Annotated in this window: 52 protein-coding genes, 1 rRNA gene and 2 riboswitches (1 of these 55 only partly in view); of the genes, 21 read left to right on the top strand and 32 right to left on the bottom strand. The window is 74.5% G+C overall.

All coding sequences use genetic code 11. From position 1 onward, the window contains the following. Nucleotides 1–10 carry the beginning of a LacI family DNA-binding transcriptional regulator gene (locus tag QSK52_RS24045; RefSeq protein ID WP_285738218.1) on the bottom strand. Its footprint begins 989 nt before the window's first position, so 10 of the gene's 999 nt are visible here — the first part of the coding sequence; the start codon lies at nt 8–10; the stop codon falls past the left edge of the window. A 239-nt stretch (nt 11–249) separates the two neighbouring features. Between QSK52_RS24045 and QSK52_RS24040 the strand changes: the two genes are divergently transcribed. The 5 genes from QSK52_RS24040 to QSK52_RS24020 all read left to right on the top strand — a co-directional run bounded on the left by QSK52_RS24040 (nt 250) and on the right by QSK52_RS24020 (nt 4,399). Next, nucleotides 250–1,152: a ribokinase gene (locus QSK52_RS24040; protein ID WP_285738217.1), complete on the top strand. Its 903-nt coding sequence runs from the start codon at nt 250–252 to the stop codon at nt 1,150–1,152. Between the two features lie 49 nt (nt 1,153–1,201). Then, the gene (locus tag QSK52_RS24035) at nt 1,202–2,548 is read left to right on the top strand and encodes an NtaA/DmoA family FMN-dependent monooxygenase (protein ID WP_285738216.1); all 1,347 of its coding nucleotides are present in this window, start codon (nt 1,202–1,204) and stop codon (nt 2,546–2,548) included. A gap of 40 nt (nt 2,549–2,588) precedes the next feature. Beyond that, a complete protein-coding gene (locus QSK52_RS24030) occupies nt 2,589–3,167 on the top strand; it encodes a flavin reductase family protein (protein WP_285738215.1) in 579 nt (192 codons plus the stop codon). Next, complete coding sequence (locus tag QSK52_RS24025) at nt 3,160–3,579, top strand: riboflavin kinase (protein WP_285738214.1); 420 nt, start codon at nt 3,160–3,162, stop codon at nt 3,577–3,579. Before QSK52_RS24030 ends, QSK52_RS24025 begins: the two co-directional genes overlap by 8 nt. A 127-nt stretch (nt 3,580–3,706) precedes the next feature. Further along, complete coding sequence (locus tag QSK52_RS24020) at nt 3,707–4,399, top strand: nicotinamide mononucleotide transporter family protein (protein WP_285738213.1); 693 nt, start codon at nt 3,707–3,709, stop codon at nt 4,397–4,399. Nucleotides 4,400–4,511: 112 nt separating this feature from the next. Here QSK52_RS24020 and QSK52_RS24015 read toward each other — a convergent pair whose 3' ends face one another. Further along, entirely contained in the window at nt 4,512–6,017 is a 1,506-nt protein-coding gene (locus QSK52_RS24015; protein WP_285738212.1) for a hypothetical protein, read from the bottom strand. A gap of 161 nt (nt 6,018–6,178) precedes the next feature. Between QSK52_RS24015 and QSK52_RS24010 the strand changes: the two genes are divergently transcribed. Continuing rightward, nucleotides 6,179–6,511, top strand: coding sequence for a hypothetical protein (locus tag QSK52_RS24010; RefSeq protein ID WP_285738211.1), 333 nt, complete (start codon nt 6,179–6,181; stop codon nt 6,509–6,511). A 6-nt stretch (nt 6,512–6,517) separates the two neighbouring features. Here the strand turns inward: QSK52_RS24010 and QSK52_RS24005 are convergent, their stop codons facing one another. Then, nucleotides 6,518–7,834, bottom strand: a complete 1,317-nt coding sequence (locus QSK52_RS24005) for an erythromycin esterase family protein (protein ID WP_285738210.1) — start codon at nt 7,832–7,834, stop codon at nt 6,518–6,520. A gap of 81 nt (nt 7,835–7,915) precedes the next feature. Here QSK52_RS24005 and QSK52_RS24000 point away from each other — a divergent pair, with 81 nt between their 5' ends. Beyond that, a complete protein-coding gene (locus QSK52_RS24000) occupies nt 7,916–8,671 on the top strand; it encodes a MerR family transcriptional regulator (protein ID WP_285738209.1) in 756 nt (251 codons plus the stop codon). A gap of 19 nt (nt 8,672–8,690) precedes the next feature. Here QSK52_RS24000 and QSK52_RS23995 read toward each other — a convergent pair whose 3' ends face one another. Continuing rightward, on the bottom strand, nt 8,691–10,292 hold the full coding sequence (locus QSK52_RS23995; protein ID WP_285738208.1) for an amidohydrolase: 1,602 nt from the start codon (nt 10,290–10,292) through the stop codon (nt 8,691–8,693). Between the two features lie 46 nt (nt 10,293–10,338). Then, the gene (locus tag QSK52_RS23990) at nt 10,339–11,865 is read right to left on the bottom strand and encodes an APC family permease (RefSeq protein WP_285738207.1); all 1,527 of its coding nucleotides are present in this window, start codon (nt 11,863–11,865) and stop codon (nt 10,339–10,341) included. Nucleotides 11,866–12,076: 211 nt separating this feature from the next. Between QSK52_RS23990 and QSK52_RS23985 the strand changes: the two genes are divergently transcribed. Further along, nucleotides 12,077–12,673 (top strand): TetR/AcrR family transcriptional regulator, encoded by a 597-nt coding sequence (locus QSK52_RS23985; protein ID WP_285738206.1) that lies wholly within the window; start codon nt 12,077–12,079, stop codon nt 12,671–12,673. Nucleotides 12,674–12,843: 170 nt separating this feature from the next. Further along, the gene (locus tag QSK52_RS23980; RefSeq protein WP_285738205.1) at nt 12,844–14,061 is read left to right on the top strand and encodes a beta-ketoacyl-[acyl-carrier-protein] synthase family protein; all 1,218 of its coding nucleotides are present in this window, start codon (nt 12,844–12,846) and stop codon (nt 14,059–14,061) included. 18 nt (nt 14,062–14,079) lie between these two features. Here the strand turns inward: QSK52_RS23980 and QSK52_RS23975 are convergent, their stop codons facing one another. After that, on the bottom strand, nt 14,080–15,045 hold the full coding sequence (locus tag QSK52_RS23975) for a helix-turn-helix transcriptional regulator (RefSeq protein ID WP_285738204.1): 966 nt from the start codon (nt 15,043–15,045) through the stop codon (nt 14,080–14,082). Nucleotides 15,046–15,099: 54 nt separating this feature from the next. On the opposite strand from QSK52_RS23975, the gene QSK52_RS23970 reads away from it, so the two are divergent. After that, entirely contained in the window at nt 15,100–15,486 is a 387-nt protein-coding gene (locus QSK52_RS23970; RefSeq protein ID WP_285738203.1) for a VOC family protein, read from the top strand. A gap of 157 nt (nt 15,487–15,643) precedes the next feature. Here QSK52_RS23970 and QSK52_RS23965 read toward each other — a convergent pair whose 3' ends face one another. Next, nucleotides 15,644–16,612: an ADP-ribosylglycohydrolase family protein gene (locus QSK52_RS23965; RefSeq protein WP_285738202.1), complete on the bottom strand. Its 969-nt coding sequence runs from the start codon at nt 16,610–16,612 to the stop codon at nt 15,644–15,646. A 66-nt stretch (nt 16,613–16,678) separates the two neighbouring features. Between QSK52_RS23965 and QSK52_RS23960 the strand changes: the two genes are divergently transcribed. Continuing rightward, entirely contained in the window at nt 16,679–17,833 is a 1,155-nt protein-coding gene (locus tag QSK52_RS23960; protein ID WP_285738201.1) for a methyltransferase, read from the top strand. A 181-nt stretch (nt 17,834–18,014) separates the two neighbouring features. Beyond that, nucleotides 18,015–18,944: a rhomboid family intramembrane serine protease gene (locus QSK52_RS23955; RefSeq protein ID WP_285738200.1), complete on the top strand. Its 930-nt coding sequence runs from the start codon at nt 18,015–18,017 to the stop codon at nt 18,942–18,944. A 15-nt stretch (nt 18,945–18,959) separates the two neighbouring features. Here the strand turns inward: QSK52_RS23955 and QSK52_RS23950 are convergent, their stop codons facing one another. Beyond that, nucleotides 18,960–20,381, bottom strand: coding sequence for a PLP-dependent aminotransferase family protein (locus QSK52_RS23950; protein ID WP_285738199.1), 1,422 nt, complete (start codon nt 20,379–20,381; stop codon nt 18,960–18,962). 228 nt (nt 20,382–20,609) lie between these two features. On the opposite strand from QSK52_RS23950, the gene QSK52_RS23945 reads away from it, so the two are divergent. The 3 genes from QSK52_RS23945 to QSK52_RS23935 all read left to right on the top strand — a co-directional run bounded on the left by QSK52_RS23945 (nt 20,610) and on the right by QSK52_RS23935 (nt 23,593). After that, a complete protein-coding gene (locus QSK52_RS23945) occupies nt 20,610–21,509 on the top strand; it encodes a DMT family transporter (protein ID WP_285738198.1) in 900 nt (299 codons plus the stop codon). 169 nt (nt 21,510–21,678) lie between these two features. Then, on the top strand, nt 21,679–22,536 hold the full coding sequence (locus tag QSK52_RS23940) for a polysaccharide deacetylase family protein (RefSeq protein WP_285738197.1): 858 nt from the start codon (nt 21,679–21,681) through the stop codon (nt 22,534–22,536). Nucleotides 22,537–22,597: 61 nt separating this feature from the next. Continuing rightward, the gene (locus tag QSK52_RS23935) at nt 22,598–23,593 is read left to right on the top strand and encodes a ketopantoate reductase family protein (RefSeq protein WP_285738196.1); all 996 of its coding nucleotides are present in this window, start codon (nt 22,598–22,600) and stop codon (nt 23,591–23,593) included. Nucleotides 23,594–23,634: 41 nt separating this feature from the next. On the opposite strand, the gene QSK52_RS23930 is transcribed toward QSK52_RS23935, so the two are convergent. Continuing rightward, nucleotides 23,635–24,453 (bottom strand): SDR family NAD(P)-dependent oxidoreductase, encoded by an 819-nt coding sequence (locus QSK52_RS23930; RefSeq protein WP_285738195.1) that lies wholly within the window; start codon nt 24,451–24,453, stop codon nt 23,635–23,637. 238 nt (nt 24,454–24,691) lie between these two features. Here QSK52_RS23930 and QSK52_RS23925 point away from each other — a divergent pair, with 238 nt between their 5' ends. Then, nucleotides 24,692–25,561 carry a 3-hydroxybutyryl-CoA dehydrogenase gene (locus QSK52_RS23925; protein ID WP_285738194.1) on the top strand — a complete coding sequence of 290 codons (870 nt, stop codon included), beginning with the start codon at nt 24,692–24,694 and terminating at the stop codon, nt 25,559–25,561. A 252-nt stretch (nt 25,562–25,813) separates the two neighbouring features. Then, nucleotides 25,814–26,926, top strand: coding sequence for a hypothetical protein (locus tag QSK52_RS23920; protein ID WP_285738193.1), 1,113 nt, complete (start codon nt 25,814–25,816; stop codon nt 26,924–26,926). A 22-nt stretch (nt 26,927–26,948) separates the two neighbouring features. Here the strand turns inward: QSK52_RS23920 and QSK52_RS23915 are convergent, their stop codons facing one another. Then, entirely contained in the window at nt 26,949–27,344 is a 396-nt protein-coding gene (locus QSK52_RS23915; protein WP_285738192.1) for a hypothetical protein, read from the bottom strand. Nucleotides 27,345–27,566: 222 nt separating this feature from the next. Further along, nucleotides 27,567–28,418 (bottom strand): chitosanase, encoded by an 852-nt coding sequence (locus tag QSK52_RS23910; protein WP_285738191.1) that lies wholly within the window; start codon nt 28,416–28,418, stop codon nt 27,567–27,569. 214 nt (nt 28,419–28,632) lie between these two features. Here QSK52_RS23910 and QSK52_RS23905 point away from each other — a divergent pair, with 214 nt between their 5' ends. Then, nucleotides 28,633–29,124 (top strand): GNAT family N-acetyltransferase, encoded by a 492-nt coding sequence (locus QSK52_RS23905; protein ID WP_285738190.1) that lies wholly within the window; start codon nt 28,633–28,635, stop codon nt 29,122–29,124. A gap of 37 nt (nt 29,125–29,161) precedes the next feature. Here QSK52_RS23905 and QSK52_RS23900 read toward each other — a convergent pair whose 3' ends face one another. The 8 genes from QSK52_RS23900 to infC form a co-directional block, all read right to left on the bottom strand. Further along, a complete protein-coding gene (locus QSK52_RS23900) occupies nt 29,162–30,373 on the bottom strand; it encodes a hypothetical protein (RefSeq protein ID WP_285738189.1) in 1,212 nt (403 codons plus the stop codon). A gap of 161 nt (nt 30,374–30,534) precedes the next feature. After that, complete coding sequence (gene pheT, locus QSK52_RS23895) at nt 30,535–33,045, bottom strand: phenylalanine--tRNA ligase subunit beta (protein ID WP_285738188.1); 2,511 nt, start codon at nt 33,043–33,045, stop codon at nt 30,535–30,537. Next, nucleotides 33,045–34,166 (bottom strand): phenylalanine--tRNA ligase subunit alpha, encoded by a 1,122-nt coding sequence (pheS, locus tag QSK52_RS23890; RefSeq protein ID WP_285738187.1) that lies wholly within the window; start codon nt 34,164–34,166, stop codon nt 33,045–33,047. The genes pheT and pheS overlap by 1 nt, the downstream gene beginning before the upstream one ends. A 127-nt stretch (nt 34,167–34,293) precedes the next feature. Beyond that, complete coding sequence (locus tag QSK52_RS23885; RefSeq protein ID WP_285738186.1) at nt 34,294–35,382, bottom strand: sensor histidine kinase; 1,089 nt, start codon at nt 35,380–35,382, stop codon at nt 34,294–34,296. 45 nt (nt 35,383–35,427) lie between these two features. Then, nucleotides 35,428–36,297: a TrmH family RNA methyltransferase gene (locus tag QSK52_RS23880; protein ID WP_285738185.1), complete on the bottom strand. Its 870-nt coding sequence runs from the start codon at nt 36,295–36,297 to the stop codon at nt 35,428–35,430. Nucleotides 36,298–36,400: 103 nt separating this feature from the next. Further along, a complete protein-coding gene (gene rplT, locus QSK52_RS23875) occupies nt 36,401–36,787 on the bottom strand; it encodes a 50S ribosomal protein L20 (RefSeq protein WP_030921387.1) in 387 nt (128 codons plus the stop codon). 104 nt (nt 36,788–36,891) lie between these two features. Beyond that, entirely contained in the window at nt 36,892–37,086 is a 195-nt protein-coding gene (gene rpmI / locus QSK52_RS23870; protein ID WP_030268653.1) for a 50S ribosomal protein L35, read from the bottom strand. Nucleotides 37,087–37,219: 133 nt separating this feature from the next. Next, entirely contained in the window at nt 37,220–37,858 is a 639-nt protein-coding gene (gene infC, locus QSK52_RS23865; RefSeq protein ID WP_435053341.1) for a translation initiation factor IF-3, read from the bottom strand. Between the two features lie 499 nt (nt 37,859–38,357). Here infC and QSK52_RS23860 point away from each other — a divergent pair, with 499 nt between their 5' ends. Beyond that, nucleotides 38,358–38,732, top strand: coding sequence for a DUF1844 domain-containing protein (locus tag QSK52_RS23860; RefSeq protein WP_033256284.1), 375 nt, complete (start codon nt 38,358–38,360; stop codon nt 38,730–38,732). Between the two features lie 199 nt (nt 38,733–38,931). Here QSK52_RS23860 and gcvP read toward each other — a convergent pair whose 3' ends face one another. After that, on the bottom strand, nt 38,932–41,802 hold the full coding sequence (gcvP, locus tag QSK52_RS23855; protein ID WP_285738184.1) for an aminomethyl-transferring glycine dehydrogenase: 2,871 nt from the start codon (nt 41,800–41,802) through the stop codon (nt 38,932–38,934). A 90-nt stretch (nt 41,803–41,892) separates the two neighbouring features. Then, nucleotides 41,893–42,019: riboswitch (glycine riboswitch) on the bottom strand. A gap of 2 nt (nt 42,020–42,021) precedes the next feature. Then, nucleotides 42,022–42,126: riboswitch (glycine riboswitch) on the bottom strand. Nucleotides 42,127–42,316: 190 nt separating this feature from the next. On the opposite strand from gcvP, the gene QSK52_RS23850 reads away from it, so the two are divergent. After that, nucleotides 42,317–43,444: a PRC and DUF2382 domain-containing protein gene (locus QSK52_RS23850; protein WP_285738183.1), complete on the top strand. Its 1,128-nt coding sequence runs from the start codon at nt 42,317–42,319 to the stop codon at nt 43,442–43,444. A 169-nt stretch (nt 43,445–43,613) separates the two neighbouring features. Continuing rightward, nucleotides 43,614–45,086: an MFS transporter gene (locus QSK52_RS23845; RefSeq protein WP_285738182.1), complete on the top strand. Its 1,473-nt coding sequence runs from the start codon at nt 43,614–43,616 to the stop codon at nt 45,084–45,086. A gap of 91 nt (nt 45,087–45,177) precedes the next feature. Here the strand turns inward: QSK52_RS23845 and QSK52_RS23840 are convergent, their stop codons facing one another. From QSK52_RS23840 to rrf, 12 genes are all read right to left on the bottom strand, one after another. Continuing rightward, nucleotides 45,178–46,557: a DNA polymerase IV gene (locus QSK52_RS23840; protein ID WP_285738181.1), complete on the bottom strand. Its 1,380-nt coding sequence runs from the start codon at nt 46,555–46,557 to the stop codon at nt 45,178–45,180. A 36-nt stretch (nt 46,558–46,593) separates the two neighbouring features. Next, nucleotides 46,594–47,325 (bottom strand): SanA/YdcF family protein, encoded by a 732-nt coding sequence (locus tag QSK52_RS23835; RefSeq protein ID WP_435053340.1) that lies wholly within the window; start codon nt 47,323–47,325, stop codon nt 46,594–46,596. 45 nt (nt 47,326–47,370) lie between these two features. Next, a complete protein-coding gene (locus QSK52_RS23830) occupies nt 47,371–48,048 on the bottom strand; it encodes a MerR family transcriptional regulator (RefSeq protein ID WP_285738180.1) in 678 nt (225 codons plus the stop codon). Between the two features lie 313 nt (nt 48,049–48,361). Then, entirely contained in the window at nt 48,362–48,835 is a 474-nt protein-coding gene (locus QSK52_RS23825; RefSeq protein WP_285738179.1) for a bifunctional nuclease family protein, read from the bottom strand. 97 nt (nt 48,836–48,932) lie between these two features. Further along, the gene (gene ftsR, locus QSK52_RS23820; protein ID WP_285738178.1) at nt 48,933–49,676 is read right to left on the bottom strand and encodes a transcriptional regulator FtsR; all 744 of its coding nucleotides are present in this window, start codon (nt 49,674–49,676) and stop codon (nt 48,933–48,935) included. Nucleotides 49,677–49,741: 65 nt separating this feature from the next. Further along, a complete protein-coding gene (locus QSK52_RS23815) occupies nt 49,742–50,602 on the bottom strand; it encodes an FHA domain-containing protein (protein ID WP_285738177.1) in 861 nt (286 codons plus the stop codon). 181 nt (nt 50,603–50,783) lie between these two features. Next, nucleotides 50,784–51,719: a DUF881 domain-containing protein gene (locus QSK52_RS23810; RefSeq protein WP_285738176.1), complete on the bottom strand. Its 936-nt coding sequence runs from the start codon at nt 51,717–51,719 to the stop codon at nt 50,784–50,786. 9 nt (nt 51,720–51,728) lie between these two features. Then, nucleotides 51,729–52,061 (bottom strand): small basic family protein, encoded by a 333-nt coding sequence (locus tag QSK52_RS23805; RefSeq protein WP_030463668.1) that lies wholly within the window; start codon nt 52,059–52,061, stop codon nt 51,729–51,731. Then, nucleotides 52,058–53,056, bottom strand: coding sequence for a DUF881 domain-containing protein (locus QSK52_RS23800; RefSeq protein WP_352230305.1), 999 nt, complete (start codon nt 53,054–53,056; stop codon nt 52,058–52,060). The genes QSK52_RS23805 and QSK52_RS23800 overlap by 4 nt, the downstream gene beginning before the upstream one ends. 195 nt (nt 53,057–53,251) lie before the next feature. Further along, a complete protein-coding gene (locus QSK52_RS23795) occupies nt 53,252–55,747 on the bottom strand; it encodes a mannose-1-phosphate guanyltransferase (RefSeq protein WP_285738175.1) in 2,496 nt (831 codons plus the stop codon). 125 nt (nt 55,748–55,872) lie between these two features. Beyond that, entirely contained in the window at nt 55,873–56,484 is a 612-nt protein-coding gene (locus QSK52_RS23790) for a CDP-alcohol phosphatidyltransferase family protein (protein WP_285738174.1), read from the bottom strand. A gap of 101 nt (nt 56,485–56,585) precedes the next feature. Next, nucleotides 56,586–56,667: ribosomal RNA gene (gene rrf, locus QSK52_RS23785) — 5S ribosomal RNA — on the bottom strand; the annotation flags it as partial.

The raw sequence follows: 56,667 nt of genomic DNA, 5'->3' as shown, positions 1-56,667 counted from the left end.
GCGCTGTCACGTGGGGTCCTCCCCGGTCGGAGCGGTCTCGGAGACGGTCGCGGGAGCGGTCTCGCGGGCGGTGCACGGGCTGCGCGGCGCCCCCCGTCTCGGAGCGGTGACGGCCGGATCACGTTCCGGCGGTCGGCCCCCGGGCGGGCCTGAGCTGGCGCGATGCGCAGCACGAGGGTACTTGACGCCTCGTGAGTGCTGGTCCACAGTGTGGGAGATCGATCTCCCACGGCTCCCGAGGAGTCCCAGATGCCGTCCATCACCGTCGTCGGTTCGGTCAACCGCGACCTCGTCCTGACCGTCGCGGACCTGCCGCGGCCGGGCGAGACCGTGCTCGCCCGGGGCTTCGTCGAGGGCGTCGGCGGCAAGGGCGCCAACCAGGCGGTCGCGGCCGCCCGGCTCGGCTCGCAGGTGCGCCTGGTGGCCCGGGTCGGGGCGGACGGCGAGCCGATCCGCCGGGTGCTGGCCGCCGAGGGCGTCGACCTGGACGCGGTGCTGACCGCGCCGGACGCGAGCACCGGGATCGCCTCGGTGGTGGTCGACCGGGCGGGCGAGAACACCATCGTGGTCAACCCCGGCGCCAACGCCGTCCTCTCGGTCGAGGACCTGCCGCAGTGGCTGGCCCGCACGCCCGGCGAGGTGCTGCTGGTGCAGCACGAGGTGGCCGCCGAGGTGGTGGCCGCCGCGGTGCTGCGGGCCCGCGAGCAGGGCGGCACGGTCGTCCTCAACCCGGCCCCGGCCCGTCCGGTCGACCCGGAGGTGCTGGCCGCCGTCGACGTCCTGGTGCCCAACCTGGGCGAGCTGGCCGCGCTGCTCGGCGCCGCACCGGTCTCCGGCCCGGACGCCGCCCGCGAGCTGCTGGAGGGCGCCGACCTGCCCTGCGGGGCCGTGGTGGTCACGCTCGGCGCGGACGGGGCGCTGGTCGGGCGGCCGGGGCGCCCGACCGTCCACCTGCCCGCCCCCGCGGTGGACGCCGTCGACACCGTCGGCGCGGGCGACACCTTCTGCGGCGCCCTCGCCGACGCGCTGGCCCGCGGCGCCGACCTGACCGCCGCCGCGGCCCGCGCCGTCCGGGCGGCCTCGCTGGCCGTGACCGGGCTCGGCGCGCAGTCCTCGATGCCCCGCGCGGCGCAGCTCGACGCCGCCCCCTGACCTCCCGCCCATTCCCCTGCAACGCCTGCCTGTTCAACGGAGAACACCCATGCGCAGCCTCAAGCTCGGCCTGTTCGAGAACGCCCAGACCAACGCCAGCGGCACCGCCACCTGGCGGCACCCCGACAGCCGCCGCCACCTGTTCGACACCCTCGGCTACTGGCAGGAGGTGGCCCGGCTGTGCGAGGACGCCAAGCTGGACTTCCTGTTCCTGGCCGACGCCTGGGGCTGGTCGGAGATCAACGGGGTGCGCCCGCCGATCGCCACCGAGGAGACCCTCGACCTGCCCCGGCTGGACCCGTTCGTGATCGCCTCGGCGCTGCTCGCCTCCACCACCGACCTGGGCCTGGTGGTGACCGGCTCGGTGCTGGTCGAGCCGCCGTACGGCTTCGCCCGCCGCCTGGCCACCCTGGACCAGCTCTCCGGCGGCCGCCTCGGCTGGAACGTGGTCACCACCGGCACCGCCGACACCGCGGTCAAGGCCTTCGGGATGGACATGGTCGCGCACGACGACCGGTACGCGATGGCCGAGGACTTCCTCGACCTGGTCTACAAGTACTGGGAGGGCGCCTGGGAGCCGGACGCCCTGGAGAAGGACAAGGCCGGCCGCTTCGCCGACCCGGCCAAGGTGCACCTGGTCGAGCACGAGGGCCCCTACTTCCGCTCGCACGGCTACGGCAACACCGCCCGCTCCCCGCAGGGCACCCCGGTGCTGTTCCAGGCCGGGGCCTCCCCGGCGGGCCGCCGGGTCGGCGGGCGGCACGGCGAGTGCATGTTCGTCGGCAGCGGCAGCGTCGAGCAGCTCGCGGGCCACACCAGGGCGATCCGCGCGGAGGCCGTGCAGGCCGGGCGGAAGGCCGACGAGGTCAAGGTGATGTCGGCGTTCTCCTGCGTGGTCGGCGCCACCACCTCGGACGCCGAGCGCCGCTGGCAGCGGATCCTGGACGCGCAGCGCCCCGAGGTCACCGTCGCCTCGTACGCGATGTTCACCGGCCTGGACCTGTCCTCGTACGCGCCGGACACCCCGATGGCCGAGCTGTCCACCGAGCTGTCGCAGACCCAGGTCGCCCGGTTCGCCGGGAGGACGGTCGGCGACGTGCTCGCCGACTGGCACACCCACGGCGTGGGCGCCCGCCCGGTGGTCGGCACCGCCGAGGAGATCGCCGACGAGCTCTGCGCCCTGGCGGAGGGCGCCGACCTGGACGGCTTCCTGCTCTCGCCCACCGTGCAGCCCGCCTCCACGGTCGAGTTCGTCGAGTCGGTGCTGCCGATCCTGCGCGAGCGCGGCGCGTTCCGCGGCGCGTACGCGGACGGCGAGTCGCTGCGCGAGCGCCTGACCGGCTCCGGCGACCGGGCGCTGCCCGCCAGCCACCCGGCCGCGCGGCACCGCCACTGACCCGTCGACCACCCCGCACCACGAGAGGACGGCGACGGCCATGGCCACTCCCGCCCACCACCCCACCGAACCGACCGGGCCGACCGCACCGGGCGGGCCGACCGGGCCGACCGGGCTGACCGGGCTGACCGGGCCGACCGCGCTGGACGCGGGCGTGCTGCGGCAGGCGTTCGGGGCGTACCCGACCGGTGTGGTCGCGATCGGCGCGCTGCGCGACGGCGCACCGGTCGGGTTCGCGGCCAGCTCCTTCGTGTCGATCTCGCTGGAGCCGCCGATGGTCGCGATCAGCGTGGCCCGCACCTCCACCACCTGGCCGCGACTGGCCGGGGCCCCGGTGCTCGGGCTGAGCGTGCTCAGCCACGGCCAGGGCGCGCTGTGCCGCAAGCTCGCCTCCCGGGCGGGCGACCGGTTCGGCGGCACGCCCTGGCGGGCCACCGCCGACGGCGCGGTGCTGATCCACGACGCGGCGCTGTGGCTGACCGCCCGGGTCGGACCGGTGTACGACGGCGGGGACCACGAGATCGTCCTGCTGGAGCTGCTCACCGCCGAGCTGTTCCCGGGCGTGGAGCCGCTGGTCTTCCACACCAGCCAGTTCCGCGAGCTCACCCCCCATGCCTGAGCTCCCGTCGACTCCCCTTGTCGGAACGGTCGTTCACGGCGCGGGCCGGGGCAGGGGCCTGGGCTTCCCCACCGCCAACCTCTCCCCCGCCCCCGGCACGGCCGTCCCGCCGCCCGCGATCTACAGCGGCTGGCTGGCCCGCCCGGCGACCGGGGGCGTGCACCGGGCGACCGTCAGCATCGGCACCAACCCGACCTTCGGCGACTCCACCGAGGTGCACGTCGAGGTGCACTGCCACGACACCTCGGACGACCTGTACGGCGAACGGGTCGAGCTGTGGTTCGTCGCCCGGCTGCGCGACACCGAGAAGTTCGCCACCGTCGACGCGCTGCTCGCCGCCGCCCGCGAGGACGTCCGCCGCTCGGACGCCCTGCTGGCCGCCGTCACCCCGCCCCGCGCCCCCGCGCCCTGAGCCCGGCCGGCCCCGCACCCCCACCGCACCACCCCCACCGCACCACCCCACCGCACCACCTCGCTCTGCACGCAGTGAACCCCCACCACCCCCACCACCTCGCTCCGCACGAACAAAGGTGTGAGTCATGAGCGCATTCCACTGGCTGAACGAGCAGTTCAGCTTCTTCGGCCTCCCCGTCTACTGGTCCGACTTCCTCGGCAACGTCCTCGCGCTCGCCACCGTCTGGCTGGCCCTGCGCCGCTCGCTGGTGGCCTGGCCGGTGCAGATCCTCGGCTCGGTGTTCCTGCTGATCGCCAGCCTGAACGTGCACCTGGGCGGCAACGCCGCCCGGCAGGTGGTGATCATCGTCTCGGCGTCCTGGGGCTGGGCGACCTGGAAGCGCAGCCGTGAGCAGGAGGGCGCCATCAACGTCCGCTGGGCGAACTGGGGCGAGCGCGCGGTGCTGGTCGCCGCGATGGTGCTCGGCACGGTCGCGTTCGCGGCGGTGCTGAAGTGGCAGGACGCCTCGTTCTACCCGGGCGCGCCGATGTGGATGGTGAGCGCGGACGCCTGGATCTTCGTCGGCTCGATCATCGCGATGTACAGCCAGGCCCGCCGCTACATCGAGTTCTGGTTCGTCTGGCTGGCGGTCGACCTGGTCGGCGTGCCGCTCGCGGTGCACTCGGAGCTGTACTTCTCCGGCATCGTGTACTCGATCTTCTTCGTGATGGTGGTGATCGGCATCCGCGACTGGGCCTCGCGCAGCAAGCCGCAGGAGATCGCCTCGCCGCTGGAGCCCGCCGTCCTGGTGGAGGGCCGCGAGGAGAGCACCCGCTGACGTCCCGCCGCCCCGGCACGGGCCGCCCCCTGCGCGGGGGGACGGCCCGTGCCGGTGTGCGTCGTCGCGCCGCGGCCGGTGCGGCGGTTCGCCGCCCGCTCGGGGACGCCCGTCACTGCGGTGGCATCAGGCGCAGCAGGTCGGCGGCCGGGAGGGACGGGTTGGCGGCGGCGTGGTGGGCGGTGGCGGGGTCGGCGAGGAGGGCGCGGATCCGGTCGAGCGGCAGGGCGGGGTGGGCGGCGGCCCGTTCGCGGGCGCGGCGGTCGCGCAGGCAGGCGGTGAGGGTGGCACCGTCGGCGGCGGGGTGGACGGCGAGGGCGCGCAGGGTGGCCACGTTGTGCTCACCGGTGGTGAGGGCGCGCAGCAGGGTGGTGGGGGTGTCGGGGTTGGCCGCGATGCCGGGGCCGACGAGGCGGCCGTGACGGTGGTGCATGGCGGTCAACTGCCGTTCCTCCAGGCCGGGGTGGGGGGCGACGGCGTTGGCGACCCTGGCTTCCGGATCGGCGGCGAGGCGGTCGCGGACGTGCGGGGGCAGGTCGCGGCGCAGGGCGAGCAGACGCCGCAGTTCGGGGTCCGCGGAGGCGGCGAGCCGTTCGGTCTCGGCGGGGTCGGCGGCGGCGATCCGGGGCGGCAGCGTCGCCCCGAGCTTGAGGACGACGCCCTCCCAGGCCCGTTCGAGGACGTCCAGCGGCACGGCGGGGTTGCAGACCACGGCCCGGCGCACGGTCTCGTGCGGGACGGCGGCGAGTTCGCGGATCAGCCGCTCGCCGACCGCCGGGTTCTCGGCGAGTGCGGCGAGCACGAACGGCTCGGTGGAGGTGGCGAGTTGGGCGTACGTGTCCGGGTCGAGGTCGGTGCGTTCGGCGAGTGGGGCGCGCAGCAGGCCGGACGGGTCGTGCAGGTGGCGCCGGGCGTCGGCGGCGGGCGCGTTCGGGTGCGCGAGGGCGGCCTCCACGACGGTGTGCCGGGCGTACTGGTGGCTGCCGTCGCAGGCGGCGCCGCCGGGCAGGTCGCAGTCCGGGTCGGGGCAGTCCGGCGGGTGCGTCCACGGGACGGGGTGGCGTTCGCAGACCTCGCAACTCGTCAGTGGCGGGCGGTCGTTGAGCAGATCGGCGAGGACGTCGGCCGGGGCGGCCGGGTTCCAGCCGACGGCCTGCCGGACGTGCGACGAGGGGTGCGCGGCAAGGGCGGCGAGGACGCCGGGGTCGGGCTGCGCCTCGGCGAGCGCGACCAGGACGTCCTGGTCCGCCGCAGCGAGCAGCCGCCGCGCGACCCCGGCGGGCAGCCGCTCGGTGGACGCCAACTCCGGCCACAGCTCCCGCCGTCCGGCCAGCAGCTCGGCCCACCCGGCGGGTGCCCGACCGGCCCGCAGCAGTGCCAGCGCGGCGATCGGCTGCCGCCGGGGGTCGACCCGCTGCGCCGTCAACCGGCCGTTCTCCACCAGGCGTTCGGCCGCCACGACGCCGCGCTCCGCCAGCACCTCGACCTGCCGCTCGGTCAGGTCCGTCCGTTCGGCCAGCTCCGACGAGAGGTCCGGCTCGTCGAGCCGGACCAGCCGCTCCACGGCCTCCGCGGGCAGCGCGGGGTTCCCGGCCAGCCCTTCCCAGACACGACGCATCCGGGCATCCTCCCCCGCCCGGCCCGACCCCGCCACGCGTTTTCGGTGCGGCGCATTCTCGGTGCGGCGCACCGGCACGACGGGCGGATGCCGAAGCGCCGGACGTCCGCGGTCCGACCCGCCGAGCCGTCCGACCCGCCGGACCCCGGCCCGTCGGGCCCGTGGCAGCCGATCGCGGCCCGTTCGCCCTCCCGCCCCTGGCGGCCCGCGGGTTCACCGACGCGGACGGCTGCCGCTGGCGACTCCTCCGCGGCCCGCCGGACCGGCGCCGGGCGAAGCGGCTCGCGGTGCGGGCCGACGTGATGGCGACGGGCGACCACGACGACGAGCGTCCCGGCCGGTGGGTGCCCCGCTCCCTGCCGGCGGCCGAGCGCCCGGCCGCCCGGCCGGTGGCCCGGGCCGCGCACGGCGCGGACGGTCTGCTCTCCCACCCGGCCTACGAGTTCACCGCGGACGACGGCCGGGGGCTGCTGCTCGTCGAGACGTCCTGCTGAGCCCGCTCACGCCTGCCCGCCCCCGAACAGGCCCTGCTGCCGGGCGATGTCCCGGACGAACACCACCCCGTCGACCCGGTCCAGCGCCGCCGGGTCCAGTCCGAAGTACGTGTGGTCGGCCGGGATCCGGGCCTGCACCCGCCCGGGTGCCCCCAGGGCCGCGGCGAGCCGGGCCGGGTCGAGGACGGTGCGCGGGCCCGGGAGGGTGGCGAGGACGCCTTCGAGGGTGTCGGGGGCGGGGTGGTCGTCGGGGGCGCGGTTGCCGAAGGTGGTGGCGAGGAAGGCGTAGCCGTCGTCGAGGCGGGCGTCGAGCAGGGATCCGGCGCTCCACCAGAGGAGTTGGTGCCCGCCGAGCGGGATGCGGCCGGCTTCGCGCTGGAGGTGGCGGTTGTGGGCGAAGGCGAGGGTCGGGCCGCGGCGGGCCTCGCGGCGGAGGATCGCTTCGAGGTTGTCGGCGATCATCAGGTCGCGTTGGCGCATCAGCGAGTTGAGCCGGTCGGGGCCGTCCCCGGCGGTGGCCGCGTGGTAGCGGAGCAGGCCGGTGGCGGTGCGGGCGTCGAGCTCGGCCCGCCAGAGCGCGTCCGCGGCCGTGCCCGTTCCCGCAACCGCTTCCGCGCGCGCATCCGATTCCGCGCCCGTGCCCGCGCCCGTGCCCGCGCCCGCGCCCGCTTCCGCGGCCGCGAACTGCGGGCGGTGCGCGGCCAGGAGCAGTCCCAACTCGTCGGCGAGCAGCCGGAGTCGGGTGGCCTCCGCGGTGCGTCCCACCGAGCGGGTGGGGTCGAGGGCGGCGGCGGGGTCGGTCCAGCGCTCGTCCGGTCCGCAGAGGTGCAGCAACTCGGCCCGCTCGGGCAGCAGTTCGGCCGGGAGCCGGTCGGCCAGGAAGGCGTGCAGCCTCAGCAGCGCGGGGCCCGGTGCGGCGGCGCCGGTGTACTCCAGCGGGCCGTCCGCCCCGTAGAACCGCAGCCGCTCGCCCTCCTCGACCCCGGTGTTGAACTCCCGCATCCAGCACACGAGTTCGCGGTTCCCGGCGTAGGCGCCGAAGCCGTGGCTCAGGCCCTCCCGCAGCGCGGCGTCCAACTCGCCCTCCGCGCCGCCCACGTACGCGTCGACGGCGAGCGCGGCCAGGCAGTCGCTCTCCAGGGCGATGGAGCGGTAGCCGTGGTCGGTGACCAGGTGGCGGAAGAGTTCGTTGCGCAGGTCGAGGAACTCCTCGGCGCCGTGGGTGGGTTCGCCGAGGGCGAGCAGCCGGGTGCCGGTGGGGACGAGGTCGGTGAGGGCGGCGGCGGAGAAGGGGCGGGCGGCGTCCTGGAGCGAGGGAGTCATGGATTCCACCGTATCGTTGAAGGAACGGTGTAGACTTTTCCGTTCTCAGCCCGGGAATCGAGCAGAAAAGCTTCAAACACGATGACACTGCGCCCGATCGATCTGGCCCGCGAGCACGGCCTGTCCACCCAGGCGGTGCGCAACTACGAGGAGGCGGGCGCCCTGCCGCCCGCCGCCCGCTCCGCGCACGGGTACCGGCGCTACGACGAACGCCACGCGGCCGCGCTGCGGGCCTTCCTGGCGCTGCTGCCGGGGTACGGTCACCCGGCCGCGACCGCGATCATGCGCGCCGTCCACGCGGACGCCCTGCCGGAGGCACTGCGCCTGGTCGACGACGGCCACGCCCTGCTGGCCGAGGACCGTCGCACCCTGGAGGCCGTCCGCACCGCCCTCGACCACCTCCCGCCCGCCGGGGAGGGCGCCCCCGCGACCGACGGGCCCGCGACCGACGGGCCCGGGGCCGACGGGCCCACCACCGGCACGCACATCGGTCCGCTCGCCCACCGGCTCGGCCTGCACCCGGCGACCCTGCGCGAGTGGGAGCGCGCGGGCCTGGTCGCCCCGTCCCGGGACGCCCGCACCGGCTACCGGGTCTACGCGCCCGAGCAGGTCCGCGAGGTGCTGCTGGCCGAGCAGTTGCGGCGCGGTGGCCACGGCCTGGCCCGGACCGCCGAGATCCTGCACCGGCTGCGCACCGCCGGTTCCCCGGAGGCGCTCCGCCCGACCCTGGCCGCCTGGCAGGACCGCCTCACCGCCCGCGGCCGCGCCCTGCTCGCGGGCGCGGCCGCCCTGCACGCCTACCTCGACCTCCTGGACCGACCGCCCCTTCCGTCCTGAGGGGACTGCACGAACTCCCTCACCCGCCGACCCGGTTGGTGACCACGCCGTTGGACATGGTGAGCGGCACCGCCGTACCGGCGAACGCGTCGGGATCGGTGGTGAGCGGGTCGAGGGCGAAGGCGGTGAGGTCGGCGCGCAGCCCGGGGGCGATCCGCCCGGTGCGGTCGGACTCCCCTGCGGCGCGGGCGGCGTGGGTGGTGTAGCCCTCCAGGGCCATCAGGGCGGTGAGCGCCTGGCCGGGGTTGACCGGCGCGGTGTCGGTGCCCGCGTGGCGGCGCAGTTGGGCGTAGGCGAGGACGCCGCGCGGGTCGTGGTGGGCGATGGGCCAGTCGGAGCCGAGGGCGAGGGTGGCGCCGGTGTCGCGCAGGGTGCGGCAGATCCAGGCGCGTTCGGCGCGTTCGGCGCCGAGGCGGGTGGACCAGGCGTCGGTGTGGTCGGCCCGGGTGTACGCGGAGTGGGTGGGCTGCATGGAGGCGGGGACGCCCAACTGGGCGAAGCGGCGGGCCTGTTCGTCGCCGAGCGTCTCGATGTGCTCGATCCGGTGCCGCCCGCGGCCCTGCCCGGGCAGGGCCGCGACGGTGTCCAGCACGTGCCGGACACCCGCGTCGCCGATCGCGTGGGTGGCGGTGCGCACCCCGTACGCGTCCAACTGCCGTACCACGTCGGAGTATTCGGCGGGGTCGAGCCAGAGCGCGGCGGTTCCCTCGCCGTGGCAGTCGGGGCGCTCCAGCCAGGCCGAGCCGCCCTCCACCGTGCCGTCGACGAACAGCTTGACGCCGCCGACCAGCCAGTTGCGCCCGGACTCCCCCTGCAGCGCGGCGAGTTCCCTCAGCCCTTCGGCGCCGATCCCGGGCATGCACCAGGGGGCGATGCGCAGGCGCAGCGGCAGGTGGCGGGTGTCCTCGATGGCGCGGACGAGTTCCAGGATGTCGCCCCCGGCGTCCATCACGTGCGCCCCGGCGAGGCCGCCGGCGGCCATCCGCAGCAGCAACTCGTGCAGGGCGTCCCGGCGTCGGGCCAGCGGGAGGCTGGGCATGACGGCGGTGACCAGGTCCATCGCGGCGTGTTCGACCAGGTGGCCGGTGGGGGTGCCGTCGGGGTCGCAGACGACGGTGGCGCGCTGGGCGAAGGTGCGCGGGCCGCTGATCCCGGCGGCGCGCAGGGCGGCGCCGGTGGCGAGGGCGGAGTGGCCGTCGTAGAGGCGGACGAAGGCGGGGGTGTCGGGGCCGAGCACGTCCTCGATCACGGAGCGGTGGACGGGGTGGTCGCCGAACGCGTTGTGGTCGAGGTTCCAGGCGAGCACCCAGCCGTCGAGGCGCTCGGCCCGGGCGAGGGCGGCGCGCAGGCCGTCCAGGTCGCGGACGGCGGACAGGTCGGCGCCGGTGGAGAGTTCGAGGCCGAGCGCGGGGTGGCTGTGGCCGTCGACCAGCCCGGGGACGAGGGTGGCGTCGCCGAGGTCGATCACCTCGGTGCCGGGGCCGCGCCAGTCGCGGGCGTCGGCGGCGCTGCCGACGGCGGTGATCAGCCCGTCCGCGACGGCGACCGCGGTGGCGCCGGGGGCGGTGGCGCCGTCGAGGGTGTGGACGGTGCGGGCGAGGACGATGGTGTCGGGCGACACGGTGAACTCCTGGTGGTACGAGGGTGGTTCGGTTACCGAGTGTGGGTCAGGCCGCACCGGCCGCCGGGGACCGGGCGTCCAGCGGCGCGTCCCCGGCCGGCTCGGCCTCCTCCGCCGCACCGGCCGGTTCGACCGGCTCGGCGCCGAACGCGGCGTACACCTCGGGTCGACGGGCCCGGGTGCGCAGCGCGTACAGCAGGCCGGCGGCGAGGACGGCGGGGACGATCAGGACCAGGACGCGGTTGACGGTGGCGGAGGCGCCGGTCAGCAGCTCGATGTGGTCGACGACCAGCCAGAGCGCGCCGCTCAGCAGCACCGCGGCGACGGCGGGCGCGACGACGGTGCGCAGCACGCCCTCGCCGTGGCCGGGGCGGCGCCGGAACCAGCACGGCACGGCGAGGGCGGCGAGCAGCTGCAGCGCGACCAGGGCGAGCATGCCGGGGGTGTTCACCCACAGCAGCAGTTGGGTGTACGGGTCGGCCCCGGCGGCGGCGAACACCACCACGACGACCAGGGCGAGCACGCTCTGCGCGATGCCGGAGAGGTACGGGGAGCGGTGCCGGGGGTGGATCCGGCCGAGCGCGCGGGGCAGCAGGCCCTCCTCGGCGAGGGCGAGCCCGTAGCGGCTGGTGGCGTTGTGGAAGGCCAGCAGCGAGGCCAGGATGCTGGTGACGATCAGGACGTGCATCAGGTCGGCGGCCCAGGCGCCCACGTACCGGTCGATGGCGGTGAAGAACAGCCCGCCCGGGTCCTGGGCTGCGGCCGCGACGACCTCGGCGTCGCCGTACGCCTGGACGACCGTCCACACCACGAAGGCGTAGAACAGGCCGAGGAAGGCGACGGCCAGGTAGGTGGCGCGCGGGACGGTGCGGTCGGGGTCGCGGGCCTCGCGGCGGTAGATGACGGTGGACTCGAAGCCGGTGAACGCGGCGAAGGCCATCGCCAGGACGCCGGGCATGCCGCCGGTGAGGACGTTGCCGGGGGCGAAGGAGTGCAGGCTCAGGCCGTGCGCGCCGCCCTCGATCAGCACGGCGGCGGCGAGCAGCACCAGGATGCCGGTCTCGGCGAGCAGCAGGACGCCGAGCAGCTTGGCGCCGAAGTCGATGGAGCGGAAGCCGCCGTACCAGATCACCACCAGTCCGATCAGCGCGGGCAGCAGCCAGGGGACCTGGTGCCCGGTGAGGGCCTGGACGGTGTCCCTGGTGGCGGAGCCGAGCAGGCCGAAGACGCCGATGTTCATGCCGAGGTAGCCGAGCAGGGCGAGCAGCGCGGCGGCGAACCCGGCGGGGCGGCCGAGGCCCTGGGTGATGTACGCGTAGAAGCCGCCCGCGTTGCGGACGTGGCGGCTCATGGTGGTGAAGCCGACCGCGAAGACGGCCAGCGTGACGCCCGCGGCGAGGTAGCCGACGGGGGCGCCGATGCCGCCGACCAGCAGGGCGAGCGGGGCGACCCCGGCCATCACGGTGAGCGGGGCGGCGGCGGAGACCACGAAGAAGGCGATGTCGGCGGTGCCGAGGCTGCCGCGGCGCAGCGTGGGGGCGCCGCCCGCGGCAGGGTGGGGGGTTTCGGTCATGGAGGGTGCCCTTCTGGCGGCCGGGTGGGGAGTCCGGCTGGTGGTCCCGACTGCGGACGACCATAAACCTAAAGGTTGATGGTTTTCGCACCCTAGCCCGGCGCACTACCCTCTGGGAAGACCCGGATTCCGAGGTCACGGCCCGCGGGCGCGCAGCACGCGGGCAGGACGCGAGCGGCACGCAGGCAGGACGCGACGGGGGACGGCACCGGTGGGACGACCGAGCAAGGCCCTGCTCGACCGGGCGAGGATCGGCGCGACCGCGCTCGCCCTGGTCGACGAGAGCGGCGACTTCAGCGTCCCGCAGATCGCCCGCCGCCTCGGCGTGCAGACCGCCTCCGTCTACCACCACGTGGACGGGCGGGCCGGGATCGTCGAACTGCTGCGCGTCCAGGTCTCCGCCGCGATCGACCTCGACACCCTCGACCTGCGCCCCTGGGACGTCGCCCTGGAGGCGTGGGCCCGCTCCTACCGCGCCGCATTCGCCGCCCACCCGCGCACCGTCCTGCTGCTGACCACCAGCCAGGTGGCCGCCCCCGAGGTGCTCGACCAGTACGAGCGGGCCGTCGCCCTGCTGCTGGAGAGCGGTTTCCCGCCGCCCGTCGCGATGCCGCTGCTGACCGCCGTGGAGAACCTGGTGCTCGGCTCGGTGCTCGACCTCGCCGCCCCCGAGACGGTCTGGGACCCGACCGCCGACACCCCCCGCCTCGCCGAGGCCCTGCGCGCCGCCGGACCGGGGCGCAGCGAGGCCGCCTTCGACCTCGCGCTGACCGCCCTGCTGACCCGGGCGCACACCCTCCTGCCCTGACGTCCCGTCAGCTCGCCTTGTAGTAAACCTACAAGATCACCATGCCCGACTCGGTCGCGCCCGGCAGCCTTCCGCACCCGTTTCCCTTGGCAGAGTGGGCGACATCGGATCGTCCGGCCGACCGCCGGAGAGCCCGATCATTGTGCTGCCATCACAACGGGAGTATCGCCATGCGCACCGAATACGACACCGTCGTGGTCTCCGGCCTCGGGGCCACCACCCCGCTCGGCGGAACCGCCCCCGCCACCTGGCGGGCCATGTGCGAAGGACACAACGGCATCCGCGCCCTCGACCGCCCCTGGGCCGCCGACCTGCCGATCCGGATCGCCGGACAGCTCGCCGTCGAACCCTCCGAGGTCCTCGACCGGGTCGAGGCCCGCCGCCTCGACCGCAGCGAGCAGCTCGCCCTGATCGCCGCCCGCGAGGCCTGGGCCGACGCCGGACGCCCGGACGTCGCGGGCGAGCGGCTGGCCGTGGTGATCGGCACCGGCACCGGCGGCGCGGTCACCATGCTCGACCAGGACGACGTCCTGGAGCGCTCCGGCGTCCGCAAGGTCTCCCCGCACACCGTCCCGATGCTGATGGCCAACGGTCCCGCCGCCTGGGTCTCCATCGACCTCGGCGCCCGGGCCGGCGCCCACACCCCCGTCAGCGCCTGCGCCTCCGGCGCCGAGGCCGTCGCCCTCGGGCTCGACCTGATCCGCCTCGGCCGCGCCGACGTGGTCGTGGCCGGCGGCACCGAGGCCTGCCTGCACCCCCTGCCGCTGGCCGGGTTCGCCCAGGCCCGCGCGCACTCCCTGCGCAACGACGACCCGGCCCGCGCCTCCCGCCCCTTCGACTCCGGACGCGACGGCTTCGTCATCGCCGAGGGAGCCGCGGTGCTCGTCCTCGAACGCGCGGGCCTGCGCCCCGGCGCCCGCCGCTACGCCACCCTCGCGGGCGCCGCCGTCACCTCCGACGCCCACCACATCACCGCCGGGCACCCCGACGGCCAGACCCGCGCCGTCCGCGGCGCCCTCGCCGACGCCGGGCTGGCCCCCGAGGCCGTCGGCCTGGTCCACGCGCACGCCACCTCCACCCCCAAGGGCGACCTCACCGAGGCCGAGACGCTCACCCGCGTCTTCGGCCCGCACCGCCCCGCCGTGACCGCCACCAAGTCGATGACCGGCCACCTCTTCGGCGCCGCCGGGGCCCTGGCCGCCCTCGCCACCGCCTACGCCCTCCACCACCAGTACGCCCCGGCCGTCCGCAACCTCACCGACCCCGACCCGGAGTTCCTCCCGCTGAACCTGCTCACCGCCTCCGGCCCGCTCCCGCACGCCGCCGCCCTGACCAACTCCTTCGGCTTCGGCGGCCACAACGCCAGCCTGGTCCTCACCCGCGCCTGAGCCGCACGAGAACGGGACTCACTCCCCGTTCTCCTCCGCGACGTCCTGCAGGAGGCGCAGCAACGCCTGCCGCACCTCCTGCGGGCCCAGCACCCGCAGCGGGACGGCCAGCCCCAGCAGGTAGCGGGCCAGCCCCTCCGCGTCGGGCCCGCCGATCTCGACCACGCAGGCCCCTGGCCCGTCCGGGCGGTGCGTGCCGACGCTGGCCGGGACCAGCCGCAGCGCCTCCTCCAGCGGCACCGGGAAGCGCACCGACGCGTACACCGGGTACCGGCCGGTCCCGGTGTTGCGGGCGACCAGCAGCGCCGGGTCGGGCGGCTCGGCCTGCTCCGCCACCGGCTGCCCCGTCCCCCGCACCTGCACCACCCGGTCCGCCCGGAAGGTCCGCCACTCGCCCCGCGCCACGTCCAGCGCGACGAAGTACCAGCGCCGCCCGTTGTGCACCAGGCGGTACGGGTCGACCTCCCGGACGCTGTCCCGGCCCTCGCCGTCGCGGTACGACAGCCGGACGCGCTCCCCGCCCCGGCACGCCCCGGCCAGCTCCAGCAGCGTCCCGGGGGCGATCTGCGGGTCCCCGGGCCGGTGCGCGTGCACGAAGGTGGCGTCCATCCCGGCGAGCCGCTCCGCGACCCGCCGCGGCAGCGACTGCTGCAGCTTCAGCAGCGCCGACAGCGCGGCCTGGTCGCTGCCCAGCACCCCGCTGAACGCGGCCCCGCGCAGCGCCACCGCCACCGCCAGTGCCTCCTCGTCGTCCAGCAGCAGCGGCAGCGCGCGGGCACCGCCGCTGAGCCGGTACCCGCCCCAGGGCCCCGGGTCGGACTCCACCCCGTACCCGAGCTCCCGCAGCCGCGCGACGTCCCGGCGCACCGTGCGGTCGGTGACCTCCATCCGCTCGGCGAGTTCCCCGCACGTCCAGGACGGCCGCGAGGCCAGCAACGAGACCAGGCGCAGCAGGCGCGCCGACGTGGTGAGCACGTCCGCCATCCTCCCGCACGACCAGGACCGAACCTGTCCTGGTCGGCTCCTAGGCTCGTCCCCATGGACACCAACGACGCCTCCACGCCCGCGATCCGCTACGTCGCCGTCACCTTCGACTGCCCCGACCCGGCCGAACTCGCCCGCTTCTACGGCGAGGCCCTCGACCTGCCGACGCTCTACTCCGGCGAGGACTTCGTCCTGATCGGCCGCGAGGGCGCTCCCGGCCTCGGCTTCTCCCGCATCGCCGACTACCGGCGCCCCACCTGGCCCGACCCCGCCGAGGAGAAGCGCGCCCACCTCGAGTTCAGCGTCGACGACCTGGAGGCCGCCACCGCCCGCATGCTCAAGCTGGGCGCCACCGAGCCCGACACCCAGCCCTCCCCCGACCGCTGGCGCGTCCTCCTCGACCCCTCCGGCCACCCGTTCTGCCTCACCACCCTGGCCTGAGCACCCGGCCGCACGGGGCCCCGCCACGAGGGCCCCGTGCGGGGGGCCGGGGAACGGCGGGCACGGGCCTGCTCACCGCCCGTTGCCGGTGCGCGCACCGGCTCCGGGTTCCGTCCACGGCCGGAAGCAGCACGGACGTCCCGATGGGCTCCGGCCGTCAGCGGCCCGAGCCCGCCGTTCCCCGGGGCCCTGATTCCGCCCCTCGCCCGTCCGCGTCCAGTCGCACCGCCAGCTCCGTCAACTCCCGCACCCGCAGTACCCGTTCACTCGGCGGCAGCGGCACGTGCAGCGGCTCCAGCCAGGCGTCCGGGATCGCGCCCGCCCCGTACACCGCCCCCGCGAGGCCCCCGGTGACGGCGGCCGTGGTGTCGGTGTCGCCGCCGAGGTCGATGACCGCCCGCAGCGCGTCGGGAAAGCCGCCGGTGGTGCGCAGCGCCCAGAGCGCGGAGCCGAGGCAGGCCCACACGGCGCCGTTGCCCTCGGTCGCCTGCTCCGGCCGCCAGTGCGCGTCCAGCACCCGGGCCCAGCGTTCCCGGTGCTCCGCCCGGACCTGCGCGAGCGTCTCCGGCACCGCCGCCAGCGGGTCGCCGCCGTCGAGGGCGACCCGCAGCAACTCGTGGAGGATCGCGGTCCCCTCCCAGGCGGCGCCGTCCCCGTGGGTGAGCGCGGTGATCCGCCGGGCGGCGTCCATCGTCACCTCGCGCCCTTGCGGGGCGAACCGGACGGCGCCGGTGACGGCCCGCATGAGGGCGCCGTTGCCCGCGGCCCGGCCCTCGGTCTGGAAATGGATCGCGGCGGCGACATCCCAGGGCAGTCCGCTGCCGAGCACGATCTCGGTCTGGATGCCGATGTCCTTGGGATCGCCCGCCGCCCACCCCCGGAAGCGTCCGAACATCTCGGGCAGGTCGAGTCCGCCCGCGGCCAGCAGCGATTCGCCGAGGTGGACGGCCAGCTGGGTGTCGTCGGTGGCCTCGCCGACCTCCCACCCACCGCCACCGCACATCGCGGCCGCACCGGGGAAGCGCTTCCCGAACGCCCCGGCCGGGCCGAACTCGAAGGGGGCGCCGAGCGCGTCCCCGACCGCCGAGCCGAGCACCGCCCCGACCACCCGTTCCCGTCGCTCCACGCCACCCTCCGTCGTCACGTCGCCACCACCTGTCACCGCACCGCCCTCCGCTAGCCTGGGGGCACGATGAACTGTTTCACCACCGCCTGGGGCGAGTTCGAGCTGGCCCGTTTCCCGGAGGATCCGCGCGAGCAGCTGCGCGCCTGGGACGCCGCCGACGACTACCTGCTGCGGCACCTGCACGAGGAGGCGGTGCCGCTGGACGGGGCCGTCACCGTCCTGGGCGACCGCTGGGGCGCGCTGTCGACCGCGCTGGCCCCGAAGGCGGGCGCGCTGACCGCGGTCACCGACTCGTACCTGGCCTCGCGGGCGACCGCCGCGAACCTGGCCCGCAACGGCCTCGCCCCGTCCGCCGTCGCGGTCCGCAGCACCCGGGACGCCCCGCCGGCGCGGATCGACGTGCTGCTGGTGCGCGTCCCGAAGAGCCTGGCCCTGCTGGAGGACCAGCTGCACCGGCTGGCCCCGGCCGTGCACGAGGGCACGGTCGTGGCGGGCACCGGCATGGTCACCGAGATCCACACCTCCACCCTGAACCTCTTCGAGCGGCTGCTCGGCCCGACCCGCACCTCGCTGGCGGTCCGCAAGGCCCGCCTGATCCACACCACCCCGGCACCGGACCTCGCCCGCCCGGCCAACCCGTGGCCGCTGCGGTACCGGCTCCCGGACGGCATCGGCGTCCTGTCGGGCCGCCAGGTCGCCAACCAGGCGGGCGTGTTCTGCGCGGACCGCCTCGACATCGGCACCCGCTTCTTCCTCCAGCACCTGCCGGAGCCGACCGGCGCCGCGCGCCGGGTGGTCGACCTGGGCTGCGGCAACGGCATCGTCGGCACGGCGGCCGCGCTCGCCGACCCGCGGGCCGAACTCCTCTTCTTGGACGAGTCGTTCCAGGCCGTCGCCTCCGCCGAGGAGACCTTCCGGACCAACCTGGGCCCGGACCGCCCCGCCGAGTTCCTGGTCGGCGACGCCCTGGCCGACGTTCCGACCGCCTCCGCCGACCTGGTCCTGCTGAACCCCCCGTTCCACTCGCACCAGGCCACCACCAACGCCATCGCCCACCGCATGTTCACCGGCGCCCGCCGTGTCCTGCGCCCGGGCGGCGAACTGCGGGTGGTCGGCAACCGCCACCTCGGCTACCACGTCACGCTGCGCCGACTGTTCGGTGGCTGTCGAACCGTGGCGGGCAGTCCGAAGTTCACGGTGCTGAGCGCCACCCGCCGCTGACCGCCCTCCCCCACCCGCCGCCGACCGCCCCGCCGTGGTCCGGACCACTCGTCCGGAACCCCGGGCGCTCCCCTGGTGCACGCACTGTCCCGGCGGTGCTCTAGGGTGAGCGCCGTTTCGCTGTGGACCATCGCCGTGGACGCCTCCGCGGTCGAGCACCACCGCCAGGGGAGGCACTGTCATGGACACCGCACAGCCTGCCCCGGGAGCAACCGCTCCCGAGGCACCGGCGCCCGTCTGCTTCCGGCACTCCGGCCGGGAGTCGTACGTCCGCTGCACCCGCTGCGACCGCAACGTCTGCCCGGACTGCCGGCGCGAGGCGGCGGTCGGCTACCAGTGCGTGGAGTGCGTCAAGTCCGGCCGCCAGGGCACCCGCCAGGCCCGCACGGCGTTCGGCGGCCGGATCACCGGCCGCCCGTACGCGACGATCGTGCTGATCGTGCTGAACGTGGCCGCGTACCTGGTCGAACTGGCCCGGCCGGAGACGGTCAAGCAGTTCGCGATGCTGGGCTCCGGCGTGTTCGTGCCGGAGGACGCCGACCCGGCCACGTACGTCTACCACCTGTCGGGCGTGGCGCACGGCGAGTGGTACCGGCTGATCACCAACGCGTTCGTCCACCTCGAACCGACCGCGCCGCCGATCGGCGTCCTGCACATCCTGAGCAACCTGTACTGGCTGTGGATGCTCGGCCGGGTGGTCGAGGACCGGCTCGGCGTGCTGCGCTTCCTGGCGCTGTACCTGCTGTCCGCGCTGGGCGCCGCCGCCACGGAGTACCTGCTCGCCCCGGGCGGCCTGTCGCTGGGCGCGTCCGGCGCGATCTTCGGCCTGGTCGGCGGGTACTGGGTGCTGAGCCGCCGCCAGGGCTACGACCCGCTCGGCGGGAACCAGTTGATGGTGTCCTTCGTGGTGTGGATGGTGCTGTCGATGAGCTTCACCTCCTGGCAGGGCCACCTGGGCGGCCTGCTCACCGGCCTGGCCGCGGGCGCGGCCCTCGGCTACGCGCCGCGGCAGCAGCGCGGGCTCGTCCAGTCGATCAACCTGCTCGCGGTGCTGACCGTGGTGGCGGTCGTGGTCGTGATCGCCGCCGACCGGGTCCCCCCGCTCACCTGACGGACGACCGCCTCCCTACCCCGGGCCCGTCTCCCGTCCCGTCTCCCGCCCCACCTCTCGGTACGCCTCCCGGTACGCCTCGCCGAGCAGCGCCGCCCCCTCGCGCAGCCGCTGCTCGGCGAGCCCGGCGTAGCCGAGCGTGACCGCCGCCGGGCCCGGCCCGAGCCGCCCGGGGGCGACGGCGGCGACCCGCACCCCGCGCCGCAGCGCCGCCTCGACGAACCCCGACTCGCCCGTGCCGGGCGGCAGTTCGGCGTACAGGTGCAACCCGGCGGCGACGCCGTGCAGCCGGGCCGGCGGAAGGTGCTCGCGCAGGGCGGCGACCAGCGCGTCGCGGCGGGCCCGGTAGCGGGGGCGCACGGCGCGCAGGTGGCGGTCGTAGCCGCCGCTCTCCAGCAGTGCGGCGAAGGCGAGTTGGTCGACCGCGCCGGTACCGAGGTCGGCGTACCGCTTGGCCTCCCGGACGTCCTCGGCGAGCCACCCGGGCAGCACCGCCCAGCCCAGCCGCAGTCCGGGCGCCAGGGTCTTGCTGAGCGAACCCAGGTAGACCGTCCGTTCCGGCGCCAACCCCTGCACGGCGCCCAGCGGTTCGCGGTCGTAGCGGAACTCCGCGTCGTAGTCGTCCTCCACCACCAGCCCGCCGGCCCTTGCCCAGGCGGCGAGTTCGCCACGGCGGCGGGCCGACAGCGCGACCCCGGTGGGGTACTGGTGGGCGGGCGTGACCAGCACCACCTCCGCCCCGCTCGCCGCCAACTCCCGTACCACCAGGCCCTCCTGGTCCACCGGTACGCCGACCGGCTCGACGCCGTGGGCGCGCAGCAGCTCCAGCGTGCCGGGCGAGCCGGGGTCCTCCAGCGCGATCCGCCGCCGCCCGTGCCGGGCCAGCACCTGCGTGAGCAGCGCCAGCCCCTGCCCGACCCCGCTGACCACCGTCACCCGCTCCGGCCGTGCGGCCACCGCCCGCACCCGACCCAGGTACGCCGCCAACTCCCTTCGCAGCTGCGGCAGTCCGGCCGGGTCTCCGTACCCGAGGTCCCGGTTCGCGGCCCCCTGCAGCGCCCGCCGCACCGCCGCCGCCCAGGCCGCCCGCGGGAAGGCCCCCAGGTCGGGCGAGCCCGGCTTCAGGTCGTAGCGCGGCTCGGCCGCCGCCACCCGGACGTCCGCCCGCGGCGGCTCGGCCGCCACCCCGTCCGCGACCCTGGTCCCCGACCCCCGCCGCCCCACCAGGTAGCCCTCGGCGGCGAGTTGCTCGTACGCCTCGACCACCACCCCGCGCGAGACGCCCAGTTGGGCGGCCAGCGCCCGGCTCGCGGGCAGCCGCTCGCCCGCCACCAGGCGGCCGTCCCGCACCGCCGCCCGCAACTCCCGCGTCAGCCGCCCGGCCAGCTCCCCGCCGCCGTCCCCCAGCGTGACCAGCAACTCCCGCACCGCGCCCACCTTCCCTCCTCCGCCCGCAGCCCGTCCGAGGCCCCGAACCCACCGACCCGAGCCCACCGACCCGAGCCCACCGACCCGATCCCGCCGGCCCGAGCCCACCGGGAGGCCGAACTGCTGCGCGCCGCGACAGCAGGCGGGCCACCTCGGCCCGTCCGCTCCGATTGGTCCTCTCCAGCACCCCCCGAGTGGTCCTGGAAACCGAACCACCCTGCTCCTAGCGTCGCACCCATGGCAACCACCACCTCCACCGCCGCCCCCACCCTGCCGCCCGGTTCCGCCCGCGCGGCCGCCGCGATGTCCCTGCTCGGCGTGTCCACCGGCGTCAGCGCCGCCTTCGCCGCCTACCCGGTGGCGGGCGGCCAGGCCCTGCGCTACGCCCTGGCCTCGGCGATCCTGCTGCCGCTGGCCCGCCGCCGCCCGCGGCTCGCGCACCGCCCGACCGGCCGTGAACTGCTCCTGCTGCTGGCGCTGTCCGGCACCGGCCTGTTCGGGTTCAACCTGCTGCTGGTCGCGGCCCTGCGGCACACCGACCCGGCGGTGGTCGGCAGCGTGGTCGGCTGCACCCCGCTGCTGCTGGGCGTGGCCGGTCCGCTGCTGGCCCGCCGCCGCCCGGCGGGGCGGCTGCTCGCGGCGGCGGCCCTGGTGGTGTGCGGCGCGGCGCTCACCCAGGGCTTCGGCCACGGCGACGCGCTCGGCCTGCTGTTCGCGACCGGGACGCTGCTGTGCGAGGCGTCCTTCTCGCTGCTGGCCGTCCCGCTGCTGCCGCGGCTGGGCCCGGTCCGGGTGTCCGCGTACACGACGGTGCTCGCGGTGCCGCTGTTCGCCGCGGTGGCCGCGTTCTCCCCGGCGGCGCTGCGGGTGCCCACCAACGGGGAACTGCTCGCCCTGCTGTACCTCGGCGCGGTGCTGACCTGCGGCGCGTTCCTGCTCTGGTACTCCGCGCTGACCGTGCTCCCCGCGGACCGCGCGGGCCTGTTCGGCGGCCTGATCCCGCTCACCGCGACGCTCTCCGGCGCGCTCCTGACCGCGACCGCCCCCACCCCGCCGCAGCTCCTCGGCGCCGCCCTGGTCACCGCCGCCCTGCTCTTCGGCGCCACCACCCGGCGCACCGCTCCCCGCCCCGCCTGACGCACCGACCGACGCCGTCCCCCGACACGCCGTCCACGCCCGGCGCACCACCCGGCCCACTGCTCCTCCGTACACCACCCCCCGCACCACCTGCCCCGCACCGCCCCGCCACTCGTCCGGGCCGCACCCGTTGCCGCCGCGCCGAAACGTCCGCTTAGGCTGGGCCGCGATGACAGTCGACCGCCGCAGTGTTCTGCGTTCCGCCTCCCGCCTGGCCGCGTTGAGCGCCGCCGGCGGCCTCGTCGCCGCGTGCGGCGGCCCCTCCGACGGCAGCGGTACGAGCGGCCCCTCGGTGGCGGCCCGTCCGCAGCCCGCGCACCTGACCGAGTCGCCGGGCCCGAGCGCCGCCGCCTCCCCGTCCCCCTCCCCCTCCCCCTCCCCCTCTCCCACCCCCACCCCGTTCGCGCTGCCCCCGCTCGCCCCGGACACCCCGCTGGAGGTGGTGACCGGCCCGCGCAGCAGGCCGCAGTTGGCGCTGACCTTCCACGGCCAGGGCGATCCGGCGATCGCCACCGCGCTGCTGGAGGCCGCCGAGCAGCGCGGCGCCCGGCTGACCGTGCTGGCGGTGGGCAGTTGGCTGGACGAGCAGCCGCAGATCGCGCAGCGGATCCTGTCCGGCGGGCACGAGTTGGGCAACCACACCCAGAACCACCTGGACATCTGCTCGATGCGCCCGGAGCAGGCCCACGAGGAGATAGCGCAGTGCGCGCAGCGGCTGCAGCGCCTGACCGGTTCGATCGGCCGCTGGTTCCGGCCGTCCGCGGCGCAGTACGCGAACGCGATGGTCAAGGAGCAGGCGCAGCAGGTCGGTTACGCGCACGTGCTGTCCTTCGACGTCGATCCGCGCGACTACGCGGACCCGGGCGCGGAGACGGTGACCCGCCGGGTACTGAAGGCGGCCGCCGCCGGTTCGGTGGTCGCCCTGCACATGGGGCACCCGGGCACGGTGACCGCGCTGCCCGCCATCCTGGACGGCCTCGCGGAACAGGGCCTGCACGCGGTGACGGCCTCCGAACTCTGCGCCTGAACCGTCCAGTTGCCCTCTGCGCCCGACCGGCCAGGTTGCCGGACGTGGCATGCTCGACCCCATGCGTTACATACTCCTGGGCGCCGGCGCGGTCGGCGGCACCATCGGCGGTCGGCTCCACCGGAGCGGCCGCGACGTCCTGCTGGTCGCCCGCGGCCCGCACCTGGCGGCGCTGCGCGCCGACGGCCTGCGGTTGACCCTCCCGGACGGCACCCACCGGCTGCCGGTCCCGGCGGTCGGCGGCCCGGAGGAGGTCGAACTGACGCCGGACGACGTGCTGGTGCTGGCGGTGAAGACCCAGCACTCGGCGGCCCTGCTCGACGCGTGGGCGCCCCGCCCGGTCGCGGGCGGCGGAACGGCGGGCGAGCGGCTGCCGCTGGTGTGCGCGCAGAACGGCGTGGAGAACGAGCGCCTGGCGCTGCGCCGCTTCGCCCGGGTGTACGGGATGTGCGTGTGGCTGCCGTCCGCCCACCTGGAGCCGGGCGCGGTCTCGGCGGCGGGCTCGCCCCGCTCGGGCGTCCTGCACCTGGGCCGCTACCCGCACGGCACGGACGCGACCGCCGAGCGGATCGCCGCCGACCTGGAGGACTCGCACTTCGACGGGTACGCCGTCGCGGACGTGATGGCCTGGAAGTACGCGAAGCTGGTGAGCAACCTGGGCAACGCGCTGGAGGCGGTGGCCGGTCCGATCGACGGCGAGCTGCGGATGCGGGCCTGGCGGCAGCTCGGCGCGGAGGGGCGGGCGGTGCTAGCGGCCGCCGGGATCACCCACCCGTCCGAGGAGGAGCAGCAGGTCCGGCGCGGCGACCGGGTCACGCTGGTGCCGCTGGAGGGCGCGGTGCGCGGCGGCGGTTCGTCCTGGCAGTCGCTGGTGCGCGGCACCGGCGACATCGAGGCCGACTACCTGAACGGCGAGGTCGTCCTGCTGGGCCGCCTGCACGGCGTGCCGACGCCGCTCAACGAGGCCCTGCAGCGCCTGGCCGCCGCCTTCGCCCGCGAGGGCCGCCCGGCGGGCTCCCTCCCGGACGCCGAGCTGGCCGCCCTGCTCGAACCCTGAGCCCCCGCGGACCCCGGACGCCCGCAGACCCCGAGCGGGCGTCACGCCATCGGGTCGTCCGGCCCGTACGGGCGCAGCCGCAGCGTGCGGGCGTCGGCGGAGCGGATGGCGCCGGCGGAGGCGACCAGGGTCTCCAGGTTGTCGCGCCCGGCGTGCAGGAAGCGTCCGTGCAGCCCGTCGAAGCGGCCGCGGGCGGCGTCGACGGTGACGGCGACCATGTACGGGATGGAGCCCCAGGCCTTCATGTCCCGGAACATCTCCATGCCCGCGGTCATCTCGGTGGCGACCGCGCCGGGGCTGATGTCGAGCACCACCACGCCGTGCTCGCCGACCGAGTCGGCGATGTTGTCGGAGAGCTTCAGCAGCGCGCCCTTGGAGGTCGCGTAGGCGGTGTAGCGGCCGTCGGGGCGCAGCGCGAAGCCGCTGTTGAGGTTGACCACCCGGCCGCGGCGGCGCTGCACCATGCCGGGCAGGACGTTGCGCAGCAGATTGTAGGGGCCGCGCAGGTTGGTCTCGACGACCTGCCACCACTGGGCGGGGTCGGTCTCCCAGATCGGCACCTCGGCGCGGTCGACCTGCCCGGCGTTGTTGACCAGCAGGTCGACGGGGCCGAGGTCGCGCTCGATCGAGCGGACGGCCTCCCGGACGGCGCCGGGACGGGTGACGTCGGCGGTGACGGCGACGCCGCGGGCGCCGTGCCGGACGCACTCCCTGAGGGTGGCGGTCAGCTTGTCGTGGGTGCGGCCGATCAGGCCGACGGCCATGCCCTCGGCGGCGAGCCCGACGGCGATCTCGCGGCCGATGCCGCGTCCGGCCCCGGTGACCAGTCCGACCTGCCCGGCGAGTGATCCCGTCCCCATCTGCCTGCTCCCTCCTCCGGCTGGACCTCCGCATTGTGGTCCCGGCCCGGGGGTGCACGGGGGAGCGCACGCAGCGCACCGGCGACACTCACCCGTTCGGCCCAGCGTCCGGCGCGCCTCCGTCGGCACGCACCGATGTGAACGGGCGTTAAGGCAGGTAGTACCGTCGTCCGGGCGGACCACGGCGTCCGCGACACCCGGCCGGGTGATCCCCGGCTCCGTCCCGAAGGGCATTTGAGTGAGCGACATCGCACGCGTCGGAGTAGTCGGCTGCGGCCTCATGGGGTCGGGCATCGCCGAGGTCTTCGCCCGTTCCGGCCTGGACGTGCTGGTCTCGGAGGCCGGCGGCGAGGCCCTGGAGCTGGGCCGCACCCGGCTGACCAACTCCCTGGAGACCGCGGTGCGGCGCGGCAAGCTGTCCGAGCAGGACCGGGACGCGGCGCTGTCCCGGCTGTCGTTCACCACCGACCTCGCCGACTTCCACGACCGCGACCTGGTCGTCGAGGCGGTCGCCGAGCGCGAGGACGTCAAGGTCAAGATCTTCCAGACCCTGGACCAGGCGGTGACCCGCCGCGACGCCATCCTGGCCTCCAACACCTCCTCCATCCCGATCGTGAAGCTCGCCGCCGCGACCGGCCGCCCCGAGCAGGTGATCGGCCTGCACTTCTTCAACCCGGCGCCGGTGCAGAAGCTCGTCGAGGTCATCCCGACCCTGACCACCTCCGCCGAGACGACCACCCGCGCCGAGCAGTTCGCCGTCGAGGTCCTCGGCAAGGAGCCGATCCGCGCCCGCGACCGGGCCGGCTTCGTGGTCAACGCCCTGCTCGTCCCCTACCTGCTCTCCGCCGTCCGGATGTTCGAGTCCGGCGTCGCCACCGCCGCCGACATCGACAAGGGCATGGAGGCGGGCTGCGCCCACCCGATGGGCCCGCTGCGCCTGTGCGACCTGATCGGCCTGGACACCATCGTCTCGATCGCCGAGTCGATGTACGACGAGTACAAGGAGCCCCTGTACGCGGCCCCGCCGCTGCTCTCCCGGATGGTCGACGCGGGCCTGCTGGGCCGCAAGTCCGGCCGCGGCTTCTACGACTACACCGCGGCCTCCTGACCCACCCTCCTCCCCGCCCGACCGGCCCCCACCGCGGTCACCACGGCCACCGCGGTCACCACGGCCACCACGGTTCACCGATCGCGAACTCCGGGGAGGAACCGGGGAGTTCCGCACCCTCCCGGCACGGCCGACCGCCGACGACGGCCCGGCGCCCCGCCGACGCTCCGACTTCGTGACGCGAGCGACCGGCGGCGCGCCGAAAGACCCCCCGCCCCGCGGCCCCTCCCCCGCGGGCCGTAGTCTCGGCCGGTGCCCCGGACCCCCCTCGCCCCCGGCTGGGAGCCGCTGCTCGCGGCCCCCGCGGTGGACCGCCGACTCGGCCTGACCTGGCTCTCCGGCCTCGGCTCCAACCGGGCGGCGCCGGTGGAGGTGCTGCTCGCCCTGCTGGACCTCGACGAGACCGACTGCCTGTACCGCCCGGACCTGCCCGCCGCCGTGCTGGACGCCGCCGCCACCCACCCGGAGCTCCGGGTCCGCCGCCGGGCGGCGGAGACCGCCCGGCTCTCGCCGGAGCAGTGGGAGCACCTGGTCGCGGCCACCCCCGAACCGGAACTGCGCCGCCGGTTCGCGGAGCTCGCCGAGCAGCGCCTGGCGGCACGGCGGCGGGGCCGCGGCGTCGCGGAGCCGCCCCGCCCGGACGCCCGGCCGCCCGCCACCGCCGCCGGGCTGACGGCGCTGGCCGCCGCGGCGCCCGACATCGCCCCGGAGAGCCTCACGACGGCGCTGTGGTGGGTGGGCGCCCTGCACGGCGACGGCGCGGCGATGCGCCTGCTGGCGGCCTCGCCCAAGCTGCTGGTGCGCCGCAGCGTGGCCCGGGCGCCGCGGCTGCCCGCGGACGTGGCGGAGCTGCTGGCCCGCGACGAGGACCGGGTGGTGCGGCTCTTCCTGGCCGAGTCCTGCGCGGACGCCCCGGCCGGGATGCTGCTGGAGGTGGCCTCCTGGTGGAAGGGGAGCTTCTCGTTCCCCGACTGCCCGCGCTCCCACCCGAACTTCCCGCGCGCGGGCCTGCTGCGCTTCGCCGCCGACCCGAACCCGCTGCTGCGCGCCCTCGTGCCGGACGACCCGAAGGCCACCGCCGCGGACGTCGAACGGCTCGCCGCCGACCCGGACCCGACCGTCCGCCGGGCCGCCGCCGAGGACCGCCGCCTCTCCCCCGCGACGGTGTCCGCGCTGGCCGCCGACCCCGACGCCGGGGTGCGGTACCGCGCCCGGGCCAACCCCGTCCTGCCGGTGGCGGACCTGGTGGCGCTGCTGCTGGAGCCGCGGACGGCCGAGCACGCCGTCCGCAACCCGGCCGTCCCGCTCGCCGTGATGCACCGGATGCTGGCCCTCGGCGCGCCGCACGCCGCGACCGCGCGGTAGTCCAGCGGTCGCCCGGGGGACGTCAGGGGCTGGCGTAGCGGGCGATGTCGGCGATCCGGCAGCTGACCGGGCCGTGCGGGTCGGCGGTGCCCTGGGCCTGCTCCACGGCGTCCTGGCCGGGCGGGAGGGCGGTGGCGGCGGCCACGCCCCCGGTGACCGGGCGGCCCTGGCCGTCCTCGAAGGCGATCTGCACCACGTAGTTGCTGGTGGTGGCGGTGTGATTGGTGATCCGGACGGTGGCCGAGGGCCACTGCAGTTGGTCGTCCACCGTGCAGGAGGTCACCTCGACGTCGCCGAACGCGGCCCGTCCGGCGTCCTCCGCCCCGGGCGCCCGGCCGTCCCCGTCCGACCCGCAGCCCGTCGCCGTCAGCACCAGCGCGGCGACCAGGCAGGCGGTGGCGATCGCTCGGATGCGCATGGTTTCCCCTCGGGCCGGACACGGGTCGTGGCCGACGCTACGAGCCGCCGGGGCCGCCCGTCCGGAATGTGTCCGATCCGTAATAACCGTGCGGAGCAAGTGTGTTGACGGTACGTCAGCAAACGATGCGCACCCCCGGCGGGTCGCACGGCGAACGGCCCGGCGCGTGCGGGCGCCGGGCCGTTCGGGTCGCTCGGGCCGTTCGGGCCGTGGCGGGAGGGGTCAGCCGTTGATCTGGTACGGGTCGCCGTAGACCTTCCACTTCAGCGGCGGGTTGAGGTCGAAGTTCTTCGCGTTGAGGAACACCCGCTGCTCGGTGTCGACCCGGCTGGTGTCGGCGTGCGCCTCCTCCTGCTTCATGATCACCTTCCGGGCGTCCAGGAAGGCGTTCAGGTAGGTGGCCTCGTCGCCGCCCTGGGCGGGGGTCTTGGCCTTCTTCATCGCGGCGGCGCGGATCCCGCCGAAGCTGTCGGAGCTGCTGCCGGGGCCGTGCATCACGATGGCGTCGTAGTAGATGAACTGGCCCAGGGCGCGCAGCCCGTCCGCCTTGGCCTGCTTGACCGAGGGGTTGAAGTAGACGCGGTCGCGCTCGTCGTTCTGGGCCCGCTGGAAGACGGAGTCCTTGGCGGCGGTCTTCCAGTCGTTGACGAAGGCGCTGCCGAGGCCGGAGTGCGAGTCGGTGCCGTTGACCTTCTTCAGCGCGGGCAGGTACTTGGCCAGGACGTTGCCGGGCTTCAGGTCGGTGTAGTGCTGGACGAGTTCGAGCATGTCACCGGTGCCGGAACAGAAGCCGATGATGCCCGCGGTGTAGCCGCGACCGTCGCCGATGTCCTCGATGTACTTGTACTGGGCCTTCCAGTCGAGCGAGGAGTTCTCCGCCGAGGAGACCAGCTCCATGGCGATCTCCTTCTTCGCCGGGTCGTCCAGCCCGACGGACGCCACCGACACCGCGGGCGCGGCGGGCGCGGCGGCGTGTCCGGTCCCGGCCGCGGCCAGGGTCAGCGGGAGGACGCCGACCAGGACCGCGAGGGCGGTGCGGGCGGTGCGGGCGGTGCGGTGCTTGCTGGGGTGCATCTGACGCTCCGTCTGCCGGCTGCGGGCATGGGGGCGCCCGCAGCAGAGGGTTAGGAAACTTTCCTAACCGAGATTGAAGCGTCCGCATCACCCCCGGCGCAAGACGTCCGACCGGATCCGCTCCCGCCGCCCCGCCCCGCCCTCTCCCGCTCCCCACCCCCGCCGCCCGGAAAACCGCTGGCCACCGGGTCCGCCGACGGCCATGCTGGGGGCGATGGAGATCCGCGAAACCACCCCCGAGGACTGGGCCGCCGTCTGGCCGTTCTTCCACCGCATCGTCGCCGCGGGCGAGACGTTCACCTACCCGACCGACCTGACGGCCGACGAGGCCCGCGGCTGGTGGATGCTGCCCGCGCCGGACCGCACCGTGGTCGCCGTCGACGAGACCACCGGCACCGTCCTCGGCACCGCCAAGATGAACCGCAACCAGGCGGGCAACGGCGCCCACGTCGCCAGCGCCAGCTTCATGGTCGACCCGGAGCACGCCGGGCGCGGCACCGGCCGCGCCCTGTGCCTGGAGGCCCTGCGCTGGGCCCGCGAACGGGGCTACCGCGCCATGCAGTTCAACGCCGTGGTCGCCACCAACGCCCCGGCCGTCGGCCTCTACCGCTCCCTCGACTTCGCCGTCGTCGGCACCGTCCCCGAGGGCTTCCACCACCCCCGCCTCGGCTACGTCGACCTGTACGTCATGCACCGCCCGCTGTAACCGGCCGCCCCCGGACAACGCCGCCCTGCTCCGAACGTCACGCCCCGCCCGCTGTAACCGGCCGCGCCGCCGCCGCCACCGCCCGCCCCTCCCGCACCACCGCCGGGCGCGAGAGCACGGTCACCAGCAGCGAGATCCCCGCCAGCGCCCCGATCGCCCAGCGCACCTCCACCCACTGCGCCAGGCCCCCCGCCAGCGCCGCGCCCACGCCCTGCCAGGCGATCCGGCCCGCCGACTCCACGCCCTGCACCTGGCCCCGCCCGGCCGCCGGGGTCAGCGCCAGCAGCCGCTCCTGCAGCGGCAGCGTCGCCGCGAACCCGACGCCCGCCACGCCCACCGCCAGCACCGCCGCCCACCCCGGCGGCCGGGCCGCCAGCAGCAGGAACGGGCCCGCCAGCAGCAGCCGCAGCCCGTACGCCCACCGGGCCCGCCGGGCCGCGTCCAGCAGCCGCCCCACCAGCAGGTCGCCCGCCAGCATCCCGGCCGCGCTCGCCGCCAGCAGCGTCCCGGCGCCGCCCGGCGCGTACGGCAGGAACAGCGCCTCGCAGCCCACCACCAGGCCGTTGGGCACCCACAGGTTCAGCAGCAGCGCCCGCCGCCCCGGGCGGCCCAGCAGCTCGACGTTGCCCCGCCAGGTCTCCCGCAGCCCGGGCCGGCGCGGCGGCCGCACCGACCGCTCCCGCACCGTCGCCGCCACCACCGCCGCCGCCAGCGCCGTCAACACCGCTGCCGCGCCCATCAGTTGGTACGGCGTCAGCACCGTCAGCAGCGCCCCGCCGAGCGCGAAGCCGAGCACCGCCGCCCCGCCCGCGGTGACGTTCATCAGCGACCGGGCGAGCGCGTAGCCCTCCGGCGGCACGATCTCCGCCAGCAGGCCCATCCGCGTCCCCGTGCCGAGCGACTGGAAGAACCCGACCGCCAGCAGCAGCCCGAAGCGCGCCGCCAGCGGCAGCCCCGGCACCGCCTGCGCCGAGGTCGCCGCCAGCGCCAGCAGGTGCAGCGCCACCAGCGTCCGGCGCGGCCGCTCCCCGTCGGCGGCCGACATCAGCGTCAGCGCGCCCAGCACCGCCGCGAACGACGACCCGTACATGCTCACCGCCGTCAGGAACGGCGACCCCGTGCGCGCCTGCACCAACACGCCCAGCGCGAACCCGGACAGCGTCCCGGCCCCCGCCAGCAGCGTGAAACCTGCGTACAGCCCCGCGAACTCCCGCTGCCGCAGCAGCGCCAGATATCCGTGACCAGTCATGAAAAAAGCCTCCGACGCTGCCGCGGGCGCGTTCGAAGGCTGACAGCGAGAACCTAGCACACCCGACGCCCCGCCCCGCACGGGTTCCCGCCCCCGGGCACGCCGGAGCCCCGCCGCACCCCACCCGGGGGCGCGACGGGGCTCCGTCCCGCAGCGGACCGTCAGGCCCCGCGCAGCACCGCGCCGGTGCGCTCGGCGGCCACCGCGACGGCCGCCTCGCGGGCCGCCGACGCCTCGTCGGCCGTCAGCGTCCGGTCGGTGGCCCGGAAGCGCAGCGTGTACGCCAGCGACTTCTTGCCCGCGCCCGCCTGCTCGCCGGTGAACACGTCGAACAGCCGCAGCGACTCCAGCAGTTCGCCCGCGCCCTCGCGCAGCGCCGCCTCCACGTCCGCGGCGTGCACGGCCGCGTCCACGATCAGCGCCACGTCCTGGGTCGCCACCGGGTACGCGGAGACCGGCGGGCCGGAGACCCGGCGGCCGTCCTCGAACAGCAGGTCCAGGTCGAGCTCCATCGCGCTGGTGCGCTCCGGCAGGTGCAGCGCCTTGACGACGCGCGGGTGCAGCTCGCCGGCGTGGCCGACGACCTCCTCGCCGACCAGCAGCTCGGCGCAGCGCCCCGGGTGCCACGGCGCGTACTGCGCCTGGCGCACCGTCAGCTCCACGCCCGCGGCGGCGGCGACCACCCGGGCCGCCTCGACGGCGTCCGCCCAGCCGGACGGCGCGCCCTTGCCCCACCAGCCGGACGGCAGCCGCTCGCCGGTCAGCGCGACGGCGACCCGGCGCGGCTGGTCGGGCAGGGCGGCGTTCAGCTCGGCGAGCTGCTCCTCGGTCGGGCGGCGGTCCACCGGCAGCCGCGGCGCGACCTTCGGCTCGGCCTTGGGCAGGAACACCGTGCCGGTCTCGAACAGCGCCAGGTCGGTGTTGCCGCGCCCCACGTTGCGCCGCAGCGCGCCCAGCAGGCCCGGCAGCAGGGTGGTGCGCAGCGCCGGCTCGGCGTCGTTCAGCGGGTTGACCAGCTTGACGGTGCGGCGGCGCGCGTCGTCCGCCTCCAGCCCGAGGGCGTCGAAGGAGGCGTCGCCGACGAACGGGTACGCGTTGATCTCCACGTAGCCCGCGCCCGCCAGCGCCACGCCGACCCGCCGGTGGAAGCGCTGCGCCTCGGACAGGCCGCGCCCGGGCGGGGTGACCGGCATCCGGGCGGGGACGTTGTCGTAGCCCTCCAGCCGGATGACCTCCTCGGCGAGGTCGTACGGGTCGGTCAGGTCGGGCCGCCAGGACGGCGGGGTGACCTCCAGGACGTCGGTGCCGACGACCGTGCAGCCGACCTCCTGCAGGCGGCGGGTGACGGTCTCGCGGCCGTACTCGGCACCGGCGACCCGGTCCGGCAGGTCCGCGTCGATCGGGATGGTGCGCACCGGGTGCGGGGCCGCGATGTCGGTGACCCCGGCCTCGGCGGTGCCGCCCGCGATCAGCACCAGCAGGTCGACGGCGCGCTGCGCGGCGGCCCGGGCGGCCTCCGGGTCGACACCGCGCTCGAAGCGCTTGGACGCCTCGGAGGGCAGCTTGTGGCGCTTGGCGGTGCGGGCGATGGCGACCGGCTCGAAGTGCGCGGCCTCGACGATGATGTCGGTGGTGCCGGTGGCCAGGCCGGTCTCGGCGTCGACGACCGGGTCGAGGATCTCGGTGCTGGCGCCGCCCATGACGCCGGCCAGGCCGATCGGGCCGGAGTTGTCGCAGATCAGCAGGTCCTCGGCGGACAGCTTGCGCTTGACGCCGTCCAGCGTGGTGAGCTCCTCGCCCTCCACCGCCCGGCGGACCTGGATCGGCCCGTCCACCCGGTTGCGGTCGTAGGCGTGCAGCGGCTGGCCGACCTCCAGCATCACGTAGTTGGTGATGTCGACGGCCAGCGAGACCGGCCGGATCCCGGCCTTCTGCAGGCGGCGCTGCAGCCAGATCGGCGACTTCGCGCCCGGGTCGACGCCGGTGACGGTGCGCGCCACGAAGCGGTCGCAGCCCACCGGGTCGGCGACCTTCACCAGGTAGCCGTACGAGTTGGCGGGCGGCACGTCCAGCAGCGCCGGGTCGGCCAGCGGCAGGCCGTACGCGGCGGCGGCCTCGCGGGCCACGCCGCGCATCGACAGGCAGTAGCCGCGGTCGGGGGTGACCGCGATGTCGAGCACCTCGTCGACCAGCTGGAGCAGCTCGATCGCGTCGGTGCCGGGCTCGTACTCGGGCGGCAGCACGATGATGCCGTTGTGGTCGTCGCCCATGCCGAGCTCGCGGGCGGAGCAGATCATGCCGGCCGAGGTGTGCCCGTAGGTCTGCCGGGCGGAGATCGGGAACGGGCCGGGCAGCACGCCGCCGGGCAGGATCACCACGACCTTGTCGCCGACCTGGAAGTTGGTGGCGCCGCAGACGATCTCCTGCGGCTCGCCGGTGCCGTTGGCGGCGCCGACGTTGACGAAGCAGTGCCGGATCGGCTTCTTGAAGCCGGTCAGCTCCTCGATCGAGAGCACCTCGCCGACCACCAGCGGGCCCTTGACGTCGGTGCCGAGCTGCTCGACGGTCTCCACCTCGAGCCCCGCGCGGACCAGCCGGGCCGCGACGTCGCGGCCGGTCTCGCCCGCCGGCAGGTCGACGTACTCGCGCAGCCAGGAAAGCGGGACGCGCATCAGATCTCCATCCCGAACGGGAGGGTGAAGCGGACGTCACCCTCGACCATGTCGCGCATGTCGGCGACGTTGTGACGGTTCATCAGGATCCGCTCCAGGCCCAGGCCGAAGGCGAATCCGCTGTAGCGGCTCGGGTCGATGCCCGCGGCGACCAGCACCCGCGGGTTGACCACGCCGCAGCCGCCCAGCTCGATCCAGCCCTCCGAGGAGCAGGTCCGGCACGGGCGGTCGGGGTTGCCCACCGAGGCGCCGCGGCACACGAAGCACTGCAGGTCGATCTCGGCGCTGGGCTCGGTGAACGGGAAGTACGAGGGGCGCCAGCGCAGTTCGAGGCCGCCGCCGATCAGCTTCTCCACCAGCACCTCGATGGTGCCCTTGAGGTGGCCGAAGGTGATGCCCTCGTCCACCGCGATCGCCTCGACCTGGCGGAACACCGGGGTGTGGGTGGCGTCCAGCTCGTCGGTGCGGTAGACCCGGCCGGGGCTGACCGCGTACAGCGGCGGCTCGCCGGCCAGCATCGCGCGGATCTGCACCGGGGAGGTCTGGGTGCGCAGCACCATGCCGGAGTCGGCGCTGCCGTCGGGGGCCTCGACGAAGAAGGTGTCCTGCATCGAGCGGGCCGGGTGGTCGGCGTGCAGGTTGAGGGCGTCGAAGTTCAGCCACTCCGCCTCGACCTCGGGGCCGGACGCGACCTGGTAGCCCATCGCGACGAAGGTGTCCTCGATGCGCTCGGCGAGCGTGGTCAGCGGGTGCCGGGCACCGCGCGGCACGCGGCCGTACGGCAGGGTGACGTCCACCGCCTCCTCGACCAGCACCCGGGCGTCGCGCTCCGCCTCCAGCTCGACCTGGCGCTTGGCCAGGGCCTGGTTGACGGCTCCGCGGGCCTGGCCGATCAGCTTGCCCGCGGCGGCCTTGGCCTGCGGGGGCAGGGCGCCGATCTCGCGGTTGGCGAGCGACAGCGGGGAGCGGTCGCCGGTGTGCGCGACCTTCGCCTGCTTGAGCTCGTCGAGGTCGGCGGCGGCGGCGAAGGCGGCGAGCGCCTCGTCCCGGGCCTGTTCCACCACCTCGGGCTTGAGGGCCTCGACCTCGACCGGGTCGTACGACTTATTGGGTGCCGACATCTCTATCTTTCCCGTGCTCCTGCTCGTGATCAGGTCTGCTGCGTCGCCGGGCGTCCCAGAACGCCAAAGGTCGAGTGTAGTCGCAGCCCGCGACCGCCCCGGGCGGGTGACCACGCCCCGGGCGGGCTCAGAGCATGAAGTCGGGGACGCCCGCGGGCAGCACGAACCGGAACCGGGCGCCGCCGCCCTCGGCCCGGCTGATCCGGATCACCCCGCCGTGCGCCTCCACGATGCCCTTCACGATGTACAGGCCCAGGCCGGTGCCGCCCCGCCGGGAGCCCCGCCAGAACCGGGTGAACACCCGCGGCATCGCCTCCTCGGGGATGCCCGCGCCCTGGTCGCTGACGGTCACCGCGGTGCCCTCCACCACCCGCGGCGGCGTGCCGGGCACCTCCACCAGCTCCTCGGCCGGCCCGACCTCGATGGTGACGGTGCCCTCGCCGTGCCGCACCGCGTTCTCCAGCAGGTTGGCCAGCACCTGGTCGATCTTGTCCGGGTCGCCCCACTGCTCGACGGGCGGCCCGGCCACCTTGATGTCGAAGCGCTCGGCCGGGGTCCCGGCGGCGACCTTCCCGGCCACGTGCCGGTGCACCGCCGCGGCCAGGTCGATGCGCTGCTTGCGGATCTCCAGTCGGCCCGCGTCGATCCGGGAGATGTCCAGCAGCTCGGCGATCAGCCGCACCACCCGGTCGGCGTCCGCGTCGACGGTCTCCAGCATGACCCGCTTCTGCCCGTCGTTGAACCGCTCCCACTTGGCCAGCAGGGTCGCCGTGAAGCCCTTCACGCTGGTCAGCGGCGAGCGCAGCTCGTGCGCGACGGTGGCGATCAGCTCGGCGTGCGAGCGCTCGGTGCGCCGCCGCGCCTCGGTGCCGCGCAGCGTCACCACCACCTGCCGCACCGGCCCGCCGGGCCGCTCGCGCACGTACCTGGCGCACACCAGCACCTCGCGCCCGTCCAGCAGCAGGTTCCGCTCGGGCTGCCCGGTGCGCACCGCGAGCCCGCCGTACGGGTCGGTGAGCCGCCACCAGCGGCGGCCGTCCAGGTCCTCCAGCGGCAGCGCCCGCTCCAGCTCGACGCCGATCGCGTGGCGCGCGGAGCGGCCGGTGATCCGTTCCGCGGCCCGGTTGAAGGCCACCACCCGGCCCCGCGCGTCCGCGACCACCAGTCCGTCCGGCAGGTCGTCAGGTTCGACCGGTGCCCAGTTGCCGCCGCCCATGGGTGTCCTCCCCCGCCCGCCCCCTCGCAGGCCCAGGAACCGACCCTAGCGCGAGCCGGCCTCGGCGCGACACCCGCCGCGGGAGCGCTGGGCGCGTGCGGAGGCGTACAGGCACACGGCGGCGGCCGTGGCGAGGTTCAGGCTCTCCGCGTGCCCGTGAATGGGCACCCGCACCACCTCGTCCGCCAGTGCGCGGGTCTCCTCCGGCAGGCCCCAGGCCTCGTTGCCGAACACCCAGGCGCACGGCCCCTGCAGGGTGCCCTCGTCCAGCTCCTGGTCCAGGTCGCGCTGCCCGGCCCCGTCCGCGGCCAGCACCCGCACCCCGGCCTCCCGCAGCCGCGCCACCGCCTCCTCCACCGGCACCCCGGTCGCCACCGGCAGGTGGAACAGGCTCCCCACCGACGCCCGCACCGCCTTCGGGTTGTACGGGTCCACCGAGGCGTCGGTCAGCACCACCGCGTCCGCCCCGGCCGCGTCCGCGGTGCGCAGCACAGTGCCCGCGTTCCCGGGGTCGCGCACGTGCGCGAGGACGGCGACCAGCTTCGGCCGGGCCGCCAGCACCTGCTCGAACGGGGTGTCGATGAACCGGCACAGCGCCACGATGCCCTGCGGGGTGACGGTGTCGCAGATGTCCGCGACGACCTCCTCGGTGGCGGTCAGCACCGGCCGGCTGGCCGCCCGCGCCGCGGCCACGATCTCCGCGTGCCGCTCGGCGGCCTCCGGCGTCACGTACACCTCGACCACGGCGTGCTCGCCGTCCGGCAGCCGCCCGAACGCCACCGCCTCCCGCACGGCCTGCGGGCCCTCGGCCAGGAAGCGCCGCTCCTTGCCGCGCTGGTTGCGCTTGGCCAGGCGGCGGGCGGCGACGACGCGCGGGGAGCGCAGGGAGGTCAGCAGGGGGGTCTCGGTGCTCATGCTCACGATCTTCGTCACGGACGGGCGGGTGCGCGATACGCGACGGACCCGCAGGCCGGGCGGCCTGCGGGTCCGGGGAACGCTCTCAGGACTGGCGCCTGGATCAGGCGGCGACCTTGGGGGCGTTGACGTCCGCCGGGAGCGCCTTCTGGGCGACCTCGACCAGGGCGTGGAACGCCACGGAGTCGTTCACCGCGAGGTCGGCCAGCATCTTGCGGTCGATCTCGACGCCCGCGGCCTTGAGGCCCTGGACGAAGCGGTTGTAGGTGATGCCGTTGGCACGGGCAGCGGCGTTGATGCGCTGGATCCAGAGCTGGCGGAAGTCACCCTTGCGCTTCTTGCGGTCGTTGAAGTTGTAGACCAGCGAGTGGGTGACCTGCTCCTTGGCCTTGCGGTACAGGCGCGAACGCTGACCGCGGTAGCCGGAGGCCCGCTCGAGGATGACCCGGCGCTTCTTGTGGGCGTTCACTGCCCGCTTGACGCGTGCCACTTCATTACTCCTTGGTTCCGGACCTCGGGTCGTGCCGGCGGTCCGTTATTCGATTCGGTCGGTAAGGATCAGCTGGTGCCCGCGACGCGGTCGCGGGCGGGCGATCACTTGCCGAGAAGCTTCTTGATCTTCTTCGCGTCGCCCGGGGCCATCTCGGCGTTGCCGGCCAGCTTGCGGGTCAGCGTCGAGGGCTTGTGCTCGAGCAGGTGGCGACGGCCGGCACGCTCGCGCAGCACCTTCCCGGAGCCAGTGATCTTGAAGCGCTTGCTGGCGCCGCTGTGCGTCTTCTGCTTCGGCATGTCGCCGTTTCTCCTCGTCGGTCCGTTCCGGCCCGCGCCGTGCGGCGCGGGCCGGAACTGGATGGATCTCGTCTCCAGGGCGGGACGCCCCGGAACCGGGTGCCTCGGCTCCCCGGCCCCCGAACCCGAAGGCTCAGGCGTCCTGGGCAGCCTCGGCGGGCTGCTCGACCTCGGCGGCCTCGACGGTCTCGGCGGCGGCCTCCTCGGCCACCTCCTCCTCCGCCTGGTCCGCGGCCGGTCCGCGACCCTGCCGCTCCGCCTTGCGGGCGTCAGCGGCGGCGCGGGCCTCGGCCATGGCCTCGGTCTTCTTCTTGTGCGGGCCGAGAACCATGATCATGTTTCGGCCGTCCTGCTTCGGGGCGGACTCCACGAAGCCCAGCTCCTGGACGTCGTCCGCGAGCCGCTGCAGCAGTCGGAAGCCCAGCTCGGGGCGGGACTGCTCACGACCGCGGAACATGATCGTGATCTTGACCTTGTCGCCCTGCTTGAGGAACCGGACGACGTGACCCTTCTTGGTGTCGTAGTCGTGCGGGTCGATCTTCGGCCGGAGCTTCATCTCCTTGATGACCGTGTGCGCCTGGTTCTTGCGCGCCTCACGGGCCTTCATCGCCGACTCGTACTTGAACTTGCCGTAGTCCATGAGCTTGCACACCGGCGGGCGCGCCGTGGCGGCGACCTCGACCAGGTCCAGGTCGTACTCCTGGGCAAGCTCCAGCGCCTTCGCGAGCGGGACGATGCCGACCTGCTCGCCGCTGGGACCGACGAGTCGCACCTCGGGGACGCGAATCCGGTCGTTGATGCGGGGCTCGGTGCTGATGGGGCCTCCTCGGTTGCACCTTTTCCGATGCGGCCGTCGGGCGGCGGTCGCACGTAGTGGTATTCGACCACTGGGCGGGGCTTCATTCATGCTCCGCTGCCCGTCGAGGGCACCGAGCGCACGAAAAAAGCCCCGCACGGTACAGGCGGGGCTCCACACGTTCCGGGACGCCCTCTCGGGCACCACTGCCGACGGACACTCCCTCACGGGCGCCCATCGCGGACCGGACCCGTCGGCCCTTCGGCCGATCAGGTGGGAGACTGTCGCGGTTGCCCTCTCGGGCCTCCTGAGTGGAGCCTCCACTTGCTGGCCGGGCAACCCGAAGGGTCGCCCGGCCGGTCAGTCTCGAATCATACCAGCGTTTCCCACCCGACCGGTATTCCAACCCCCTCCCGGCCGCCTTGTACGCTCCTTGCGTACTGCGCTTTCGCACCAGCCCCCTCGGAGTGACACCTTGACCAGCCAGCCCGACCACTCGCACGAGTCCGACCAGGCCCTCGGCTTCGACGACCTGACCCGCGACATCGCCGAGGTCCCCGCCGTCGAGGTGATCACCACCGTCGCCGTCCACCTGATGAGCGCCGCCGCCGTCAAGTGCGGCCTCGCCGAGGGCGGCGAGGCCGACAAGGACCTCGACGAGGCCCGCAAGCTCATCACCGCCCTGGCCGGCCTGGTCACCGCCGGGGCCCCCGAGATCTCCAACTTCCACGCCGCCCCCCTCCGCGACGGCCTCCGCTCCCTCCAGCTCGCCTTCCGCGAGGCCTCCCTCGTCCCCGACGCCCCCGGCACCGGCCCCGGCGAGAAGTTCACCGGCCCCGTCTACTCCTGACACCCCCGCGCAGAAGCCGCCCGCCCGGGAGAACTCCCCGGCGGGCGGCTTCTCCGTTCCCTCCCCCTCCCGCCCCGCCGAAGGCGCAGCCCTCCCCCTGCGCCCCGCCAGGGGCGCGGGGAACTGCGCGCGGCGGAAGGGCCCACGCAGAAGCCGCCCGCCGGGAGGACTCCCCCGGCGGGCGGCTTCGTGTCACGCGTTACGCGTCGTACTCGTCCAGCGGCGGGCACGAGCACACCAGGTTCCGGTCACCGTAGGCGCCGTCGATCCGTCGCACCGCCGGCCAGTACTTGTCCGCCGGGTTGACCCCCGCCGGGAAGACCGCCTCCTCGCGGGTGTACGGGTGCGCCCACTCGCCGGCCAGCATCGACGCGGTGTGCGGGGCGTTGCGCAGCGGGTTGTCGTCGGCGGCCCACTCGCCCGCCCCGACCTTCTCGATCTCGCCGCGGATCGCGATCATCGCCTCGCAGAAGCGGTCGATCTCGTGCAGGTCCTCGGACTCGGTCGGCTCGATCATCAGCGTCCCGGCGACCGGGAACGACATGGTCGGCGCGTGGAAGCCGTAGTCGATGAGCCGCTTGGCGATGTCGTCGACGCTGACGCCGGTCTCCTTGCTTAGCGGCCGCAGGTCGATGATGCACTCGTGCGCGACCAGCCCGCCGGGGCCGGTGTAGAGCACGGGGTAGTGCGGGGCGAGCCGCTTGGCGATGTAGTTGGCGTTCAGCACGGCCACCTGGGTGGCGCGCTTGAGCCCCTCGCCGCCCATCAGCCGGACGTACGCCCAGGAGATCGGCAGGATCGCCGCCGAGCCCCAGGGCGCGGCCGAGATCGGTCCGACGCCGGTCGCCGGGCCGGCCTCGGCCTGCAGCGGGTGGTTGGGCAGGTACGGCGCGAGGTGCTCGCGCACCGCGACCGGGCCGACGCCGGGGCCGCCGCCGCCGTGCGGGATGCAGAAGGTCTTGTGCAGGTTGAGGTGCGAGACGTCCGCCCCGAACTTGCCGGGCTTGGCGAGGCCGACCAGCGCGTTGAGGTTGGCGCCGTCGACGTACACCTGGCCGCCGGCCTCGTGGACGAGGGCGCAGATCCGGGTGATCTCGGTCTCGAACACGCCGTGGGTGGACGGGTAGGTGACCATCAGCACGGCCAGCTGCTCGCGGTGCTGCTCGATCTTCGCCTTGAGGTCCTCGACGTCCACGTCGCCGTCGGCGAGGGTCTTGACCACGACGACCCGCATGCCGGCCATCGCCGCCGAGGCCGCGTTGGTGCCGTGCGCGGAGGACGGGATCAGGCAGACGTCGCGCTGGGTGTCCCCGTTCGCCCGGTGGTACGCCCGCACCGCCAGCAGACCGGCCAGCTCGCCCTGCGAGCCCGCGTTCGGCTGGATCGACACCGCGTCGTAGCCGGTGACCTCGACCAGCTGCTGCTCCAGCTCGCGGATCAGCGTCAGGTAGCCCTCGGCCTGGTCGACCGGCGCGAACGGGTGCAGCTGACCGAACTCGGGCCAGGTGACCGGCTCCATCTCGGTGGTCGCGTTGAGCTTCATGGTGCAGGAGCCCAGCGGGATCATGCCGCGGTCGAGCGCGTAGTCGCGGTCGGAGAGGCGGCGCAGGTAGCGCAGCATCGCGGTCTCGGAGCGGTGGCTGTGGAAGACCGGGTGGGTGAGGTACTCGTCCTCGCGCAGCAGCCCGGCGGGCAGCGCGTCCGCGTCCTCGGCGATCTCCGCCTCGACGCCGAACGCGGCGAACACGGCCGCCAGGTGCGCGCGGGTGGTGGTCTCGTCGCAGGAGACCGAGACCCGGTCGCCGTCGACCCTGTGCACGTTGACGCCGCCGGCCAGCGCCGCGGCCACGACCTCGTCGGCCCGGCCCGGGACGACGGCCGTCACGGTGTCGAAGAACGCGTCGTGGGCGAGCTCGACGCCGCCCGCACGCAGGCCCGCGGCCAGCGCGGCGGCGTAGCGGTGGGTGCGGCGGGCGATGTCGGCGAGGCCGTCGGGGCCGTGGTAGACGGCGTACATGGAGGCCATCACGGCGAGCAGCACCTGCGCGGTGCAGATGTTGGAGGTGGCCTTCTCGCGGCGGATGTGCTGCTCGCGGGTCTGCAGGGCGAGCCGGTAGGCGCGGTTGCCGTCGGCGTCGACGGAGACGCCGACCAGGCGGCCGGGCAGGTTGCGGGCGTACTCGGCGCGGACGGCCAGGTAGCCGGCGTGCGGGCCGCCGAAGCCCATCGGGACGCCGAAGCGCTGCGAGGTGCCGCAGGCGATGTCGGCGCCGAGCTCGCCGGGCGAGCGCAGCAGGGTGAGGGCGAGCAGGTCGGCGGCGACGGCCACGACGGCGCCGAGCCCGTGGGCCTGCTCGATGACGGCCTTCAGGTCCCGCACCGCGCCGGAGGCGCCCGGATACTGGAGCAGCACGCCGAAGACGCCGCGCTCGGCGATCTCGGCGGGGATGCCCTCGGACAGGTCGGCGGTGACGACCTCGACGCCGGTCGGTTCGGCGCGGGTCTCGATCACGGCGAGGGTCTGCGGCAGGGTGTCCGCGTCGACCAGGAAGACCCCGGCCTTGTTCTTGGTGACGCGCCGGGCCAGCGCCATCGCCTCGGCCGCGGCGGTGCCCTCGTCGAGCAGCGAGGAGCCGGAGGTGTCCAGGCCGGTCAGGTCGGCGACCACGGTCTGGAAGTTGAGCAGCGCCTCCAGGCGGCCCTGCGAGATCTCCGGCTGGTACGGGGTGTAGGCGGTGTACCAGGCCGGGTTCTCCAGCACGTTGCGCAGGATGACCGGCGGGGTGAAGGTGCCGTAGTAGCCGAGGCCGATCATCGAGGTGAGGACCTGGTTGCGGCCGGCCAGCTCGCGCAGTTCGGCGAGCACCTGGGCCTCGCTGCGCCCGGCGGGCAGGCCGAGCGCGGTGAGGCTGCGGATGGCGTCGGGGACGGCGGCGTCGGACAGCTCGTCCAGGGAGGCGTAGCCGACCTGGGCCAGCATCTTCTGCTGGGCGTCGCTGTCGGGGCCGATGTGGCGGTGCTCGAAGGGGCTGGCCTGCTCAAGGTCGCTGAGCGTCGGCTGGGCGTTCATGGGGGTCGGGCCTCCTGGTCGCGGACCGGCGGTGGTACGCACGCCGACCGACTGCCGTGGAAGCCGGGCGGGCGGGCGAACCCGTCAGCCTCCCCCTCTGTCATCGGTACCTGAGAGCTTCACGCGTCCGGGCCGGGGCCCGCACGGCTTGCACCGTCGGCGAGGGCGGGTCCGACCGGCTCCGGTGCCGACGGTCCTGCCCTGCTTTCCAGAGTGACCTGTTCTCGCTCGGTACGGATGCCTGAGAGATTCCGGGGAGGGGTTGCTCCTTCGGCGTCCCGCACCCCCCGTTCAGCGGGGTCGGGACTCTCCCGAGCGGGCTCGGCGGTCGCCTCCGAGGTTACCAGCGCGGGCCCTTCCGATCACCGGTGCGGCCCTGTGATCTGCCCCGGACGGCGGCTTCCGGAGTGCCGCCGTCCGTTACGTGCCGTTTGGTGTGAAGTGGCGGCCCGGCACGCTCCTCCGACCGCCGCCCGCAACAGACCCCTGAGGAGCAGCAGGACTGGAGGACAGCGTGCAGACCGATATCGATCCGCGCGACCTGATCGGACACAAGGCGGTCGACCGGAACGGTGACAAGATCGGCACGGTCGACGAGGTGTACCTGGACGACGCCACCGGCGAGCCGGAGTGGGCGGCCGTCCGCACGGGGATCTTCGGCCGGGACGCCTTCGTCCCGCTGACCACCAGCGAGTTCGCGGGCGACGAGTTGCGCGTCCCGTACGACAAGTCGCTGATCAAGGAGTCCCCGGACTTCGGCGTGGGCCAGCACCTCTCCCCGGCCCAGGAGTTGCAGCTGTACCGCTACTACGGACTGGACACCGGCGGCGACGCCGGTTCGGGCCCCGCGGCGAAGGCCGCGGCCGGGACGGCGGGGTCCGCGGGTGCGGCCGCGAAGGAGCACCCGCGCCAGGAGCACGCGGCGGACCGCGACTTCGGCACCGTCGCCTCCACCCCCAGCCCGGCCCCGGCCCCCGCCCCGGCGCCCGCGGCCGCCCCGGTCGCCGCCGCGGCCGCCGCGCCGACGGCCTTCGCCGCGACCCGGACCGAACCGGCGACGCAGCAGCACCAGCACCAGCAGCACCAGCAGCACCAGCAGCAGTCCGCCCCGGCGGAGCGCCCGGACGGGGCGCGGCCGACCGCACCGGTGGAGATCACCTGCCGCGAGGAGCGGATCGACATCACCACCGAGTGGCACGCGGTGGGCACCACCCGGCTGCGCAAGTACGTGACCACCGAGCAGGTGGAGCGCCGGGTGCCGGTGGTGCGCGAGCGGGTGCGGGTGGAGCGGATCCCGGTGTCGGACGCGGAGCGGGCGGCGCTGAGCGAGCAGGAGATCGCCGAGGCGGTCGAGGAGGTCACGCTGCGCGAGGAGCGTCCGGTGGTGCGCAAGTACCTGGCGCCGATCGAGCGGGTGCGCCTGGTGGTGGAGCGGTACACCGAGGAGGAGGTGGTCCGCGAGGAGCTGCGCCGCGAGCAGGTGGAGGTGCACGACGCGGCCGCCGGCGGCGGGGACGGCGAGGGGGCGCAGCAGCGGCAGCCGTGGAACGCGCAGCCGCAGTCGCCGACCGCGGCGAAGCCGCAGCCGTCCGCCGCGGGCGGCGGTGCCGAGCACGCCCGCCCGGAGCCGCTGCGCTCCTGACGGCCCGCCGCACCACCGGGCCCCGGCCCCGGTCCGCTCCGGCGGGCCGGGGCCGGCGCTTTGCCAAAGCTTCACCGATCGATATTTGACAGAGTGAAGCATCTCCCGACATGGTTACTTCAGTTCATGCACTATCGCCTGTCTGAAGCAACCCGTCGGAGGAGTCCCCGTGAGTGAGGCACCACAGCCCACCCCCACGGCCGCCAAGCCCACCAGCGCCCGGGTCCTGCCCGCCCTGATCCTGGCCATGCTGGCCTTCAGCGTGGTGCAGACCGCGGTCGTCCCGATCCTGCCGGGCCTGGCCCGCGAGCTGAACGTCTCGGGCTCCAGCATCACCTGGCTGATGACCGCCAACCTGCTCTCCGCCGCGGTCCTCACCCCGCTGCTCGGCCGCTTCGGCGACCTGCGCGGGCGCAAGCCCATGCTGCTGGTCTCGCTGGCCGGCCTGGTTCTCGGCTCCGGCCTCGCCGTGTGCACCCACTCCTTCACCTGGCTGCTGGTGGCCCGGGTGCTGCAGGGCGCGGGCGGCGGCGTGCTGCCGCTGGCGATCAGCATCGTCCGCGACGAGCTGCCCCGGCACAAGGTCACCGGCGGCGTCGCCGCGATCTCCGCCTCGATGGGCGTCGGCTCCGGCCTGGGCCTGGTCGCCACCGGCCTGCTGCTGGAGCACTGGAGCTACAAGTCGATCTTCTGGATGGGCCTGGTCTTCGGCCTGGTCGCGGTCGCCCTGGTGGTCCTGCGGGTGCCCACCGACCCGGTCGTCGACAAGGAGGGCGGCGCCGACCCGCTCGGCGCGCTCACCCTGGCCGGCTGGCTCTCCGCCCTGCTGGTCGCCGTCAGCCAGGGCAACCACTGGGGCTGGACCTCCAACCGCACCCTCGGTCTGTTCGCCGTCGCCGCCGTGGTCGCCCTGCTCTGGGTCCTCGTCGAGTCCAAGGTCACCCACCCGCTGGTCGACCTGTCGATGATGGCCCGCCCCGCCGTCGCCTTCACCAACCTCTCCGGCCTGCTGATCGGCTTCGGCATGTACGGCTCGTTCATGGTGATCAGCAACTTCGCGCAGACCCCGGAGAAGCTCGCCCACTACGGCTTCACCGCCACCGTCCTGCACGCCGGCGTCATGCTGCTGCCCTCCGCGATCGGCTCGATGGTCGCCGCCCCGCTCGGCGCCCTGCTGATCGCCCGCCGCGGTCCCCGCCTCCCGCTGGTCCTCGGCGGCCTCCTCGGCGCCGTCTCGATGGCCTACCTGGCGCTGCGCCACGGCGCCGAGTTCGACCTCTACTTCTCCTCCGCGGTCTTCGGCCTCGGCGTCGGCCTCGCCTACGCGGCGATGCCCGCCTACATCAACGGCGCCGTCCCCGCCGAGCAGTCCGGCATCGCCAACGGCATGAACGCCGTGCTGCGCACCGTCGGCGGCGCGGTCGGCACCGCCGTGATGAGCGCGATCCTCACCGGCGACACCCTCAAGCTGCCGATCCCCGTGCAGCTCCCCACCGAGAACGCCTACCAGAACGCCTTCTGGGTGGCCGGCGCGATGTGCCTGGTCGCCGCGGTCGTCCCGTTCGCCATCCGCGCCGCCAAGTCCGCCCCGGCCTCCCCCGCCGAGCAGGCCGCCCCGGCGCTCACCAAGACCGACGCCTGACGGCGTCCCCCTCGCGTCCTGGACACACGCGAGCAACAGGGAGCACCCCTCGCCACGGGCATCGGCGGGGGGTGCTCCCTTTCCCGCGCGCTCAGCCCCCGCCCGCCGGAGGCCGGAGCGGCAGCGCCCCCGAGGGCTCCAAATCCCCGTCCCCCACCGCGAACGTGCGCACCCGCCCCACCCCCGAGTACGGCGTCTCGAACCGCACCGTCACCCGCCCGACCCCGCTGCCCTGCACCCAACCGGGCCCGAACTCGCGGTGCGTGACGTCCTGCCCGGGCCACCACCGCCGGGCCGCCGGGTCGACCTCCACCGCCTCCTCGACCGTCTCCTCGACCACCGCCGCCGGGCCCGACTCCCGTTCCTCCCGCTCCAGTTGGGCGAACAGGTCCTCCTGGGTGTAGTCCGCGAGCTGCGCGACGCCCACGCCCAGCAGCCGCACCCCGCCCGTGACGTCGACCTGCGTCGCCAGCCGCCGCGCCGTCGCGGCGATCACCTCCGCGTCGTCCGTCGGCCCGCGCAGCGTCTCGGAGCGGGTCAGCGTGGAGAAGTCGAACCGCCGGACCTTGAGCACCACCGTCCGCCCGGAGCGCCCGGCCGCCCGCAGCCGCCGCACGCAGCGCGCGGCCAACTGCTCGATCTCGTACAGGATGCGGTCCCGGTCGGCGAGGTCGACCTCGAAGGTGTCCTCCACCGACACCGACTTGGCGTCCCGGTCCGGCACCACCGGCCGCTCGTCCCAGCCGAGCGCCATCTGGAACACGCCCGCGCCGTGCGCCTTCCCGAGCAGGGCGACCAGCTCCTCGAACCCGGCCTCCGCGAGGTCCGCCACCGTGGTCAACCCGGCCCGGCGCAGCGCCTGTTCGGTCGCGGGCCCGATCCCGGGCAGGGCCCGCACCGGCATCGGGGCCAGCACCGCCCGCTCGGTGCCGGGCTCGATCAGCACCAGCCCGTCCGGCTTGGCCTGCTCGGAGGCGATCTTGGCCATCAGCTTGGACCCGGCGACACCGACGGACGCGGTCAGCCCGGTGCGCTCCACGATGTCCGCCCGCAGGTCCTCGGCCAGGGCCAGCACCAGCTGCGCCCCCTCGGCGGGCGTGGTCGCGGCGGCCAGCGCGGGCCCGTACGGCCCGGCCTCCAGGTCGACGAAGGCCTCGTCCAGGCTGAGCGGCTCGACCAGCGGGGAGCGCTCCCGCAGCAGGCCCATGACGATCTCGCTGTTGGCCCGGTAGGCGTCGAACCGGCCGGTCAGGAAGGCCGCGTTCGGGCACAGCCGACGGGCCTGCGCCATCGGCATCGCCGAGTGCACCCCGAACCTGCGCGCCTCGTAGGAGGCGGTGGAGACCACGCCGCGCCCGCCGAGGCCGCCGACGACGACGGGCTTGCCGCGCAGGCTCGGCTTGGACGCCTGCTCCACCGCGGCGAAGAAGGCGTCCATGTCGAGGTGGAGGATGCTCGGCACGGTCCGCACCGCTCGATCATCCCGCGCACCACCGACAATCCCCGCTCAGCCCTGCCCGGCGCCCCCCGCCGCGTCCGCGAGCGCCCGCGCCACCCCGTCCTCGTGCGGCCCCAGCAGCGTCGGGTCCGGCCGCAGCAGCACGCTCAGCGCCGCCTTCACCGCACTGCCGACCTCCCGCGCCTCGCCGTACTTCCAGGTGGTGTCGTGCCACTCCTCCACCCCGACCCCGTACGCGTCGATCCCGGCCGCCTCGCACAGCGCCAGCGCCCGCCGGACGTGGAAGGTCTGGCTGACCAGCAGCGCCCGGTCCACGCCGAAGATCCGGTGCGCCCGGCTGCACGAGTCCCAGGTGTCGAAGCCCGCGTAGTCGCCGACCACCCGCACCGCGGGCACCCCGCGCTCGATCAGGTACGCGCGCATCGCGTCGGTCTCGTCGTACTGGACGGTGCCGTTGTCGCCGGTCACCAGGATCGCCCGGACCTTGTGCGCCCGGTACAGCTCCAGCGCCGCGTCCAGCCGGTGCGCCAGGTACGGGGAGGGAACGCCGTCCATCAGCCCGGCGCCGAACACCACCGCGACGGGGGCCCCGGGCGCGCTCGCCACCGTGCCGACCTTCGCGGACCGGCCGAGGTGCAGCCAGGCGCTCGGCGCCAGCCCCAGCGCGGAGCACAGCACCACCGCCTGGAACCAGCGGCGCTGCCGCCGCCGGTCCGCCGGCCGCACCGCGCACCACGCCGCCCGGGCCCGCCGCCCCGCACACCTCAAGATCGTCGACACGGACGGGAGGACGAACCGGCCCGCCCCCGCGGTTCCCGCCGGGGGTCAGACCGCGCGGTTGCGGCGCTGCGCCAGCTCGTCGCCCGGGTCGTGGCCGATCAGCGTCTCGCCGGTGTCGGTGCGCTCGCCGTGCAGCCGGCCCAGGGTGGTCTCCAGCTCCTGCCAGACCGCGCCGACCGCGATGCCGAACACGCCCTGCCCGCCGTTCAGCAGGTCGACCACCTGCTGCGGCGAGGTGCACTCGTAGACCGTCGCGCCGTCGCACATCAGGGTCAGCCCGGTCAGCCCGGCCTGGTCGGCGGACTGCAGGTGGGTGACGGCCACCCGGATGTTCTGCAGCGACACGCCCGCGTCCAGCAGCCGCTTGACGATTTTCAGCAGCAGAATGTCCCGGAAGCTGTACAGCCGCTGCGCCCCGGCCGGGTACGCGGAGCGCACCGAGGGCTCCAGCAGGCCGGTGCGCGCCCAGTAGTCGAGCTGCCGGTAGGTGATGCCCGCGGCGGCGCAGGCCGTCGGCCCGCGGTAGCCGACCAGGGCGGACGTCGGGGCGAGCCGCTCGATCGCGGGCTGCCCGGGCTGGACGGCCGGGAAGCGGCCGAGCCGCGGCAGTTCCTCCGCCTCGGGCTCGGGCCGCCAGGGCCGCCCGATCAGGGGCCGGCCGGCCCGCGGCAGGTGCACCGCGCACAGCGCCCCGGAACGCGTCTCGTCGCCGGTGCCGCTCATCGCCAACCTCCGTCCATTCCGCCCAAGGCCCCACGGGACCCGCAGGAGCCCTGCCGGGCCCCGGGCTGCGGGTGGCCCGTCCGGCGGGCCATCACCTGACGGTAGGCAGTCGCCCGAGCACCGTCAACGATCGCCACGCCGGGGGCTTCCACAAACTTCACCCCATCGAGTGGTTATTCGTGCCCCATGTGTGGGTAGCAGAACGCATTTCCGGCCCAACCGAGTTGCGGCCCGCCGCCGACCGGACTAGCGCACCGGCTCCCGCCCGGTCACCGCGAGCCACCGGCCGCGCCCGGCCCCGGAGGTCCCGGCGTCACTGCGGGCCGCCGCCGAAGTCCTCCGGCGAGACCTGGTCCAGGAACTCCCGGAACTTCTCGACCTCGTCCTCCTGCTCGTCCGGGATCGAGATGCCGGCCTCCGCCAGCACCTCCTCGCTCCCGTAGATCGGCGTACCGGTGCGCAGCGCCAGCGCTATCGCGTCCGAGGGGCGTGCGCTCACCTCGACACCACCGGCGAACACCAACTCGGCGTAGAACACCCCGTCCCGGAGGTCGTTGATCCGCACCTCGGTCAGCTGCTGCCCGAGCGCGCCGAGCACGTCCTTGAACAGGTCGTGCGTCAGCGGCCGGGCCGGAGTCATGCCCTGCTGGGCGAAGGCGATCGCGGTCGCCTCGCCCGGCCCGATCCAGATCGGCAGGTAGCGGTCACCGCCGACCTCCCGCAGCAGCACGATCGGCTGGTTTGAGGGCATCTCCACCCGGACACCCACGACGTCGAGCTCATTCACACCAGCAACCCTATGGCGCACGCCCCCGATAGGAAAGCGCAGCAGGCAGCGGCCGCCGCGATCCGGACCCGCCGGCCGCCCGGCCGCCACCGGCCGCTCAGGACCGGGCCCGCAGCCCCGCCTGCACCATCGCCGCGTGCAGCCGCACCGACAGGGTGGCCAGTTCCCGCGCCGTCGCCTCCGCGTGCGCCCGGGTCTGCGGGTTGCGGTGCCGCCGCAGCGGCGCCACCACCTGCTCCACCAGCGCCACCTCGCGCTCGGCCGCCGCCTTCATCGCCCGCAGGTGCCGCGGCTCCAGGCCGAACCGGCCCAACTCCGCCACCAGCCGGGCGATCTGCAGCGCCTCGCCGTCGTACCCGCCGTCCGGGCCCGGCTGCACCAGCCCGTACGCCTCCCACTCGGCCAGCTCGCGCTCCTGCGCCTCGGCCGCCGCGATCAGCTCGGCCCGGCCCAGCCGCACCCCGCCCGCCACCGCGGCCGCGGCCGCCAGCTCCCGGTCCGCCTCCTCCAACGGCCCCGGACGGGCCTCCGCCCCCGGCAGCGCCGGGGGCTGCTCGCCGCGCTCGATCGCGTCCAGGTGCTCGCGGATCACCCGCAGCGGCAGGTAGTGGTCGCGCTGCATCCGCAGCACGTACGCCAGCCGCTCCACGTCCGCCGCCGAGAACTTCCGGTAGCCGGACGGGGTGCGCTGCGGCTCGACCAGGCCCTCCGCCTCCAGGAAGCGGATCTTGGAGATGGTCACCTCCGGGAAGTCGTCCCGCAGGAAGGCCAGCACCGCGCCGATCGACAGCAGCTCGTCACCCCGCCGGCGCGCCTCGCCCGTGCGGCGCGAGGCCGGCACGGGCGAGGACCCGAGGGACGGGGTAGGAATCTGTGGGGTCACTCGGGCTCCAAACGGAGAAGTGGTCAGTACCCCCGGTGGTGGCTGGCGAAGAACACCAGCCGGTACTTCCCGATCTGCACCTCGTCGCCGTTGCTGAGCAGCACCTCGTCGATCCGCTCCCGGTTCACGTAGGTGCCGTTCAGGCTGCCCACGTCCGCGACCGAGAAGCCGCCGTCGGGCTGCCGACGGAACTCCACGTGCCGACGCGACACCGTCACGTCGTCCAGGAAGATGTCGCCCTGCGGGTGCCGCCCCGCCGTGGTCACGTCCGAGTCCAGCAGGAACCGGCTGCCCGAGTTCGGGCCGCGCTGCACGATCAGCAGCGCCGAGCCCGGCGGCAGCGCGTCGATCGCCGCCATCACCTCGGCCGACAGCGCCGGAGTGGCACCCGTCGAGGTCGCGGTCGGGTCGTACGACTCGATGCCGGAGATCGAGATGGTCGAGGTGGTCTCCACCGCGCCCTCAGCGAAGCCGCCACGCAGCTGCGTGCCGCAGTTCGAGCAGAAACGGGCCTGAGCCGGGTTCTGGTTCCCGCACCGCGGGCACGGGCTGGTGCCAGCCATGTTCACAGCCTCCTGGCGCGGCACACCCGACTGGACGTGCCCGGCATAGGGGTCCGGGGCAAACCCTCCACCGGAGGTTGAGGGTCCTGCCGGGAAACCTATGCGCGGCCCGCCCGCCGAATCAACCGACGCGCCGTACGCCGCGTCGAACTGCCCGGTCGGGATGCCCGCGCCCTGGGTCACGTCGTCCCGGTACATCGGACGCTGCCCCTCCGGCGCCGGACGCATCGACGGCACCCCGGCGTCCTCCTGCCGGTAGCGCGCGGTCGGCGCCTCTGCCGCCTTCTTGTTGCGGCCGAAAAGCTTCGAGAAAAAACTCACGGGCGAATCCCCTTGCGTGTGACAGAACCGCCCGCGGGGCAGGGTTCAAGGCTCGGTGTGGCGGTGGGACCGGCATCGGACCGGAGACTGACGAGCGGTAAGACCCAGTGTCGCCGACCCGCCGCGGAAACCCACCACCGGGGGCTGCCCGCAGCTGACGAACCGTACGGAGCGCGCCCCGTCACTTCGCCGCCGGCTTGCCGTACTGCAACGGCTTCGGCGCGGCCAACGCGTCCACCAGCACCTTCTGCTGCTGGACGATGGTCGCCCGCGCCTGATGGTTCTCCAGGCTGCGCACCACGCCACCGGGGATGTTCAGCGCCGGAGTCAGGTCCTGCGGATTGCCCACCACGGTGAAGCGGAACGGCTGCGAGACGTCCTTGCCGTCGATGCGCACACCGTTCCCCGACGAGTTGTCGGTGAAGTAGGTTCCGGCCACCACGCGCACGTCGTTGATCTGAATCGCCTCCGCCCCCGCTGCTCGGAGTTCCTGCAGGGTGTCCAGCAGCATATCGGCCTTCACCTGCCCTTGGGGATCATCGATCGTCAGCACGATCCCCGGGCCGGTCGCCTTCTCCGTCCCGGCCAGCACGCCCAGCTCGGCCGCCTTCTTCCGGGTCTGCTCCTGGGCCTCCTTGGCCTGGTTCGAGGAGTTCTCCAGCTGCGCCAGCGACTGCTCCAGCTGCGTCTTCTCCGACTGGAGGCGCTGCTGCTTGCCGTCCAGTTCGTCGAGGATCCGCACCAGGTCCTCCTGCCGGGCCCCGCGCAGCTCGCTGTGGTCGTTGGTCGAACGGACCTGGATCGCCAGCGCCAGCCCCAGCGCGAACAGCAGCAGCGCCACCACCAGCTGGCCCCGCGACACCCGCGGCGGCCACAGCGCCGCCTTCAGCCGCGTCCGCCCGTCCGACGGCAGACGCACCGGCTCCTGCGGCACCACCGCCGCCGGCGGCTCCTCGGCCGCAGGCACCTCCTCCGGCGTGCGGACGGCCTCCCCGGCCGCGGGCTCGACCTCCCCGGCCTCCGCCGCCGCGGGCACCTCGGCCGCGGGCTCCGCCCCGGGCTCCTCGCCGACCGGCGGCTCCGCCTCCCGCTCCCGCGGCTCCTTCTCCTCGCTCACAGCCGCTCCCTACGCCCTGAACACGTGCCGACGGATCGCCGCCGCGTTCGAGAAGATCCGGATGCCCAGTACCACCACCACGCCGGTGGACAGCTGCGACCCCACGCCCAGCTGGTCGCCCAGGAACACGATCAGCGCCGCCACCACGACGTTCGACAGGAAGGACACCACGAAGACCTTGTCGTCGAAGATCCCGTCCAACATCGCCCGCACGCCGCCGAACACCGCGTCCAGCGCCGCCACCACCGCGATCGGCAGGTAGGGCACCACCGCGTTCGGCACCTCGGGCTGCACGAACACGCCGACGATCACGCCGATCACCAGACCCAGTACGGCAATCACGGTGTAGCAGCTCCTGTTCCGGTGGGAGTGGAAGTGGACTTCGCGGTCGACCGCGCGGACTTCGACGGCGTCCCGCTCCTGGCCGCGCCCGGCGAACCGGACGGCGGGGCGGAGGACGCGGAGGAACCCGACGGCGAGGGGGGCGGCGGCGTCGCAGCCGGGGACGGCTCCGCGGACGCCTCCGGCCCGGCCACCCGGAGCGTCACGCCCAGCGCGGCCGGCAGGGTCAGCGACTTCTGCGTCGACAGCGTCGAGCGGATCCCGTAGCTGTCCTGGATGATCTTGAGGTAGTGGCCGCCCTCGTTGTCCTGGAAGGCCCGCGCCAGCCGCGGCCCGTCCCCGATCGCCAGCACCGTGTACGGCGGCACCAGCGGCCGGTTGTCGACCAGGATCGCGTCGCCCGCCGCCCGGATCGCCGACAGCGCGGTCAGCCGCTGCCCGTTCACGGACACCGCCTCCGCCCCGGCCAGCCACAGGCCGTTCACCGCGTACTGCAGGTCGTGGTCCTTGACCCGCCCGTTCTTGCCGTAGCCGCCGCCGTTGCGCGGATCGCTGACGTTGCCGCCCGAACCGCTGCCGGACGCGTCGTCGATCACCAGCTTGACGCCCGGCCCGGTGATCTCCCCCGTCCCGGTCTGCGCCGCCAGCGCCGCCGCCCCGCCGTCGTCCCCGGTCTGCAGCGCCGCGTCCTGGGCCTGCTCGACCTTGTCGCGGTCCTCCTCGACCTGCCGCTGCAGGGCGTCCGCCGCCGCGTTGGCCTCGTTGACCCGGCTGACCAGCGCGTCCCGCTCCTTCGCCAGGACGGGCGCCGCCGCGTGCGTGTTCACCGCCCCGACCGTCACCACGACCGTCGCCAGCGCCAGCCCCAGGGCCAGCACCAGCCGACCCTTGGCCGTCGTCGGCAGCCGCGAGCTGCCCTCCGCCCCGCGCGCCCGGGCCGCCTCCGCGTACCCGTCGTCGAGCGAGTGCTCCATGACCGTGGTCAACAGGGACATCGAGGCGTCCGGACGGCGGAAGCGCCCCTCCGGGTCACTCGGTGTCGGCGTTGCTGGCATGCCGGACATCGTTTCACGACCACGAGGTACCCCACGACCAGCTCCCGGCCCCGCAGGACGGTTTCGGCACAGGATCGTGACAAACGCCCCGGCGGGGCGGGCCTCCCGGGCCCGCCCCGCCGGTTCTCGCGCCTCCTACTTCCCGGCGCCGTCCACGACCGCGGCCCACTCGTCGAGCAGCCGCTCGGTCGCCTCGTCGTCCGGACCCTCCGCCCACAGGTGCGTGACGGCCTCCGCCGGGTCCGGCAGGACCAGCGTCCACCGGCCGTCCGGCTCGACCACCCGCACGCCGTCCGTGGTGTCCAGCTTCCGGTTCCCGGCCGCCTCCACCACCGAGCGCATCACCATGCCCTTGGCGGCCCACGGCGTCGCGATGTCCCGCTTCTGGATGTGCGCCTGCGGGATCCGGGCGTCGATCTGGCTCAGCGTCAGCTGCGTCCGCGCCACCAGGCCGACCAGCCGCACGAACGCCGCCGCCCCGTCCAGCACCCCGGAGAACTCGGGCACCACGAAACCGCCGCGCCCGTCACCGCCGAAGACCGTGCCGTCCGCCGCCGCGGCCTTCGCCAGGTCGTCCGGCGAGGTCGTCGTCCAGATCACCTGGGTGCCGTGGTACGCCGCCACCTGCTCGGCGATCCGCGTCGTCGTCACCGGCAGCGCCACCTGCCCGGAACGGCGCTCGGCCGCCACCAGGTCCAGCAGCACCAGCAGCGCCCGGTCGTCCTGGATCACCCGACCGAGCTCGTCCACGAAGGACACCCGCTCACCCACCGGGTCAAACCGCACCCCGAACGCCGCCTGCGAGGACGCCACCAGCTCGCCCAGCCTCGCCAGCGCCGCCCGCCGCTCGTCCGCGCCCTCGGTCGGCCGCGACTCGTCCAGACCGCCGGCCACCGTCAGCGTCTCCACCCCGAGCCGCCCCAGGATGCTCGGCAGCACCAGTCCGGCACTGCCGTGCGCCGCGTCCACCACGACCTTCAGCCCGGCCTCCCGCACCCCCGAGGTGTCCACCGCCCGCAACAGGTTCGTCGCGTACGAGTCGAACACGCTCGCCGGGTGCAGCAGGTCGCCGATCTCGCCCGGGAACGCCCGCCGGAACTCCTGCCGCGAGTACACCCGGTCCAGCTTCCGCTGCCCGGCCTGCGACAGGTCCGCCCCGCGCTCGTCGAAGAACAGGATGTCCAGCGAGTCCGGCACCCCCGGCGTGGTCCGCAGGAAGATCCCGCCCGCGCTCCCCCGCGCCGTCGCCTGCCGGGCCACCGGCATCGGCACGTTCTCCAGGTCGCGGACGTCGATCGCACTGGTCTGCAGCGCCGAGATCATCGCCCGCTTCAACGCCCGCGCACCACGCGAGTGGTCACGCGCGATGGTGACCGTCGCGCCCTTCTTCAACGTGGTCGCGTACGCCCCCGCCAGCCGCACGGCCAGCTCCGGGGTGATCTCCACGTTCAGGATCCCCGACACGCCCCGCACCCCGAACAGGTGCTCCTGGCCGCGGGACTCCCAGATCACCGAGGTGTTGACGAAGGCGCCGGCCTCGATCGTCTTGAACGGGTAGACCCGGACGTTGCCCGCGATGATCGACTCCTCGCCGATCAGGCACTCGTCACCGATCACCGCCCCCTCGTCGATCCGCGCGGCCCGCATCACGTCGGTGTTCTTCCCGACCACGCACCCGCGCAGGTTGCTCTGCGGCCCCACGTACACGTTGTCGTGCACCACGGCCTTGTGCAGGAACGCCCCGCGCTTCACGACCACGTTCGACCCCAGCACAGTGTGCTCGCGCAGCTCCACGCCGGCCTCGACCTTGGCGTAGTCACCGATGTACAGCGGCCCCCGCAGCACCGCCTCCGGGTCCACCTCCGCACCCTCGGCCACCCACACGCCCGGCGAGATCTCGAACCCGTCCAGCTCGACCTGGACCTTCCCCTCCAGGACGTCCGCCTGGGCCTTCAGGTAGCTCTCGTGCGTGCCCACGTCCTCCCAGTAGCCCTCGGCGACGTAGCCGAACACCGGCTTGCCCTCCTTGAGCAACTGCGGGAACACGTCGCTCGACCAGTCGACCGACTCCCCGGCCGCCACGTAGTCGAAGACCTCCGGCTCCATCACGTAGATGCCGGTGTTCACGGTGTCCGAGAACACCTGCCCCCAGGTCGGCTTCTCGAGGAAGCGCTCGACCTTCCCCTCGTCGTCCGTGATGGTGATGCCGAATTCCAACGGGTTCGGCACCCGGGTCAGGCACACCGTCACCAGCGCGCCCTTCTCCCGGTGAAAGGCAATCAGGTCGGAAAGGTCGAAGTCCGTCAGCGCGTCGCCGGAGATCACCAGAAACGAATCGTCCCGCAGCGCGTCCTCGGCGTTCTTCACGCTGCCCGCCGTACCCAGCGGTGTTTCCTCGTTGGCATAGGTGAGGTGCATGCCCAGTTCCTCACCGTCACCGAAGTAGTTCTTGACCAACGACGCCAAGAACTGCACGGTCACCACAGTGTCAGTGAGGCCGTGCCGCCTCAGCAGCCGCAGCACGTGCTCCATGATCGGCCGATTGGCCACCGGCAGCAGCGGCTTGGGCATGCTGGAAGTCATGGGGCGGAGTCGAGTGCCCTCCCCGCCCGCCATCACAACGGCTTTCATTACGGGTGCGTCCTCCTTCGCGGTGGTGAACCCCTGCGGATCCATCAAACCGGTCCGACGCATCCCTACCCGGAAGAAAACGTCCGACTCACCGAGGAGGCCGTGTGAAACGTCTCAGGCTGATCTCAAACGGCAGCCGGACGCTCCGCCTGCAGGATCTGCCGGGCCTGCACCGCATACAGGGCACCGGCCCACCAGTACAGCGTCGTCCCCCACCAGATGAACGCCCAACTCACCACTCCCGCAACCCGGTGCACCCACCCCTCGCCCACCCCCAGCAGCAGCAGCGGAAACGCGTACATCAGATTGAACGTGGCCGCCTTCCCCAGGAAACTCACGTTCAGCGGCCCGTAACCCGCCCGGTTGAGCCGCAACAGCACCACCCCGACGAACGCCTCGCGCGCCACCAGCAGCGCCGTCAGCCACCACGGCAGGATCTCCCGCCAGGTCAACCCCACCAACGTCGAGACGATGTACAGCCGGTCAGCAGCCGGGTCCAGCAGTTGCCCCAGCCGGCTGATCTGCCCCCACCGCCGGGCCAGCTTCCCGTCCAGGTAGTCACTGACCCCGCTCAACATCAGGACGACGATCGCCCACCCGTCGTTCTTCGGCCCCCCGAAGACCGGCCACAGCACCAACCACAGGAAGATCGGCACGCCCACCAGCCGAGCCATGCTCAGCAGGTTCGGGATCGTGAGGACCCGGTCGGTCTGAACTCGCGTCTCCTGGACCTCCACGGTGCGGAGCCTCCTGTATTAACCACTGACGACTGTGCGGGACTGACCCTACAACAAGAAAGCCCCCTGACATCCCGTCAGGGGGCTTTCTCTGAAAGATTGTTCGGCGGCGTCCTACTCTCCCACAGGGTCCCCCCTGCAGTACCATCGGCGCTGTGAGGCTTAGCTTCCGGGTTCGGAATG

The sequence above is a fragment of the Kitasatospora phosalacinea genome, assembly GCF_030268885.1.
Taxonomy (GTDB): Bacteria; Actinomycetota; Actinomycetes; order Streptomycetales; family Streptomycetaceae; genus Kitasatospora; species Kitasatospora phosalacinea_C.
The sequence above is the reverse complement of the archived record's forward strand: the minus strand, read 5'-3'. Positions and strand labels throughout refer to the sequence as shown.

What these genes read in the sequence shown, in the direction of transcription:
- QSK52_RS24040 (WP_285738217.1), top strand. Translation starts at nt 250, where the DNA reads ATGCCGTCCATCACCGTCGTCGGTTCGGTCAACCGCGACCTCGTCCTG.
- QSK52_RS24035 (WP_285738216.1), top strand. Translation starts at nt 1,202, where the DNA reads ATGCGCAGCCTCAAGCTCGGCCTGTTCGAGAACGCCCAGACCAACGCC.
- QSK52_RS24030 (WP_285738215.1), top strand. Translation starts at nt 2,589, where the DNA reads ATGGCCACTCCCGCCCACCACCCCACCGAACCGACCGGGCCGACCGCA.
- QSK52_RS24025 (WP_285738214.1), top strand. Translation starts at nt 3,160, where the DNA reads ATGCCTGAGCTCCCGTCGACTCCCCTTGTCGGAACGGTCGTTCACGGC.
- QSK52_RS24020 (WP_285738213.1), top strand. Translation starts at nt 3,707, where the DNA reads ATGAGCGCATTCCACTGGCTGAACGAGCAGTTCAGCTTCTTCGGCCTC.
- QSK52_RS24015 (WP_285738212.1), bottom strand. Translation starts at nt 6,017, where the DNA reads ATGCGTCGTGTCTGGGAAGGGCTGGCCGGGAACCCCGCGCTGCCCGCG.
- QSK52_RS24005 (WP_285738210.1), bottom strand. Translation starts at nt 7,834, where the DNA reads ATGACTCCCTCGCTCCAGGACGCCGCCCGCCCCTTCTCCGCCGCCGCC.
- QSK52_RS24000 (WP_285738209.1), top strand. Translation starts at nt 7,916, where the DNA reads ATGACACTGCGCCCGATCGATCTGGCCCGCGAGCACGGCCTGTCCACC.
- QSK52_RS23990 (WP_285738207.1), bottom strand. Translation starts at nt 11,865, where the DNA reads ATGACCGAAACCCCCCACCCTGCCGCGGGCGGCGCCCCCACGCTGCGC.
- QSK52_RS23980 (WP_285738205.1), top strand. Translation starts at nt 12,844, where the DNA reads ATGCGCACCGAATACGACACCGTCGTGGTCTCCGGCCTCGGGGCCACC.
- QSK52_RS23975 (WP_285738204.1), bottom strand. Translation starts at nt 15,045, where the DNA reads ATGGCGGACGTGCTCACCACGTCGGCGCGCCTGCTGCGCCTGGTCTCG.
- QSK52_RS23970 (WP_285738203.1), top strand. Translation starts at nt 15,100, where the DNA reads ATGGACACCAACGACGCCTCCACGCCCGCGATCCGCTACGTCGCCGTC.
- QSK52_RS23960 (WP_285738201.1), top strand. Translation starts at nt 16,679, where the DNA reads ATGAACTGTTTCACCACCGCCTGGGGCGAGTTCGAGCTGGCCCGTTTC.
- QSK52_RS23955 (WP_285738200.1), top strand. Translation starts at nt 18,015, where the DNA reads ATGGACACCGCACAGCCTGCCCCGGGAGCAACCGCTCCCGAGGCACCG.
- QSK52_RS23945 (WP_285738198.1), top strand. Translation starts at nt 20,610, where the DNA reads ATGGCAACCACCACCTCCACCGCCGCCCCCACCCTGCCGCCCGGTTCC.
- QSK52_RS23940 (WP_285738197.1), top strand. Translation starts at nt 21,679, where the DNA reads ATGACAGTCGACCGCCGCAGTGTTCTGCGTTCCGCCTCCCGCCTGGCC.
- QSK52_RS23935 (WP_285738196.1), top strand. Translation starts at nt 22,598, where the DNA reads ATGCGTTACATACTCCTGGGCGCCGGCGCGGTCGGCGGCACCATCGGC.
- QSK52_RS23930 (WP_285738195.1), bottom strand. Translation starts at nt 24,453, where the DNA reads ATGGGGACGGGATCACTCGCCGGGCAGGTCGGACTGGTCACCGGGGCC.
- QSK52_RS23915 (WP_285738192.1), bottom strand. Translation starts at nt 27,344, where the DNA reads ATGCGCATCCGAGCGATCGCCACCGCCTGCCTGGTCGCCGCGCTGGTG.
- QSK52_RS23910 (WP_285738191.1), bottom strand. Translation starts at nt 28,418, where the DNA reads ATGCACCCCAGCAAGCACCGCACCGCCCGCACCGCCCGCACCGCCCTC.
- QSK52_RS23905 (WP_285738190.1), top strand. Translation starts at nt 28,633, where the DNA reads ATGGAGATCCGCGAAACCACCCCCGAGGACTGGGCCGCCGTCTGGCCG.
- QSK52_RS23900 (WP_285738189.1), bottom strand. Translation starts at nt 30,373, where the DNA reads ATGACTGGTCACGGATATCTGGCGCTGCTGCGGCAGCGGGAGTTCGCG.
- pheT (WP_285738188.1), bottom strand. Translation starts at nt 33,045, where the DNA reads ATGCGCGTCCCGCTTTCCTGGCTGCGCGAGTACGTCGACCTGCCGGCG.
- pheS (WP_285738187.1), bottom strand. Translation starts at nt 34,166, where the DNA reads ATGTCGGCACCCAATAAGTCGTACGACCCGGTCGAGGTCGAGGCCCTC.
- QSK52_RS23885 (WP_285738186.1), bottom strand. Translation starts at nt 35,382, where the DNA reads ATGGGCGGCGGCAACTGGGCACCGGTCGAACCTGACGACCTGCCGGAC.
- QSK52_RS23880 (WP_285738185.1), bottom strand. Translation starts at nt 36,297, where the DNA reads ATGAGCACCGAGACCCCCCTGCTGACCTCCCTGCGCTCCCCGCGCGTC.
- rpmI (WP_030268653.1), bottom strand. Translation starts at nt 37,086, where the DNA reads ATGCCGAAGCAGAAGACGCACAGCGGCGCCAGCAAGCGCTTCAAGATC.
- gcvP (WP_285738184.1), bottom strand. Translation starts at nt 41,802, where the DNA reads ATGAACGCCCAGCCGACGCTCAGCGACCTTGAGCAGGCCAGCCCCTTC.
- QSK52_RS23830 (WP_285738180.1), bottom strand. Translation starts at nt 48,048, where the DNA reads ATGAGCGGCACCGGCGACGAGACGCGTTCCGGGGCGCTGTGCGCGGTG.
- QSK52_RS23800 (WP_352230305.1), bottom strand. Translation starts at nt 53,056, where the DNA reads ATGTCCCTGTTGACCACGGTCATGGAGCACTCGCTCGACGACGGGTAC.
- QSK52_RS23795 (WP_285738175.1), bottom strand. Translation starts at nt 55,747, where the DNA reads ATGAAAGCCGTTGTGATGGCGGGCGGGGAGGGCACTCGACTCCGCCCC.